The sequence below is a fragment of the Microcoleus sp. B9-D4 genome (assembly GCF_036705105.1).
In the GTDB taxonomy this organism is placed as follows: Bacteria; Cyanobacteriota; Cyanobacteriia; order Cyanobacteriales; family Microcoleaceae; genus Microcoleus.
Genome location: NZ_JAUBTS010000035.1, coordinates 1 through 57,671, shown reverse-complemented (window position 1 = coordinate 57,671; position 57,671 = coordinate 1). Strand labels below are relative to the sequence as shown.

55 protein-coding genes (1 of these 55 running past the window's edge) are annotated in these 57,671 nt (G+C 45.0%); 23 read left to right on the top strand and 32 right to left on the bottom strand.

Features of this window, described 5'->3' with window-relative positions:
- Window positions 1-322 carry the end of a dynamin family protein gene (locus QUB24_RS20275; RefSeq protein WP_333154993.1) on the top strand. 2,033 nt of this gene lie to the left of the window's left edge, so 322 of the gene's 2,355 nt are visible here — the last part of the coding sequence; the start codon falls outside the window, past its left edge; it ends in the stop codon at window positions 320-322.
- Window positions 323-421: 99 nt separating this feature from the next.
- Complete coding sequence (locus QUB24_RS20270; protein WP_333154992.1) at window positions 422-808, top strand: hypothetical protein; 387 nt, start codon at window positions 422-424, stop codon at window positions 806-808.
- On the opposite strand, the gene QUB24_RS20265 is transcribed toward QUB24_RS20270, so the two are convergent.
- The 9 genes from QUB24_RS20265 to QUB24_RS20230 all read right to left on the bottom strand — a co-directional run bounded on the left by QUB24_RS20265 (window position 792) and on the right by QUB24_RS20230 (window position 3,800).
- On the bottom strand, window positions 792-914 hold the full coding sequence (locus QUB24_RS20265; RefSeq protein WP_333154991.1) for a hypothetical protein: 123 nt from the start codon (window positions 912-914) through the stop codon (window positions 792-794). The two genes, QUB24_RS20270 and QUB24_RS20265, sit on opposite strands and share 17 nt — an antisense overlap.
- Complete coding sequence (locus tag QUB24_RS20260; RefSeq protein WP_333154990.1) at window positions 907-1,281, bottom strand: hypothetical protein; 375 nt, start codon at window positions 1,279-1,281, stop codon at window positions 907-909. The genes QUB24_RS20265 and QUB24_RS20260 overlap by 8 nt, the downstream gene beginning before the upstream one ends.
- An 18-nt stretch (window positions 1,282-1,299) precedes the next feature.
- Entirely contained in the window at window positions 1,300-1,665 is a 366-nt protein-coding gene (locus QUB24_RS20255; RefSeq protein ID WP_333154988.1) for a papain fold toxin domain-containing protein, read from the bottom strand.
- Window positions 1,666-1,708: 43 nt separating this feature from the next.
- A complete protein-coding gene (locus QUB24_RS20250; RefSeq protein WP_333154987.1) occupies window positions 1,709-1,984 on the bottom strand; it encodes a hypothetical protein in 276 nt (91 codons plus the stop codon).
- Between the two features lie 184 nt (window positions 1,985-2,168).
- Window positions 2,169-2,387: a PIN domain-containing protein gene (locus QUB24_RS33660; RefSeq protein WP_445300422.1), complete on the bottom strand. Its 219-nt coding sequence runs from the start codon at window positions 2,385-2,387 to the stop codon at window positions 2,169-2,171.
- The gene (locus QUB24_RS20245; protein WP_333154986.1) at window positions 2,359-2,568 is read right to left on the bottom strand and encodes a hypothetical protein; all 210 of its coding nucleotides are present in this window, start codon (window positions 2,566-2,568) and stop codon (window positions 2,359-2,361) included. Before QUB24_RS20245 ends, QUB24_RS33660 begins: the two co-directional genes overlap by 29 nt.
- Entirely contained in the window at window positions 2,565-2,765 is a 201-nt protein-coding gene (locus QUB24_RS20240; RefSeq protein ID WP_333154985.1) for a type II toxin-antitoxin system VapB family antitoxin, read from the bottom strand. Before QUB24_RS20240 ends, QUB24_RS20245 begins: the two co-directional genes overlap by 4 nt.
- Window positions 2,766-3,151: 386 nt before the next feature.
- Window positions 3,152-3,295, bottom strand: coding sequence for a hypothetical protein (locus QUB24_RS20235; protein WP_333154984.1), 144 nt, complete (start codon window positions 3,293-3,295; stop codon window positions 3,152-3,154).
- A gap of 184 nt (window positions 3,296-3,479) precedes the next feature.
- On the bottom strand, window positions 3,480-3,800 hold the full coding sequence (locus QUB24_RS20230; RefSeq protein ID WP_333154983.1) for a DUF433 domain-containing protein: 321 nt from the start codon (window positions 3,798-3,800) through the stop codon (window positions 3,480-3,482).
- A gap of 189 nt (window positions 3,801-3,989) precedes the next feature.
- Here QUB24_RS20230 and QUB24_RS20225 point away from each other — a divergent pair, with 189 nt between their 5' ends.
- From QUB24_RS20225 to QUB24_RS20210, 4 genes are all read left to right on the top strand, one after another.
- A complete protein-coding gene (locus QUB24_RS20225; RefSeq protein WP_333154982.1) occupies window positions 3,990-5,234 on the top strand; it encodes an SPFH domain-containing protein in 1,245 nt (414 codons plus the stop codon).
- A gap of 413 nt (window positions 5,235-5,647) precedes the next feature.
- Window positions 5,648-5,965: a YkvA family protein gene (locus QUB24_RS20220; protein ID WP_333154981.1), complete on the top strand. Its 318-nt coding sequence runs from the start codon at window positions 5,648-5,650 to the stop codon at window positions 5,963-5,965.
- Window positions 5,966-6,108: 143 nt separating this feature from the next.
- Window positions 6,109-7,149: a UDP-3-O-(3-hydroxymyristoyl)glucosamine N-acyltransferase gene (gene lpxD, locus QUB24_RS20215; protein WP_333154980.1), complete on the top strand. Its 1,041-nt coding sequence runs from the start codon at window positions 6,109-6,111 to the stop codon at window positions 7,147-7,149.
- Window positions 7,150-7,297: 148 nt separating this feature from the next.
- Window positions 7,298-8,161, top strand: coding sequence for a CPBP family glutamic-type intramembrane protease (locus tag QUB24_RS20210; protein WP_333154979.1), 864 nt, complete (start codon window positions 7,298-7,300; stop codon window positions 8,159-8,161).
- A 429-nt stretch (window positions 8,162-8,590) separates the two neighbouring features.
- Here QUB24_RS20210 and QUB24_RS20205 read toward each other — a convergent pair whose 3' ends face one another.
- From QUB24_RS20205 to QUB24_RS20185, 5 genes are all read right to left on the bottom strand, one after another.
- A complete protein-coding gene (locus tag QUB24_RS20205; protein WP_333154978.1) occupies window positions 8,591-9,049 on the bottom strand; it encodes a hypothetical protein in 459 nt (152 codons plus the stop codon).
- A 54-nt stretch (window positions 9,050-9,103) separates the two neighbouring features.
- Window positions 9,104-9,466, bottom strand: a complete 363-nt coding sequence (locus tag QUB24_RS20200; protein WP_333154977.1) for a hypothetical protein — start codon at window positions 9,464-9,466, stop codon at window positions 9,104-9,106.
- Window positions 9,467-9,708: 242 nt separating this feature from the next.
- The gene (locus QUB24_RS20195; protein ID WP_333154976.1) at window positions 9,709-10,047 is read right to left on the bottom strand and encodes a hypothetical protein; all 339 of its coding nucleotides are present in this window, start codon (window positions 10,045-10,047) and stop codon (window positions 9,709-9,711) included.
- Between the two features lie 185 nt (window positions 10,048-10,232).
- Entirely contained in the window at window positions 10,233-10,730 is a 498-nt protein-coding gene (locus tag QUB24_RS20190) for a hypothetical protein (RefSeq protein ID WP_333154975.1), read from the bottom strand.
- A gap of 559 nt (window positions 10,731-11,289) precedes the next feature.
- On the bottom strand, window positions 11,290-11,418 hold the full coding sequence (locus QUB24_RS20185) for a hypothetical protein (RefSeq protein ID WP_333154974.1): 129 nt from the start codon (window positions 11,416-11,418) through the stop codon (window positions 11,290-11,292).
- A 6-nt stretch (window positions 11,419-11,424) separates the two neighbouring features.
- On the opposite strand from QUB24_RS20185, the gene QUB24_RS20180 reads away from it, so the two are divergent.
- Window positions 11,425-13,407, top strand: coding sequence for an NB-ARC domain-containing protein (locus tag QUB24_RS20180; protein WP_333154973.1), 1,983 nt, complete (start codon window positions 11,425-11,427; stop codon window positions 13,405-13,407).
- Window positions 13,408-13,523: 116 nt separating this feature from the next.
- Here QUB24_RS20180 and QUB24_RS20175 read toward each other — a convergent pair whose 3' ends face one another.
- Window positions 13,524-13,721, bottom strand: a complete 198-nt coding sequence (locus QUB24_RS20175; protein ID WP_333154971.1) for a hypothetical protein — start codon at window positions 13,719-13,721, stop codon at window positions 13,524-13,526.
- A gap of 263 nt (window positions 13,722-13,984) precedes the next feature.
- On the opposite strand from QUB24_RS20175, the gene QUB24_RS20170 reads away from it, so the two are divergent.
- Window positions 13,985-15,763 carry an SWIM zinc finger domain-containing protein gene (locus QUB24_RS20170; RefSeq protein ID WP_333154970.1) on the top strand — a complete coding sequence of 593 codons (1,779 nt, stop codon included), beginning with the start codon at window positions 13,985-13,987 and terminating at the stop codon, window positions 15,761-15,763.
- Window positions 15,764-15,772: 9 nt separating this feature from the next.
- On the opposite strand, the gene QUB24_RS20165 is transcribed toward QUB24_RS20170, so the two are convergent.
- From QUB24_RS20165 to QUB24_RS20145, 5 genes are all read right to left on the bottom strand, one after another.
- Complete coding sequence (locus QUB24_RS20165; RefSeq protein ID WP_333154969.1) at window positions 15,773-20,530, bottom strand: CHAT domain-containing protein; 4,758 nt, start codon at window positions 20,528-20,530, stop codon at window positions 15,773-15,775.
- A 294-nt stretch (window positions 20,531-20,824) separates the two neighbouring features.
- Complete coding sequence (locus QUB24_RS20160; RefSeq protein WP_333154968.1) at window positions 20,825-21,667, bottom strand: DUF1822 family protein; 843 nt, start codon at window positions 21,665-21,667, stop codon at window positions 20,825-20,827.
- A 3-nt stretch (window positions 21,668-21,670) separates the two neighbouring features.
- Entirely contained in the window at window positions 21,671-22,369 is a 699-nt protein-coding gene (locus tag QUB24_RS20155) for a hypothetical protein (protein ID WP_333154967.1), read from the bottom strand.
- A 274-nt stretch (window positions 22,370-22,643) separates the two neighbouring features.
- Complete coding sequence (cbiE, locus tag QUB24_RS20150; protein WP_333154965.1) at window positions 22,644-23,948, bottom strand: precorrin-6y C5,15-methyltransferase (decarboxylating) subunit CbiE; 1,305 nt, start codon at window positions 23,946-23,948, stop codon at window positions 22,644-22,646.
- Between the two features lie 264 nt (window positions 23,949-24,212).
- A complete protein-coding gene (locus QUB24_RS20145) occupies window positions 24,213-24,953 on the bottom strand; it encodes a DUF1868 domain-containing protein (protein ID WP_333155013.1) in 741 nt (246 codons plus the stop codon).
- A gap of 173 nt (window positions 24,954-25,126) precedes the next feature.
- On the opposite strand from QUB24_RS20145, the gene holA reads away from it, so the two are divergent.
- Together holA and QUB24_RS20135 are read left to right on the top strand one after the other, a co-directional pair.
- Complete coding sequence (gene holA, locus QUB24_RS20140) at window positions 25,127-26,104, top strand: DNA polymerase III subunit delta (protein WP_333154964.1); 978 nt, start codon at window positions 25,127-25,129, stop codon at window positions 26,102-26,104.
- 229 nt (window positions 26,105-26,333) lie between these two features.
- Window positions 26,334-27,323, top strand: a complete 990-nt coding sequence (locus QUB24_RS20135) for a hypothetical protein (protein ID WP_333154962.1) — start codon at window positions 26,334-26,336, stop codon at window positions 27,321-27,323.
- Window positions 27,324-27,628: 305 nt separating this feature from the next.
- Here QUB24_RS20135 and QUB24_RS20130 read toward each other — a convergent pair whose 3' ends face one another.
- Both QUB24_RS20130 and QUB24_RS20125 read right to left on the bottom strand, forming a co-directional pair.
- A complete protein-coding gene (locus QUB24_RS20130) occupies window positions 27,629-28,663 on the bottom strand; it encodes a histidine kinase (RefSeq protein ID WP_333154961.1) in 1,035 nt (344 codons plus the stop codon).
- Window positions 28,664-29,304: 641 nt separating this feature from the next.
- Window positions 29,305-30,705: an S-layer homology domain-containing protein gene (locus QUB24_RS20125; protein WP_333154960.1), complete on the bottom strand. Its 1,401-nt coding sequence runs from the start codon at window positions 30,703-30,705 to the stop codon at window positions 29,305-29,307.
- A gap of 69 nt (window positions 30,706-30,774) precedes the next feature.
- Between QUB24_RS20125 and QUB24_RS20120 the strand changes: the two genes are divergently transcribed.
- The 5 genes from QUB24_RS20120 (at window position 30,775) to speD (ending at window position 37,192) form a co-directional block, all read left to right on the top strand.
- Entirely contained in the window at window positions 30,775-31,329 is a 555-nt protein-coding gene (locus QUB24_RS20120) for a hypothetical protein (RefSeq protein ID WP_333154959.1), read from the top strand.
- A gap of 473 nt (window positions 31,330-31,802) precedes the next feature.
- Window positions 31,803-32,285 carry a BON domain-containing protein gene (locus QUB24_RS20115; RefSeq protein ID WP_333154958.1) on the top strand — a complete coding sequence of 161 codons (483 nt, stop codon included), beginning with the start codon at window positions 31,803-31,805 and terminating at the stop codon, window positions 32,283-32,285.
- A 387-nt stretch (window positions 32,286-32,672) separates the two neighbouring features.
- The gene (locus QUB24_RS20110; protein WP_333154956.1) at window positions 32,673-33,890 is read left to right on the top strand and encodes a histidine kinase; all 1,218 of its coding nucleotides are present in this window, start codon (window positions 32,673-32,675) and stop codon (window positions 33,888-33,890) included.
- A gap of 1,486 nt (window positions 33,891-35,376) precedes the next feature.
- Entirely contained in the window at window positions 35,377-36,438 is a 1,062-nt protein-coding gene (locus tag QUB24_RS20105; RefSeq protein ID WP_333154955.1) for a pentapeptide repeat-containing protein, read from the top strand.
- Between the two features lie 331 nt (window positions 36,439-36,769).
- Window positions 36,770-37,192 (top strand): adenosylmethionine decarboxylase, encoded by a 423-nt coding sequence (gene speD / locus QUB24_RS20100; RefSeq protein WP_333154953.1) that lies wholly within the window; start codon window positions 36,770-36,772, stop codon window positions 37,190-37,192.
- 84 nt (window positions 37,193-37,276) lie between these two features.
- Here the strand turns inward: speD and QUB24_RS20095 are convergent, their stop codons facing one another.
- On the bottom strand, window positions 37,277-37,873 hold the full coding sequence (locus QUB24_RS20095; RefSeq protein WP_333154951.1) for a hypothetical protein: 597 nt from the start codon (window positions 37,871-37,873) through the stop codon (window positions 37,277-37,279).
- A gap of 145 nt (window positions 37,874-38,018) precedes the next feature.
- On the opposite strand from QUB24_RS20095, the gene queF reads away from it, so the two are divergent.
- Window positions 38,019-38,438 (top strand): preQ(1) synthase, encoded by a 420-nt coding sequence (gene queF, locus QUB24_RS20090; protein ID WP_333154950.1) that lies wholly within the window; start codon window positions 38,019-38,021, stop codon window positions 38,436-38,438.
- Between the two features lie 37 nt (window positions 38,439-38,475).
- Here queF and QUB24_RS20085 read toward each other — a convergent pair whose 3' ends face one another.
- Together QUB24_RS20085 and QUB24_RS20080 are read right to left on the bottom strand one after the other, a co-directional pair.
- Window positions 38,476-38,673, bottom strand: coding sequence for a DUF2283 domain-containing protein (locus QUB24_RS20085; RefSeq protein WP_333154949.1), 198 nt, complete (start codon window positions 38,671-38,673; stop codon window positions 38,476-38,478).
- 468 nt (window positions 38,674-39,141) lie between these two features.
- Window positions 39,142-40,554, bottom strand: coding sequence for a cytochrome c biogenesis protein (locus tag QUB24_RS20080; protein WP_333154947.1), 1,413 nt, complete (start codon window positions 40,552-40,554; stop codon window positions 39,142-39,144).
- Between the two features lie 8 nt (window positions 40,555-40,562).
- Between QUB24_RS20080 and QUB24_RS20075 the strand changes: the two genes are divergently transcribed.
- Complete coding sequence (locus QUB24_RS20075) at window positions 40,563-40,685, top strand: hypothetical protein (RefSeq protein WP_333154945.1); 123 nt, start codon at window positions 40,563-40,565, stop codon at window positions 40,683-40,685.
- A 138-nt stretch (window positions 40,686-40,823) separates the two neighbouring features.
- Here QUB24_RS20075 and QUB24_RS20070 read toward each other — a convergent pair whose 3' ends face one another.
- From QUB24_RS20070 to QUB24_RS20055, 4 genes are all read right to left on the bottom strand, one after another.
- Window positions 40,824-41,555 (bottom strand): cytochrome c biogenesis protein CcdA, encoded by a 732-nt coding sequence (locus QUB24_RS20070; protein WP_445243929.1) that lies wholly within the window; start codon window positions 41,553-41,555, stop codon window positions 40,824-40,826.
- A gap of 214 nt (window positions 41,556-41,769) precedes the next feature.
- A complete protein-coding gene (locus QUB24_RS20065; RefSeq protein ID WP_333154944.1) occupies window positions 41,770-42,012 on the bottom strand; it encodes a hypothetical protein in 243 nt (80 codons plus the stop codon).
- A gap of 100 nt (window positions 42,013-42,112) precedes the next feature.
- On the bottom strand, window positions 42,113-42,817 hold the full coding sequence (locus tag QUB24_RS20060; RefSeq protein ID WP_333154942.1) for a pentapeptide repeat-containing protein: 705 nt from the start codon (window positions 42,815-42,817) through the stop codon (window positions 42,113-42,115).
- Between the two features lie 217 nt (window positions 42,818-43,034).
- Window positions 43,035-43,181 carry a hypothetical protein gene (locus QUB24_RS20055; protein WP_333154941.1) on the bottom strand — a complete coding sequence of 49 codons (147 nt, stop codon included), beginning with the start codon at window positions 43,179-43,181 and terminating at the stop codon, window positions 43,035-43,037.
- A 132-nt stretch (window positions 43,182-43,313) separates the two neighbouring features.
- On the opposite strand from QUB24_RS20055, the gene QUB24_RS20050 reads away from it, so the two are divergent.
- Window positions 43,314-44,069 (top strand): tetratricopeptide repeat protein, encoded by a 756-nt coding sequence (locus tag QUB24_RS20050; RefSeq protein WP_333154940.1) that lies wholly within the window; start codon window positions 43,314-43,316, stop codon window positions 44,067-44,069.
- 129 nt (window positions 44,070-44,198) lie between these two features.
- Here the strand turns inward: QUB24_RS20050 and QUB24_RS20045 are convergent, their stop codons facing one another.
- Complete coding sequence (locus QUB24_RS20045) at window positions 44,199-45,536, bottom strand: peptidylprolyl isomerase (RefSeq protein WP_333154939.1); 1,338 nt, start codon at window positions 45,534-45,536, stop codon at window positions 44,199-44,201.
- Window positions 45,537-45,656: 120 nt separating this feature from the next.
- Between QUB24_RS20045 and QUB24_RS20040 the strand changes: the two genes are divergently transcribed.
- Complete coding sequence (locus tag QUB24_RS20040; RefSeq protein WP_333154938.1) at window positions 45,657-46,208, top strand: peroxiredoxin; 552 nt, start codon at window positions 45,657-45,659, stop codon at window positions 46,206-46,208.
- 506 nt (window positions 46,209-46,714) lie between these two features.
- On the opposite strand, the gene QUB24_RS20035 is transcribed toward QUB24_RS20040, so the two are convergent.
- The gene (locus QUB24_RS20035; RefSeq protein ID WP_333154937.1) at window positions 46,715-47,254 is read right to left on the bottom strand and encodes a phosphate-starvation-inducible PsiE family protein; all 540 of its coding nucleotides are present in this window, start codon (window positions 47,252-47,254) and stop codon (window positions 46,715-46,717) included.
- Between the two features lie 381 nt (window positions 47,255-47,635).
- Between QUB24_RS20035 and QUB24_RS20030 the strand changes: the two genes are divergently transcribed.
- Window positions 47,636-48,238, top strand: coding sequence for a superoxide dismutase (locus tag QUB24_RS20030; protein WP_333155012.1), 603 nt, complete (start codon window positions 47,636-47,638; stop codon window positions 48,236-48,238).
- Between the two features lie 102 nt (window positions 48,239-48,340).
- Here the strand turns inward: QUB24_RS20030 and QUB24_RS20025 are convergent, their stop codons facing one another.
- Window positions 48,341-51,061 carry a bifunctional acetate--CoA ligase family protein/GNAT family N-acetyltransferase gene (locus QUB24_RS20025; RefSeq protein WP_333154936.1) on the bottom strand — a complete coding sequence of 907 codons (2,721 nt, stop codon included), beginning with the start codon at window positions 51,059-51,061 and terminating at the stop codon, window positions 48,341-48,343.
- 429 nt (window positions 51,062-51,490) lie between these two features.
- Between QUB24_RS20025 and pflB the strand changes: the two genes are divergently transcribed.
- From pflB to adhE, 3 genes are all read left to right on the top strand, one after another.
- Window positions 51,491-53,719 carry a formate C-acetyltransferase gene (gene pflB, locus QUB24_RS20020; protein ID WP_333154935.1) on the top strand — a complete coding sequence of 743 codons (2,229 nt, stop codon included), beginning with the start codon at window positions 51,491-51,493 and terminating at the stop codon, window positions 53,717-53,719.
- A gap of 384 nt (window positions 53,720-54,103) precedes the next feature.
- Complete coding sequence (gene pflA, locus QUB24_RS20015; RefSeq protein ID WP_333154933.1) at window positions 54,104-54,844, top strand: pyruvate formate-lyase-activating protein; 741 nt, start codon at window positions 54,104-54,106, stop codon at window positions 54,842-54,844.
- A 124-nt stretch (window positions 54,845-54,968) separates the two neighbouring features.
- Window positions 54,969-57,599, top strand: coding sequence for a bifunctional acetaldehyde-CoA/alcohol dehydrogenase (gene adhE, locus QUB24_RS20010; protein ID WP_333154931.1), 2,631 nt, complete (start codon window positions 54,969-54,971; stop codon window positions 57,597-57,599).
- Window positions 57,600-57,671: the final 72 nt, after the last annotated feature.

Sequence of the window (57,671 nt, the reverse complement as noted above, 5' to 3'; positions counted from 1 at the left end):
TTTCGATGTTGATTTACGACAGACATTAGAGTCAGTAAATCGAAAAATAAATGAGCAAAGTTCTAGAAACAGAGATTTATTAGAACGAGTTATTAACAAACAGGTTTCGGCTGATTTCAGAAGTGCCGAAAAGCAAATCAATGATTACATTAAAAGGTTTCAAAATGACTTCGATCGCGTTTTGAAGGAACGGGAAACCAAAGAAGCAGAAGCGCCGGAAATTCTAGCTCGTCTTGAGTATCAAAAAGCCAAGCTTATTGAGTACCTCAGCCAATTAAGTTCGATTCGGGAATCTCTCAATAGTTGGAAGCCAGTTAAGTAAAGTTAGAGAAAGTACGATCGCCCTTTTTGTCCGAAGTGCGATCGGCCGTCTCCGATCCCCAATCCATGTTTCGCTGCTACTTTCAGTGAGGGAAAATACATGAAAATTCGAGAATCAGTTGGTCAAAGTGTATGGAATCATTCTGAGGGTTGGTGCTGCGAGCCTCTTGACCCCATACCGCCCGGTCATATTGCCCTAGCCGTTGAAGCGATAGATATTAATCTTGTAGACTGGGATATCGAAGAAATTGGCGAAAAAGCAGGTTTTGATATTCAGTACAAATACACGGGAGTGAATGACCCGAAAGATGAATCTTTAGCTTGCGTAAGTCAGTTTGTGGGTATCTATGAAGACTTCTCAAAGCTCGATCGCGATTTGGAAATTTTGATTGCAGCCGGCATCCCGCGTCATTTATTTAAAATACTGACTTCCAACGATGACATCGATTTGAAGCCTGTAACGCAATACCTCAAAGCAGTTTCCTAATGTTTTGGGTGTAGCGTAATTGTTGCTTTTTCAAAGTGCGATCGCCCTTATTGTCCGAAAGTGCGATCGCACTTTTAGTATCCCTATCAATATGAGACTCAACCATTTACACCTACAACACTCAACTCATCAGACATTTTGGAATTATTTGTTTCATCAATTTTTGGTAACTGTTCACTATTCAAGAATTCTTCAAATAAATCAAAAAAGCGCTTCAGTGCCTCAGATTCATCCTCAGAATAAAAAAGAATAATCCGACTCCAAGATTGAGTGTCTGCTTGGTTAAATCGATTTTCTATCCATTCTTGAAACTCCTCAAACTTTGTTTCTTGTTCTGTTAGAGGAATGCCAAGTTGACGGCGGGCAAAGGTATAGCCGTCTAAGAAAACATGAAGATGACTGAGCGATCGCTTCCCCAAGTATAAAGACGCTCTTTGCTTAATTTTTTCTAGCAAATCATACAAATCTAACATTGTTTCATCTCCTTTCAGCTAAAATTCAATTTCCGCAATCTCAAATTGACCGCCCAGCTCGATCGCCAAACAATAAAATTTTCCCAACCACTCTTGTTTAGAAATTCCTTCATTGTGGATATTATCAAAAATTAGTTCCTCCCCATTTATTTTAACTGCAATAGCTTCATGCCGTCCATTTGTAGCAATATTTTGTCCGAGGTCATCATGGTAAATATTACCATATTTTCCCTTGGCACTGCCAGTGTAAATTTTTAGTTTTTTCCCCGAAATACCCCTGATAATTAAAAACTCTTGGACCCTTAAAGCGCAAGCATTACATTCAAACAGCTTAAATTTACTAGCTATTTCTGAAATTTGTTGTCGTAATTCGTCATCAATCATGTTTAATTATTTGACCATCTCTTGGTGCCATCCTAACTCCGCTTTACCCTAAATAGTTATCCGCAGGGTCATAGCTACCTTGGTAAGTGCTGTAAATGCGGTAGCCAGGGAACACTAAAGCAATACCTATTGCACTGTGAATTGTCCCTGGATAGTTTTCTTCGGGTTCGCTACCCCCAATCCTAATTTTGAGCGCACCCAGCCAAATGTAGAGTCCGGGAATTAAAGTATCTAAACTGTAGGCGATGGATCGCATTTGAAGATCGGGGGGATTAATCGGTTTTAAATACTGTGGCTTTTCAGGTTTGGAAATGGACATGGCAGTGATTCCCGTGCGGTATGGTGCAAAAACGGTTTTGTAGATCACACTTTAACATAACCTAACTTTCACTTTTCTATTGTTAAGCTTATTTTAGTATTTTGTCGCGATCGTCCCTCGGACATCTCAAAACTAAAAGTGCGATCGGCATCTTTAAGTTAAGATATAAACTGAGAAACCACTCTCATAGTAATACGACAGGAATGTGCGATCGGAAATTCTCAAAATCTTTGTCAGTAGTGAAAATGCTGTAGCCCCGACGATGAGCAACTGCACATAACAGAAAATCAGTATTTGAACCCTGAACGCCATTACTGCGACAGGTATTGAAAAACTCTGCGGCTAACTCATAATCTTCAGTTGTTAGCTCTAAATCAGGAAAAGCACGAAGATACTCTTGCAACCCTTGCAAACTGTTCCTTGTAGCGTACCCCAGAAAGCACCTCCTGACGAATAGCCCCCAGTAAAACCCCTCGTCCATCTGCAATCAAATCACGCAGTAGATTAACAATAGCGATCGCATCATTTGTTGTGTGGCGCCGCAATGCCAACGACCAAACGGAACTATCAACAAGAACATTCATAAAGTTTGTCGCTGTTCCTTGTAGTTATAATCTTCATCGTAGTCAATAGTACCAAACAATTCCACTACTTTTAGTTGTTTGCGACGTTGAATGTACTCGCGTAAAGCTGCTTCGATTAATGTAGTAGGTGTTGGATGGTTACTCAAATCAAGGGCTTCTTGAAGGAGAGTTTTGTCAATTTCGAGCGTAGTTACCATATATTTTCCTCGTGCAAGTAGGGTATCGCGCAATTGCCACCGAACAATGCTGTAATTTTAGTGTAGCACTGAAACTCTATCACTGGGCGATCGCTTTCTGCATTTAGTTCGCGGGAGAATGAAAAGCCTGTTTAGCTTGCGTAAGTCAGGCAAGTCGGCATTTATGAGGACTGCTCAAAGCTCGATCGCGATCTGGAAGCTTTGATTGCGGCCGGCATCCCCTGTCATTTATTTAAAATACTGACTGACAACGATGAGATTGATTTGAAGCCTGTAACGCAATACCTCAATCCAGTCTGATAATCTCTTGGGTGTATCGCAATTGTTTCTTTTCCTAAAGTGCGATCGCCCTTATTTTCCGAAAGTGCGATCGCGTTACAATAATGTCAAATATATTCAATCCTCCCGATCATTTCTTCAGGTGTATAGACTTCATAAATTAAAATCAAACTACGGATAATCTCGCCAACAGAACGAGAATTAGGAGGACAATAGACAATTCCCGGATAATCGGTGGTATAACTTGCCATAATTATAAAATCATCATCGTGAGTTAATATCACGCGCTGCTATTCGCGAATAAAGGCTAGGTGTGACTCATCGCTTTTAGTACGCAACCCTGCATCAACTGTTGTCGTCACATCTATCCCGTAACGACGTAAACCGCGCGCAATATTAGAGTCAATATGTTCGTCTACATGAAAACGAATTTGCTCACTCACCTCTAATTGCCCTCAATTTGTCTTGTAACGGAGATGGTGGACTATTACGCTTTAATTCTTCCACAATAGCTCGACTTTCAGCAGTGTGACGATCGATTTCTTCTCGACGATCGTAATAATAGGTCATTGCAGCATGAACAGAGGCAAGTGGTAAGTCATACTTGCCGGCAATTTCTTCTATAGAAATTCCCATTTTCAGATCCATTTCGGCGATGTGTGCTACAGCAATTCGATGGCCAGCAATGCGTGGCTTACCACCAAGTACCCCAGGCGTAATTTCGATATGTTCTGTGATGACGGATTCCTTAGACATTATAGTTTAAGGCTATTAATTGGTAATTTTTAAGCTCTTTAATATTAGCACAAATAGTCACCGTTACAGGAAATTGTAGGGTGCGTTAGACATTAATTCTTTCGATTTCAACAGGTTGGAAGGATCAGACGCACCCTACGGACAGTATTTCGATCGCCCCCACCATCAACTAGATTCAAGCTAGATCCAGTGCGGCCTGAATCGGGGGGAGTCCAGAAGTATAGAATAGAGGTTGCGGAACCGGCACACCGCCCGATCGCTCGCCCCCAGCAATTTGTTACCCTAAAAATAGAATCTCCCCTCCCTCAACTCCCTCCCATGAACAACGCTTCTCCCCTGATTCAAACGATAACTCCAGAACGCTGGGCCGGGTTTAGTATGGACTTTATAGGGGCGGGTTACACGGGTTTGTTGGTCAAAAACGGCCGCGCCGTGCGTACCCTGAAATCCGGGCGGCATTTCAGCTTCGCCCTTCCCCTGCTAGAACAGTGTCAAATTGTCATCGTAGACACCAAACTCCGCAACTTGGATGTACAGTCGCACGGAGATTTTTTGTCTAAGGATCGGTTTTTAATTGATGCCACTCTGACTGTTATTTATCAAGTTATAGATCCGAAACGAGTAGCTTTGGAATTGTCCGATCCTCTAGCTGTTTTAGCAAGTGCAGTTAAGGATTGTATGGGATTAGCGATCGGGCAAATACCCCTACAACAGCTTATCAGTCAAGGACGGCTGTTGCTGCGCCAAAATTTGCTCGATCGCGTCCAAGATTTTTATACCCTAGGTTTTAACTTAGAAGACGTGCGAATTGGCGATGTCAGCTTTCCCGAAACCAACGGAGTTATTCGCCAAGTTGAGGGAATGAGTGCCCGACAGGAAGCAGAAAATGCCGCCGCCCTGCAAATGAGAATTGCCGAAGCAGGCCGTCCGATTGTTCCTCAATCTCCCGTACAGCAGTTAAACTTAATTTCAGGTAATTCTCCTGCGAGTCTTCCAGCTTCAGACACAGCAGCGGGTTTCGATCGCGATTTACAACAACTAACACAACAACTTGCTCAAAACAGCCTCCCTCCTGACAGAAATCCTCCCCAACTTGCACCAACCGTACTCGCAAGCAGCGATCGGCAAACAACCGCATATTTAATCTACAAACTTTCTGGAGAAGCGATCGCCCTAACAGCCAATCCCTTTACAATTGGACGCGAACCAACCAACACTTTAGTATTGCAAGATCCGCAAAGTTCGCGCTACCACGCTCAAATCCGCCGGGCCACTGACGAAATTGGCAAACAGCGGTATCAGCTTGTCGATAGCGGCAGTTCCAACGGCACTTTTGTGGGTGGGCAGAGGCTGGCTGCTAACGAGCCTTTTTGGCTACCAAATGGCTGCGAAATTGCGATCGGCGACCAAAAATGGATCTTTCAAAATTCGTGAGATAAAAATATGAAGTTATTTGAAACAGCAGATAAACACAGATAAATCCCATCAGCGTTCATCTGTGTTTATCTGCTGACATCTGCGGTGAAAAAATCCCAATTTAAGTAACTTGCTTTAATCACGATATACAAGTAATAGATGCCGAATCTACCGTCAACAATATGAATGTTTTTTGCAACCGCAAATCAACGCAGATAAACACAGATAAATTCCATCAGCTTTCATCTGTCAGGTTTCTGTAGGGGCGTTGTCAAGAGTCCCCGCCCTTCCGACACAGCTTGACAAATCCCTCCAGCCCAATTCCCTATACTCCCAGGTAGAAGTCTCTTGCCAACCCTAGGGGGGATATCTCCACAAGCATTTCGAGCGAGAATTTGTCAAGATTGAAAATATAAGTAGAGGACAACCGCATGAACTTTTCTATACAATCTGTTTACAACTGGTATCGCGACACCCTCCGCAACCCCAAATACCGCTGGTGGATTATTCTGGGAACCCTGGCATATCTGGTAAGCCCGATCGACATAGCCCCAGACTTTCTCCCCGTCATCGGACAAATTGACGATGTGGCAATTGCTGTGTTGCTGATTTCCGAAGTATCCCAAATGGCGATCGACTACTTTAAATCTCGTCAAACAGAGACAGCTTCAGCATCCGAAGCCACCGGTGCCCCTTATTCTGAAGCCAAAGGCAGCACCGTTGACGTAGATGCTGTTTCTGTAAAATAATTGCCAAAAATAATCGATCGCTACAACCCCGACTTCTTACAGAAATCGGGGTTTTTGTTTTTTCAATGGCAACTGCTCAGATCGTGCTCTAAAGCTGGTAATTTTAACTATGATCCATCTGTGTTAACAAAAAATTTTTATAGATGAAGTTTAGCGAAATAGTACAAAAACTTAACTTAGCCACCAGTCGCACCCTCACAGCGTCGGTTGCTACCGATCCAGAAATTACAGGCGCGGCCCCTGTTGATGAAGCTGCATCCGGCACAATCAGTTACATAGAAGGTGCTAAATTTGCCCCTCATACAGCCACTACAAATGCTTCGGCTTTAATTTTACCCTTAGATGAAAGCCTCCAAGCTCAATGTACCGATCGCAACATTGCTTGGATTGCCGCAGCAGATCCGCGATTGCTGTTTGCTGAAACGATCGCCATTTTCTATCAACCGTTTCGCCCAGCATCCGAAATTCATCCCTCAGCCGTCGTTCACCCCTCAGCAGAAATTGGTGAAAATGTCTATATCGGCCCCCACGTCGTTATCCAAGCAAAAGTCAAAATTGGCAGCAACGTTTGCATTCACCCAAATGTCGTAATTTACCCAGATGCGGAAATAGGCGAAGGCACTGTTTTACACGCTAATTGTGTCATCCACGAACGTACTCGCATCGGGGCAAATTGCGTGATTCACAGCGGTGCGGCAATCGGTTCCGAAGGTTTTGGGTTCGTGCCGACAGCCACAGGATGGGTGAAAATGGAGCAGTCTGGCTGCACTGTATTAGAAGAGGGCGTTGAGGTTGGCTGCAACAGCACGATCGACAGGCCCGCTGTCGGAGAAACCCGCATCGGCCAAAATACAAAAATCGACAATTTAGTACACGTAGGTCACGGCTGTCAAGTAGGAAAAAATTGCGCTTTTGCCGCTCACGTTGGCATGGCTGGCGGGGTGAAAATTGGCAACAATGTAATTTTGGCAGGTCAAGTAGGAATTGCTAATCAAGCCAAAATCGGAGATGGGGCGATCGCCACTGCTAAAGCCGGAATTCACAGCGACGTGCCCGCAGGTGCGATCGTGACGGGCGTTCCAGCAATTCCCCACAAACTCTTTCTTAAAGCCGCAGCCGTCTACAACCGCTTGCCCGAAATGTACCAGTCTCTGAGGCAAATTCAGCGCAAGCTCGATGGGTAGTCATTAGTCATTAGTCATTAGTCATTAGTCATTAGTCATTAGTCATTAGTCATTAGTCATTAGTCATTAGTTAACAGTTAACAGTCAACAGTTAACAGTCAACAGTTAACAGTCAACAGTTAAGTGTATTATAGTTGCAACCCATTAAATGTGGAATAGTATAACTAACCTGCGACTGCTGTCGCCGTCAATACCAGCAATTGTCAAAATAATCTTGTTTTTCTCAACTTGGATTGTTGTGTGGCTTCCCGCAGCGATCGTGCTGGCGATCGCCCTCAAATGGCATCCGCCCCAACCCCTGGGAAACAAAAAATTACCTTTACTAGCTTCCCTCTACGTGATTGTCCCCTTCATTTTATGGGCGACAATGTGGATTGAAAACACCTCTTTTACCAATTGGGGTTGGGATTGGCAACCCGCAGTTGTGATGTCATTAATGCGGGGATTAGGATTAGGAATAATCAGCTTAGTAATTTTATTCGGTCTGCAATTAACCGCAGGTTGGATCGAGCTAAAAACAAGCGCAAATTCCACAGAAACAGGCGAACAAAAAATTAATGTTGGGACTTTAATTTTTAACCATGCTAGTCTGCTGACTCTGTTATTAGGACTGTGGATTAGCGCCACAGAAGAGTTAATCTTTCGCGGCTGCTTGCAAACAATCCTCCAGCAAGATTACTCAGTGCTAATCGCAGCAGCGATCGCCAGTTTCATTTTCGCGATCGCCCACCTAATTTGGGCAGCCAAAGAAACTCTACCGCAACTGCCCGGATTGTGGCTGATGGGGATGGTTTTAACATTAGCCCGCATCGCTGACAATGGCAGTTTAGGATTGGCGATCGGCATTCATGCAGCTTGGATTTGGGGTATAACTACCGTAGATACAGAAGGCGCAATTAAACCTACTTCGAGGGTACCAGAATGGATAACAGGAATTGCCACTAAGCCCCTAGCAGGTGCAGCCGGAATTCTGTTATTGCTAGCAACAGCAGGCGTAGTTTTGTTAATTTAAATAAGACTTACTCTAAAAAATCCGGTTTTTTATAAAAGATTGGCTCTCCTATATTTGTGGTATAAATGATAGTATAGCAATCCTAAATCATGTGTGAATTTCTTACTCCCTCCCCTTACCAAGGGGAGGGTTGGGGTGGGGTTAAAAAATTTATGACTCCTGCAAGGATTGCTATATAAGCGTCTTCCTCATCCGGGATATGGGGCTCGCAACACAATAATTTTTATTTTGCTGAGAACCATAAACTCAGGAGATTTGGATTATGATATCAATTCCGGTTGCACTCCTCATAATGGTTGACTGTGGAATGTTAACTGTTAACTGTTAAATCGGGGTCGCAAAACTCAATGATGGTTGAGTGTTAAATATTGACTCGATTTTACGGCCGACGATCAAGCGCGGATTTGATATGATATCTACTCTCTTGAATCAAATATTCAAAGGACGTGATGGCGGTGGTGGCATGGGCGGTTTAGCGATCGCCAGAGACTTAGAATAGCGAGCCTCTAAAACACCAGTTCTAAACTGAGCCACTTTTTCTCCCTTCCTGTGAAATACTATCACATTAACCCGACTGCTGTAAATAGTCAGATACCGCTGTTTGACAATGAAGGCAAGAATAATAAAGACAACACCGATAAAAATACTGAGAGTCGGAATTCCTAACCAAAACAGCCACCAAGTACAACCCTCTCCTGTTTCAATCGCTCTAACATCCTCAATCGGAATAAACACCTCTTTTGTTTCTAATCCAAAAAAAGATTCCGAGCTGATTTGTAACATTTCGCCGGCCAATTTAACCGTAATTGTGCCATTAGTTTGAACTGGAACAAGACCCACAATTTGACCAGGTGTACCGCTGATTTGGATGAGTTGATTAGATTTCATATTTATTGTCTATTGGCGGTTCGGAAAAGCTATGAGAGCGCCTCCTTTTAGGATTTAGCACGTCCGAAGAATTGTATAACAACAACCTCGACCTATTTGTTGACTCAAACTTGCTCTACCTATCGCCACAAGTACCACTAAAACCTCCTGCGTATAATAGGAAAGCTGATGCCCATAGCTGTAAGGTAAATCTAACTTGCTGGCAACGGGTTTGAGGACATCTGCTGCTTCATCTTTATTAACTTGATGTCCCTTGAGTTGATTGTACAAATACTCCACTACTTCACAAGTAATGTTTTTTGTAAATACGATTGTAGGTCTTTGAGCCTTAATCACATCTACTCGATAGTTTGAGCCTTCACGGTAGACGAGGTGGCAGTTGCGTAATCTAACCTCTCCAATCAATTCGCTCTCCATCTGTTCCTCCTATTTGATTCTCTAATACCAATTTAATGTGAAGTTGCACATATCTCGATCCCCCTCGCATCCCTCTGGTTGTTGGGGAGTAGGGGTTGACTTTGATCGGAATCTTGTCCCCCCCTTATTAAGGGGGGCTAGGGGGGATCGGATTCTATGCAGCCTCATAAAAAATTGGTATAAGCAATTAGCAGCGATCTATCTAGGGCCATTTACCAATAAAATTGCTCATCTCATTTTTACTAAAACCCAAACTCTTCCCCAAGTCTCCGCCTCAAATCTCCTGATAGTGGTAATTGGCGGATTTCTTGGCAAATTGCAGCATGAGATTCTCCATTTTGAATGCGCTGCCTGTAAATTCCAATTAACAGCGCTTCAAGACCGTACTTAGATAACATTTCTGTCGCTAAACCGATGATGCCCAGCAAGGCAATGCCACCGAACATTCCTGCTGGCCCACCTAACATTGCCAAAGCAGTCGTAATTGCGGCAGCTCCTGCAAAACCTGTAGTTGCCATCACAATTAGAAGTAAAATTACAGGCAATCCTAGTCCTGCTGCTTTCCTAACAAACTCGTCCATAATGTCGCTCCTAGTCTGTATATAGAGGAATTAAAAATCCGAGAATTTGGTTTTTTTGCCTTGACTTCCCTTTAACAAAAGGCTTCAATGAAACCAACCCCCAAATTTATTTACTTATTTCATTAATTTTTCCTAATTTATTGAAGGATTTGGTATGGGTTTAAGTTTTATCTCTAGTATCTTACCTAGTCCCACTCCAAAAACTTGATAGACAAATCATTGTTACTACGATCGCCTAGTTGAAGAGCATTGTCCATAATTTTCCTGAATTCATAACCCTGATTGCGAGCTAATACACCGCCAAGCTGAACAGTCAAAAATTGGACTACAGCTCCGTCTCGTTTATCGAGAAATTGGACGCTGATAGACTGAACTTTAGCCGTCTTACTTTGCTTGTTGGTCAACCGCCCTACAAGAAATCTCTGAGTTCCTGTATTTTCCATCGCTAATCCAGTTAACTCCAGTCCATTCACGAGCTGAACCCTAAAAGGGTCTGGCTTCCGCGGGTTTTCAGGTGGTTTGGGAAATCGACAAAGCTCATCGAGAGATTCATACTGTTTTCTTTCAGAATTCAATTGAAAACACCCCGGATACTCTTGGGCGATCGCCCTCGGAAACAGATTGAAAACAGACAGAAGCGCGATCGTAGGTAAAGCGGTTATCAACTTGACGCACCTAAACATGGCCTTTTACTCTCCAATCAGCAACGATACTCGTAAGTTGTTTTAGTCCAGCAGTTTTCACAGGTAAATCTGGTTTCGACATCTACTGATTAACCAGGGTCAAACCCAAAAATTATGCAAAGCTGAGGGGGAAAGTGTATTCAGGTTCGCTGAACTCAGAAAGCTCTCCGGCTGCGCCGACTTTCTGAAACATCCACCGCGCCTAACTGAGATTAATGTATCAACAATAGTTCTAATTTGTCAAGCTAATGCTCAAAAAAAACTCATTAAGTGAGATGACGCTCTCAAAAGTCGATTGCAAAACGCTCTAGCCCCTTTAATGGCAGCTTAAACAAGCTCTAAACCTCTACCAATCAAGTATCCCGATCGAGCAACTGCTCCAAATTTCAGCCGATCACCCCTCAATTATGCTGTTTTGTATCTCGTTTACCTCGTGATAAGTGAGAAAAACGCCCATATAATCAAGTTACAGCCCCGAAGCCTCTGTTTGCCCCACCCCTCAGTTCTTCTGTTGTCTATCTCGTTTACCTCGTGATAAGTGAGAAAAAAGCCCATATAATCAAGTTACAGCCCAGAAACCTCTGTTTCCGATGCCCAAATTCCTGTGTTCGCTGCGATCGCGCGATCGCCCCGTCCTTTCCCAGCTATCTTTGAGTAGAACCGCCCGCTTTGTAATACCTGTATTCAACGTAGTATGAAACTTCCCGAAGATTTTTTAATAACTTTAGCCACTAAAGTTGGCATTTCCGAAAACGAATTTGAAGTCTTATCAAGAGCAATCAAAGGCGAATCCATGTCTGATATTTCAGACCAGCTTCGCGTTCGCAAAGATGCCTTACAAAAACGCCTGGGAGAAGTGTATAAAAAATTTGAAGTTCAAGGTGCTGGGCCTGGAAAATTAGCCAAACTCCAGCAAATTCTCGTAACTGAATACCAGAAACAAGTTTCCACTAACCGTCACGATGCCACAAGCGACCGCGAAGTTGCTCCAACCGTAGAGAATACCCGCTTCCAAGACGCAACTATCCCTCAATTCTCACCGCGTATTGATTGGGGAGAAGTCCCAGCTCAAGAACCTTTCTACGGACGTAATTCCGAAATAGAAACTCTCAAAAAATGGGTAGTAACAAACCGTTGTCGAGTAGTCACAATTTGTGGCATGGGAGGGATTGGCAAAACAGCATTAGCTACCCAAACTCTACAACAAATTAAAGGGGAATTTCAAACCATAATCTGGCGAAACCTCGCCACCTCTGGCCCCCTTGAAAAACTATTGCCAGACATCTTGCAATTCCTCTCTCATCATTCAGAAATCGACATTCCCAAACCCAGCAACTCACTCATCTCCCAGTTAATAGAATATTTGCGTTTAACCCGCTGTTTATTAGTCTTCGATGAAGTCGAAACTATCCTCGAAAGCGGACAGCTACCAGGACAATACCGCCCAGGCTACGAAAGTTACCGGGAACTCTTCCAACAAATAGCACAAACCCCTCACCAAAGTTGCCTGCTTATCATCAGTTGGACTCACCCTATAGAACTCGATATTTTAGCAGAAACAACCTTACCTTTGCGAGCTTTAGAAGTGAGTGAGTTACCAGAAAAGGATGCCAAACAAATCATTTTATCCGCCCCCCAAGTTTCTACTTCAGAGAGGAATTTACTATCAGAACTTATTTACCTATATGGCGGCAATCCCCTCCTATTAAAAATAGCGGTCACTCACGCTCAAGATATGTTAGCCGGCAATTTAGCACAACTCATTAAAAAAACTCCCTCGGTTATTGAGGGCATTGTCCGAGATTATTTTGAGGAAAATTTTCAGGATTTTCATGAATTAGAAGTAAAAGTATTGTCTTGTTTGGCGAGCAATAAACCCGCCACCCTTAGCGAGTTGCAATCCAGTCTCCTATTTGCTGAAGACTTATCAGAATTGAAACTGGCTGTAGAAATTCTCATCGAGCGATCGCTCCTGCAAGCCCTCACCGAATCCGAGGAAGAACGCCTGACAGTCAGCCCGCAGGCTAGGCGACTTGTCACCCATCAATTAATTGCTAAATACCTGAATCAAATTGGTTACAAGAAATACTTAGAGAGTGAGTTACAGACGGCAAAATGTTATTTAACACAAACCCTTCGCTACAATCCAGAACTGCCAGCAGCTAACTACAATTTAGGGTCAACCTACGAAAAACTAGAAGATTTGCCCAACGCTCGCCAGCACTACAAAAAAGCAGCAGAATATAAAAACAGTCGCGCTGCCGCTGCGGCTGTCAATAATTTAGCTCGACTGGAAATTCTCAGCGAAAATTTTGACGTAGCGGTAGAACTAATTCTCTCCATTTTGCCACAAGTTAATGACAAAATGGTGCAAGTCACGCTCCACAAAAATCTGGGATGGGCTTATCTAGGACTGCAACTTTACAGTGACGCAGAGACTCACTTGCAAAAAGCAATTGAATTAGATAAATTCTATCCTATTGCACACTGCTTGCTAGCACAAGTTCTCGAAGCAAAAGGGGATACAACAGCCGCTCTTTCTTGCTGGCAAAAATGCCTGAATTGCTCTGCCCAAGGCCAACAACAAGAAGGTGTGGCGTGGAAACTTCCCGAATTAAGTATTTGGAAGAGTTTTGCGCGCGAGAGGATCAGTGCTTCGGGCCGAGAACCTAATTAATTAAATTTTAATTAAATTACAGTAGGCTGCGTCAGTAGTTCTCAGTTTTTCGCTCCTACTTCACCATTTAACTAGCTGACGCACCCTACTGAACGATCGCTAACAATTAAAGTTATTTAGTTCGGAGGAACTATCGGATCGTCCTCTCCAGAACTGCATTTTGTTCTGCGCTCAGCTTGGGCAATTTCCATCAAGGGGTAACTACCAACGGCTGATACTAAACTTGCCTCTATATTGGCAATGATTTCTCCCGCAGCATTGGGAACCCCCATTACTAATAAAGTCAGGGGGGTAGATGAAACTATAGGTATCACAGCTCGTTTCTCCGTCAAAGAAAGGGATAAGGGAGAAGCGAGTTGGCCAACTGCGCTCTATTATTAACCAGGGGGTAGGGAAACAATTATGCAAAATTTTCAGAAAAAATTTCCCCTCATCAAGCTGCAAACGTTCTCAGTGCTTGCTTTACGGAGTATTGAATTTTCTGTAAATCTTACATTGAGACGCAATTAAATCCTAGGCAGAGTACATCTCTGAGGTAAAATTAAGTCTAATCCTTTAATTGCTCAGGCATAGTCTCATGCCGATTCCCAAGCTTAGTGAAGCGACGATCCAGCATAATACCTCTGCCGCCTCCCTCAAGCGCGGTGAAACTTACTATTTAGCGGGTAATGTTACTAGCGCTGTCCTGCGTGGCAATATCGTGCAAGCAATAGTGGAGGGTTCTGAAGTTCAACCTTACCGTATTACGATAAACTTTGATGACGCTAATGTGGCATCATCAAATTGTACTTGTGCTTACGATCGCGTTGGGTGGTGTAAACATATTGTGGCTACCCTGTTATTATGTCTGCGACAACCACAAATAATTGAGCAGCGCCCCACACTGGAACAGTTACTCGATCGCCTAAACGATGTACAAACCCAGCAATTAATACAAAATTTAGTAGAAAAGGAGCCCTCACTCATTGATCCGATCGAACGATACGTTAACTTAATTGCTATTCCTACGCCTCCACAGCAACCTACTAAAGCACCCCGTCGCACCTCCATTAATCCCGCTCCCTTTCGACAACAAGTACGACAAATTTTGCGAAATGCTGTGCGTTATTTCGAGGATGGATGGGAGGAAGAAGACCCCATTACAGAAGAACTTTTCGATGTGATTCAGCAAGCGCAGGAATTGATCGCAGAGGGAGATGGTAACAACGCCTTAGTAATTTTACAAGCCATCACTGCAGCCTGCGTTGAAGATTGGGATGACGTAGAAGAATATGGCGCTGAAAGTTCTGATATAGCGGACGCTTTGGATGAAGCTTGGACAGAAGCCATTTTAACGGCTGAACTAACTGCTGAAGAAGAGATCGATCTCCAGGTGATGTTAGAAGCTTGGCAAGATGAATGGGATTGCGATTTCAGCATGAGCTTAAAAGCATTACGCCAAGGTTGGGATGATCCCCTAATTCAACAGGTACTTCAAGGAAACACTACTGGGCAAGAAATAGGAGCTAATGACGCACCAAAATGTGCTAAGAATTTAGCATTAATTCGCTTGCAAATCCTCGATCGCCAGGAACGCTATCAAGAATACTTATACTTAGCGCAAGCAGAAAACTGCCCTCAACAATACTTGACGATGTTAAGTCGTTTGGGGAGAGTAGAAGAAGCAGTGGAAGCTGCTGCTACTCAGATGAAATCAGCGGAAGATGCTTTTGCTCTCGCTCAAAGTTTACAAGCACAGGAAGCCCAAGCTGAAGCTCTAAAAATTGCTCAAACTGGGTTGAAGTTGTCAGGCAATTGCCTTTATAAACTGGCAATTTGGACGAGTGAGTTGGCTGTTGAATTGGGAGAAAACGAAGTTGCATTAAATTCTAGAATGCGGGTTTTTGAAATCAAACCATCCTTTGCCGATTATCTTTTAGTGAAGGAGTTTGCAGGAAACAGTTGGTCAACTGTGAAAGCAAATTTGTTAGCAACTCTCAGAAGTGATAGAAGTTGGGGAGTTTCTGAAGCACAGGTTGATATTTTTCTCTATGAGGGACTTATTGAAGATGCGATCGCTGTTGCTGATGGCTTGAGTGGCTACGAATCGGCACTGATTCACCGGGTAATGGGGGCTGCGATCGCCCACCGCCCCGATTGGACGATCGCCAATGCTTGTCGGCTTGCTGAATCGATTATGGATCGGGGAAAATCAGAGGACTACGATCGTGCAATTAAGTGGTTGGAAAAAGCCCGCGCTGCCTATTTACAAATGGGGCAAAATCTTCAGTGGTGTGCTTATCGTTCTCAACTTATGCAAGTACACAATCGGAAGCGGAAGTTAATGGGAATGCTGAAGAGTCCCGATTTAGATTGAGGCTGAAGTTTACCGTAAACCGGAACAAGTGAAAGCGGCCCAATAAAAAGGGTCAGCAAAAGGGAAATCTAAGCAACTAATTATTTCCAGTCGTTCCAAAGTTTTGTAATTGCGTGTTGCTGTTTCGGCCCGCTTTTCTTCCTCTTGTAGCCATTGTAGGTAGTCGGGGGAACCTTCTGGATAGGAATTACGCTGGTTTTCTGCAAACTGGCGATCGCCCTCCGCCTCTTCAAATTTGCGTTCTAATAAATCAGCAAGTTGGCGAGAATAGCAAGCGACAAATTCTGATCCAGAGAGCGATCGCAAATTTATTTGTGCTTGCTGCAAGGCTTTTGGGCGGCTACTTCCTTGCTGCCGAAGTTTGTGATAAAAAATTGAAAATAAGGCTGTTGCTAAATCATCTACAGCCCACAGCGTGCTCACCACACTCCGAGCACCCGCACATAAAAATCCCGTCGATAATGTCAAAATATCATCAGTAATTTCCGTAGTTCCTAACCCAGTTTCACAACAGGATAAAAACACATCAACTAGATGAGGAAGCCGCCAGCCCGGTGTCATTAACTGCCCCAAAGTAATGCTACCATCTGCCAATTCCAGTCTGGATTCTAACGGATTATCAAGGCGAGATTGAGCATGATGGCTAGAGATAATTCCCTCGACTTGTTGAGACAGTTGCCGATAGTTGCTGACCGTTGCTTGGCTACGTCCTCGTAAGTGTTGTTCATTGTGAATATTATACAGTTTGGCAATTTGTTCACCCTCAAAACTTGCACAGGGTAAATCTTCCGTTGCATCTTCCACAATACCATACATTAGTCGATCGTTGACAGGTGGACGTTTGTGGCAAAATTCTAAAACTTGACAACTAGGACTGTAACGAATAAGAAATTTATCTCCTAAATATTGACCATTTTCTAAGGGTAAAGCAGCAAAAGGAATTTGGTGTAGGCAAAGGTGAGGAACAATAATCAGTTCCTCGATATTATTAAGGTACTGACTAATCAGGTTATCGATTTGCAAACGGCGGGAAAGTTTCGCTAAAAACTGCGGAATTCGATTTCTCCACTTAGCTTTACATTGTAATTGCTCTTGGGCTGATTTACTTGAATCCCCAGCCTCCAAGTAGGGTTTTAGCCAACCTTCATGAATCCATTGTTGTAAGTTTTTGCCTCGTTTTCTGGTTATTTTGTACAAATTTAGTTCGGCTTGTCGCAAAACAAATACATATGTATCTTCATCAGTAGTGTAAAAATTAAGTATAGCTGTAGTAGGGCGATCGATGAGTTCTTGGATCGCGGTTAAATTAGGGGGACTGACTTGAATTTCGCCCGCTAAAACCGGATCTAAACGTCTTAGTTGTTCCCAAATTTGTTGCTTTTCACTTTCTAAACCTTGGATATTTTCACTAATGGCTTCTAAAGCTGCTCGATTGCGTGTACAATCCATATCAATTAGATCGTTAGCTCTAACTGCAATTAACTTCTGCTTTTTACTTGATTTCTTTAAACCGTAACGTTCGCAATCTATCTGTCGTTGAATTCCTTCAAATTCTGCTAAATATTCTTCTATTTCTGAAGGTATATCTCCATGAGAGTAAAGGTCATTACTGGCAATTAAATCTACTAAGCGACGAGAACGGGAACGTTCTACATATTCAAAAGCTTGTGGAAAATTTTTCGTATTAACTAATGCTTGTACAATATGTTCATAAAGATATATATCTTCTCCTAAAATTTCTTGGCGGCGTCGATCGGTATTAGCCCAAACTCGCAATTGTTCTAATGCTTCAATAGCAAGACAATACCCTTCAATAGCTTCTATCCATAGTCCTAATTTGAAGGCAATTTGACCTAAAATTTGTCCCGAAATCAGACAATGCTGGGGGAAAGCTTGAGGAGTTCTGACTTTTAATGCTAATTTCAAGTATTGCATTGCTTCGGTAAACTGCTCTAAATTGTGGTAGAGATAACCTAAATTATTTTGTACAGTTGCCCAATTTTCAGGAAAATCTTTGAGAGTATAAACTTCTAAAGCAGCTTGGTAATAGTCCCGCGCCAGTTTTAGGTTTTCGTCAATACTTCCTTGAGTGCGATCGCTATAAGCATTACCTAAGTTTAATTGCACCATAGCCCAATCTTCAGGAAAATCTTTCCGAGTATAAACTTCCAAAGCTGACTTATAGTAAAAAATAGCCATTTCTAAATTTTCAACTTCCTTTTCAATAGTGCGCCTCCTATAGGCATTTCCTAAATTATTTTGGATCATTGCCCAATTTTCAGGGGAAATTTGACGGGTATTTACTGGCAAAGCCATTTGATAGTAATTAATAGCTATTTCTAAGTTAGTATCCTCATCTCCTAGCAGACGTTCGCTATAAGCACTACCAATATTATTTTGAAGCATTGCCCACTGTTCAGGGAAATCTGAACGAGTATATATTAGTAAAGCATTTTCATAACATTTGATAGCATTTTCTAAATTTTGTAAGGAATCGCCATAAATTCGTTCACTATGAGCAACTCCTAAATGCTGTTGTGTTTCCGCCCACTGTTCGGGATAAGTTTCATAATTACGAACTTGCAAGGCATTATTAAAAGCTTCGATTGCTAATTCTATATTTTCTAGACGGCTACCATATTTGCGATTGAGGTAAGCAATCCCTACATTATTTTGACTCATCGACCATTGTTTACGATTAAATGCTTTTTGATAAGATTCAACACAGGTCAGATAAAGTACAATAGCTTCTTCTACATTTTCAACTTGATTTCCTTGAGCATTTCTTAAATAAAAAGTTCCTAAGTTATTTTTGAGCAAACCCCAAATTTCAGGAAATTGAGTAGAACAGCAAGCATCTAAAGCAATTTTATAATAGCTGAGAGCTTTCTCAAGGTTATCAAGTTGCTCTCCTTTAACTCTATTTTGATAGCCATACCCTAAATTATTCTGAATTTTCAACCAATTTTCTAAAGAAGTCTCTGGATCGTAAATAGTTAAGGCATTTTGAGAAGCAGCAATTGAAGCTTCAATATTTTCGGAAAGGTCTCCTTTTAGTCTCTCTAAATAAGCAACTGCTAAGTTAAGTTGTATCAGTCCCCACACTTCTGTAAAAGTCTCAGAATTATACACTTGTAATCCTAATTCATAATATGCAATTGCCCGTTCCAAGTTATCGGAATACTTCCCGGTTGTAGAAAGATAATAGGAAAATCCTAAATTATTTTGAGTGTTCGCCCAATTGTCGGGATAGTCCTCACGATTATAAACTTGTAAAGTAGCCTCTATCAAACTCCTACCTAATTCTATATTCTGTTCTTGACTTCCCTTGAATCTGCTGAGATATGTCGCCCCTAAATCATTATGAATAAACGCCCATAATTCAGGAAACTCTTCTTTCTTACAAATTTGTAGAGCAGTTTGATAACACTCAATCGCTTTCTCAAGATTATCAGCACGATTTTCTATTTTTTGACGGTAAGCATCTCCCATACAAAATTGAATCGTACTCGATTGTTCGGGGAAATCTTCAGCACTATAAACAGTTAAAGCTGCTTGATAACACTCAATTTCTTTTTGGAAATTGTCGTCTCGATTCTCTTCAATTGTAATATAAGCATTACCTAAGCTCTCTTGAGTTTCTGCCCAATGTAGGGGAAAATCAGTATAAGTACGGACTTGTAAGGCATTTTTAAAAGCGGCGATCGCCCTTTCAATGTTATCTAATTTTTCCCCTTGAATACGATGATAATAAGCTAAACCCAAATTATTTTGAATTCTTGCCCAATCTGTAGGATTATCCTCTTTTGGATAAACAGCCAAAGCAGCATGATAATATTTAATTCCTAGTTCTATATTTTCAGATTCATCTCCCTTAACACGGTGGAGATAAGCCAAACCTAAATCATGCTGAATTTCCGCCCATTTTAAGGGAGACTCTTGACAATTGCACACTTTTAATGCTAATTTAAAAGCAGCGATAGCCCTCTCCAGATTTTCTTCTAAATCACCTTCAACTCTGTCAAAATAAACTAAACCTAAGCGATGTTGAATTAAACTCCATAATTCCGGTTCATCGGTATCATTACAACATTGTAAAGCTAATTCATAACACTCTATTGCCCTTTCTAAATTCCTGCTACGGTTCCCAGCAAGGCGAATTTGATAAGCAAACCCCAAATGGTTTTGAGCAATCAACCAATCATCCTGGTAATCTTCCCGATTGAGCGCCGTCGCTACTTGTTGATATCCCGCGATCGCAATTTCAATATTGTTTACACAATCGCCCAGAGTAAATTCTTGAATAAGACTACTAAAAGTGCCAATTACAGTGGCTATATCGTAAGCTTCTTCAGACTCTAATTTCATTAAAACATCAGTTGCCCAACTTCGCAAAAACCAATCAAAATTATCATCTAATTTATCTAAATTTTTCTCTAAAATAGGATACACAACTTCTGCATCTCCTTCACTTGCTTCGATTGCTGCCAAAACTTCTAGGAAAAAATTTAATAACTCTTCAGAATTAGCTAATTCCGACCTAATTTGAATTAAGTCTTTTATCTTCGCCACCGCACTCCGCAGCCACTCATATCCCTCTTCATTTTCCTCAACTAATAATTCCTCTGCTACCTCCTCCATCACCTCTAATAAACCTTCATTAATGAGGTGTGAATAGTCATCCAAAATATCTCGTTCTTCACCATCGGGACAGGTACGTAGCATTTCAATGAGGTGACGATAATCAGAGTTTAGCTGTTCTTTCATGTTACCTTTTTTGGGTTAATATCATTTTTGGTTTTATATCAATTTCGGTTGCACTCAGACATGATATAGAGGAGACGGCAGTGCCGTTTCCCTACCCGGATTAATTTTAGGGACACGGGGCACTGCGCCGTGTCGAAAGCTGTGGGTAAGATTAATTCCGAGGGTAGGGATTTGATACCACAGGAGTGCAAGTATCTGTATCGCTACAAATATATAGACAAGTGAGCATGATACTCGCATTCCTAAAAAACGCTTTTTACAAAATGGGGATGTTCTCAGTTTTTTGAAAAATATTTAAGATTTTGTTTCAACATCCCAAATTCCTGCTAATTTATTTAGCATTTTTTGGGCTAACTGTTGGAGGTGGAAATCTGCGGAAATAACTTTTTGTTCGCGACCAATTTCTCCACTCAAAGCCTGTTGTTCAGGAGAATACTCAAGTATTTGATGATGAGGATTAATAGGAATACTAGCGACTAATACATCTGCTCCTGCATACCGCCATTTAATGGGTTTAGTAGTTCGGTAAATGCGCTCTAATTGAGCTGTAATTTCGGAAAAATTTTGTGTTTCTAATAGTTGTCGCACTTCTATGGCTACTGGATCGTCACTTCTCAAAAACTGATTTCCTAATTCCAGACGATAGAGATGATCGATCAGAGCATCTAAGTTTTGGAGTTGGGCAATCTGGATCTGGCTTGGCAATGCAGAATTATCCAGTGATGGGGTAAATCCTAGCAGTTTTCCTGAGTCTAATTTTTCGCCAAATTCAACTATTACATAGCCGATTCTGTCTTCTCTGGCTGCTGGTGGAACTACGATCGCACTTTCTCCAAACCAAACCGGGCGGCATTCTAATTTACCAATCCCTGGTAACACCAAATCAGCAATATCCCACTGGGCACGGACGACTGGATGCCAACTATCGCCTTGAATTAAATCGGGTTCGTAAGCTTGCCATTTAAGGTAACTATAGACAACATAAACTGCTAAAGTATTCACATAAACTCGTTTGGCAGCCTCATGCTTTGTCAATTCAGGAGCGAGTTGCAGAGTCTCGGCAGCAAATTGTCGAGCGGTGCGGTGAGCATCAGTACCTAGTGGAACTGTCAATAGCGTTGGGTTTGTGCTTTGCATAATTTAATCCTCTCTTGTGTATCCTAGCTCTAATGCGATCGCTTGGAGCAAGGGGCGACAGTTCCTTTCCCAGTGTGATTTTAGAGTTTGATAGTTGATGTTAAATTCTTTGGCGATCGCAGTAAACTTGTCAGGGGTGGTTTTAAACAGCACCTTTAATGTGAGAACTTGACAGTTACACTCTGGATGATTTTTAGGATGACAGGAGCGAAATTTCCCATCGGGGTCTTCTTGGACGTATTGTTCTAGCTGTTGAATAATATTCTGATAATTTTCTTGCTCTAAAAGTGCTATGTAGCCATCCAAACCACTGCGGGTAGGAGTATAAAAACTTGTTTCTGAAAGCAAATCCAGCAACGCGGTTTCAGTATCTGAGCCTCCTATGAGGGCATCTAAACTGTAGGTGGGCGGTTGAGAAGGTAAATTCAAATCCTTAATGCGCCACTCTAGGTAACTATTTATCCATTGTCGCAGTCGTCTTGACATATTCGGATCGCTAAGCTTGAAGTTCGAGCAAATGCTTTTGTTCACCCATACCCAGGTTTTATTTAAGGCGTCTAAATAATCGGGATGTGCAGATCGCAGTAGTCCGGGAAGTTGCTGTAGTTCGGCGAGCAATCGGTTCATCGCTTTGCGCCTTTGGGAGCTGTTTTGGGGATACTCGCATACCTCCTCAATTAGTTGGCGCAGCAGTTGATCCATGGGTGTTAAATTAATTATTTGAGTTCTAAACTCATTGTTGCACCGCTTGGAGATTCTCCGCTAACCAGAGGATGCTCTGTGTTCTGCGTGCACCCGAAAGTTAGAGTTATATCAATTCCGGTTGCACTCCTCATGACTGTTGACTGTTGACTGTTAACTGTTGACTGTTAACTGTTAACTGTTAATCGAAAAACTGAATGATGGTTGAGTGTTGGATGTTGACTCGATTTTATGCCAGACGATGAAGCGCGGATTTGATATGACAGATTTCAGATTAATTCAATTGTCGATCGATCGTCACAATCGAAACCGGCCGCAACGCATCAAAACGAGTTGAATTACCCCCAGCCACAGAACGCGATAACTGCACTTGCACAATTCGGTAACTCCAGTGCGGTTCGCGGCGCACCCGATCGCCCATCCAGCTCAAAACAGTAGCAATATCCTCAAAAGCTTCCATTGCCAACACGATCGAGCCTCCAGGAAGCAGCCGCAGCGCGCAAACGCCCAAAATTTTAGTCAACCCTCCGCCACTACCGCCAATAAAAATCCGGTGCGGAGGACGCAAGCGGTGCAAGATTTCCGGGGCGGTTCCGTGAATCGAGAACACATTTTGCAGCCCAAAACGGCCGTAGTTGAACTCGATCGCAGAAGTACCAGCCACCGTTTGTTCGATCGCGTACACCTCAGACTGCGGGAATAAACGAGCAATCTCGATCGACACAGAACCGTTACCAGCACCCACATCCCAGACAACTTGTCCCGGTTGCAAAGCCAATTGTCCCAGCACCAACACCCGCACTTCTCGTTCAACCGTCAAACCCGGCTTATCGCCACAACCGATAAAAGCTGCATCCGGTATTCCCAACAAAGGCAACTTTTCCAAATCCAAAGGTTCTGCCCTCGGCGGGGACTCCCGCAGCATCACAACCACGCTCAGCGGTGCAAAAGACTCTCGCAGCAAAGCTGACAGAGAACGCAAGCCCACGCGCTCGTCAGCAGAACCCAAATTTTCGCAAACCCAAAACTCGTAGCGTGTCGGCAAATCTAGAGCTTTCACGAAATTTGCCAGGGCAGCCGGAGTATGAGTTTCATCCGCGAGCACCGCAATTTTCTCGACACCGAGTTTGAGTTTTGCCGTCAGTTCCTCAAAATAACGTCCTTGAGAGCCAACAAAATGAGCGTCTTGCCAAGGGATTTGCAAGCGATTAAAGGCCAACTGCACAGAACTGACGTGGGGGTGAAAAGTCAATTTTTCTGCCGGCAATTGGGAAATTAACAACTTTCCCCAGCCGTAGAACAGCGGGTCTCCCGCCACTAAAATTACGATCGGTCGATCGCGGGACTCCACCGTCCCTGCAGAGGGTTTTAATTCGGGTTCAGTCGCCCACCAGCGCCTAATTTCCAGAATTGCTTCGGTCAAATCTTCCAACGCCCAGCGCTCTCCCTCGTGCTGGGGAAAATAGCTCAAATGTCGATCGCTCCCTATTAACAGAGCGGCCATTTCTACAACCTGCCGCGCCGATTCACTCAGCCCAGCAGCTCCATCTAAACCTATACCAACAACGTGTACTGTCACTTTTTAAGCAAAAAGTAAAAAACCAGAATTACTGATTTTTCCTGGTTTTTCATAAATTTTTTCCTTGACTTTACTGTCAAACAAAAATAATTAAAGCATTTAATAGCCAATATCCTGACTCTTGTCACAGGGGAGAGGGGGAGAGGGGGCGAGAGAGTGGGAGAGTGGGAGATGGGGAGAGTGGGAGATGGAAAAAATCTTCACATCGATCCTCTTCCTTCTTTCCTCTTCCGTCTTCCCTCTTCCTTCTTCTCTCTTCCTTCGTTAAAACTCAAAAACAGGCCAGTCGGGTTGCCGGATGTAGGTAGCCATGTCCTCAAACTTCCGTAGTTCCACTCGGTTTACGGACAGTTCTTGCGGCGTGTCCAACCATTGCTCGTTTAACTCTGACAGCAAAGCGCACAAGCGCTCGCGGTCAAGGTTCGGCCCGGTGTCCCCAAAATAAGCCAGAGTAATGTGGGCCGTAAAATGATATTGCTGTTCGATTCCCAAAGCCATTAAATCGGGATTTTGATAGATCGATCGGCGAAACTCCAGAATTTGCTTGTAAGAGTTTTCGTCCGTCGGTGCTAAACAAACACCCACAGCTCTAGTCATCACCATCAACCCCAGCACTATCCAGCGAATGGGAGCGCCGCCCGCCAAGGGTTTGCAGGCGGCAAAACGATCGGCCATGCGCGAGCGCAGTTGCTCCTCAAATTCGGGATTTTTATCAGAGGCATCTCGAAAAGCGCTGCTCCAGATCAAATCGGCTACGGTTAAATGGAAGGTATCAGGAGGCAGTGCCACGAGCGAACCCTCCGCTATTTCCTGCAATAGCCGTTGTTGGCTCGAGTGCAAATTACTATAAAATGCAGCATTTTCTGCATCTTCCCCCGCAGGGGGCGTAATCACCGAATAACCTGGAAAAGGTACAGGATCTCTCCGGCCAGTTTCGTCGGGCTTAAATTTTGGAGATTCCTGAATGTGTTCCACCTGGGACTTGTAGGAGTCCAGCAGCGTCATTCGCGCCACCCGATTTACGTAAGCTTGATAAGTATCATCCAATCTTGATTTCCTCGCGGTGACAAACTCCCACACCAAATTTTATATTATGGCGCGGGCTTCCAACAGCTCAATTCAGGATATGTTGGACAAGCCTCGCCTGCAACTCTGATTTTTTGGGCTAGTGAGCGTTTATGCAAATTTACCTGTTTTGGGGGGAAGACGACTTTGCGATGTCGCAGGCTGTGACAAGTTTGCGCCAAACAGTCCTCGACCCCAACTGGGCTAGTTTTAACTATGACAAAATTATTGCCGATTCCGCCGGAGCTGTGGTCGAAGGGCTCGATCGAGCCTTAACGCCGCCCTTCGGTACCGGCAGCCGTTTTGTCTGGCTGGCAAATACGACTGTAACGCAGCAGTGCTCTCCAGAACTGTTGGCCCAATTTGAACGGACGCTGCCGGTGATTCCCCCTACCACCGTGCTGCTGCTGACATCCGTCAAAAAACCCGACAGCCGGCTCAAATCTACCAAGTTAATTTCCCAGTCCGCCCAAGTGCGGGAATTTTCACCGATTCCGCCTTGGAATGACAAAGAATTAGCCCAGCGGGTGCGCCAAGTCGCGGGCGAAATGAACGTAAAATTGACCGCCACAGCGATCGAACTTTTGGCCGAATCCATCGGCAGCGATACCCGCCAGCTATACAGCGAACTCGAAAAATTGCTGCTGTTTGCGGGCAACCGCAGCCAACCTCTGAACCCGGAAGAAGTTGCGGCACTGGTACACTGTCACGCCCAGAATACCTTCCAGCTAGCCGATGCGATTCGCGAGGGCAATACCTCCGCCGCTTTGGATTTATTGGCAGGCTTAACTGCCCGCAGCGAGCCTGGTTTGAGGATTGTGGCTGGCTTGACTGGTAAGTTTCGGATTTGGCTGTGGGTCAAGGCGATGATTCAAGCGGGCGATCGCGATGATAAAATTGCTCAAGCTCTCGATCTTGGCAATCCGAAACGAGTATACTATTTTCGTCAAGAAGTCAAGAACGCCAGCTTAGAAAAACTGCAAAAAAGTTTGCCTTTGCTGCTAGACTTAGAAGCTTCTTTAAAGCGGGGGCGGGAAGAAAACTCAACCCTGCAAACCAAAGTTATAGAACTTTCTAGCTTGTTTCGCTGATGCGCGACAGGGCACAGGAGTGGCCCCTTACTGTAAATTTTTACAACAAATTTCGATAGTGGCTATGTGCTTGATGCCCGATCGGGGGCCAAAAGGTCAATAGATACTAGAAATACTCTCAGAATGCCAAAGTAGAAGTTAATGTGGTAAATAAATATTGTCCGCCGAACGCCGATCGGTTAATATTATTTGCCGGCTCTCCACCCCCCCCAAAAAAAGAGCGCTACCCATGACACAACAGAACCCGCGGGAACTGCTCAAGCACGGCGATCCAAAAGCGATCGCATCTAGCATCAACCGTACACTCAAACCCAAAGGCATCAACGCCGATGTGACGCGGGACAACGGCTGCCTCCACATAATTCTGGAGGCAGACAAAGTACCGGATCAAATGGTATTGGTCGATTTCATCCGCACCGGCATGACGAAGCTGGGACTCGAATCAATTCACACTGTAAAGGTTTACGGGCGTCGAACAGGTGACGGTGAGCCTGCGTGGGAAGATGAAATTGATCTGATGCCTGCGGGTTCAATGCCTTACCCCTTGGATAGTGGAATGCCTGACGAGTCTGTAGGTTTAGATGATGTCGAGCCCGAAGCCGAAGACTATTATCAAGAAGGAGAATTCGATCGAGATGACGACGAGGAAGACGAAGACGAATACGAAGATCAAGCCCCGCCTCCGAAAAAACAATTTCCCAAATGGGTAATACCTGTGGGTATCTTAGTACCTCTGGTGGCGATCGCAGGGCTTTTCTTTACTAAAACTTTCCCCTTCGGCGACTCGAACCCAGAACCGATAGCGCCCGAAGCTGCTTCCCCCTCCCCCCAACCCTCATCTCCCCCTTCTAAAGCCGGTGCATCCTCGACCGCCGCATCTCCGGGCATCCCACAGGCAGCCTCCCCTGCACCAAAACCCGCTCCCACTGCTGCTGCGCCAGCAAGCCCAGCTCCAGCTTCTCCTGCACCAAAAGCCGCCGCGCCTAAGCCTGACTCTTGGAGGGCAGCCGTTAACACAGCTCAGAAAGCAGCAATTTCGGCCCAGACGGCTCAGTCTCAAAATGAGTGGATAGCAGTAGCAAGCGAGTGGCAGCAAGCGGTTAAGCTCATGAGAGCCGTACCGTCAACCAGCCCGAACTATCAAAAGGCTCAGCAAAAAGCGGCAGAGTATCAGGCTAATCTGATTGTTGCCAACCGCAGGGCGGCAGCAGCGCCTTAAGAGTTTTAAGTTTTGAGTTTTGAGTTGAATACTCGATGTGCTAAAAGTCAAAAGTCAAAAGCCAAAAGTAAAAAATCTTTTTTTACTCAAAGCTTTCTTACCTTTTGACTTTTTTCAATTTTATTAAAATTTCATTTAACTTTACCTATTGCTCTGACGGGGTGACAACCCCGTCAGCCTGGTTGCTAAGGATCGCGAATTAAATAACTTACAATTTTAATTGTTATTGTGGGATGGGCGTCCCGCCCATCCCACTTTCAAGAGTGGAAGTTATTTAATTCTCATTCCTAAACACAGAGCTTGGTTTAAATTTGTTCTTCCCCTTGATTAAAACGCTGAATTCCTTGATTTTTATCTACGCGCACAATAGCATCTTTGGGAATATTGAGGATGCCTGTAAATGAATTTTGGCTTACTTTGAAAGCTTCTTCCTTATTTTTGTACTCGGCAAGTTCGCGCTGTAAATTGTCAATTGTCTCTTGAAACCGAGCGGCTTGTCTGAGCATTTCTTGTTCTGAAAAGTCCAGCAATCGAATCAGATTAGCCACTTGATATTCAAGTAATTGGGTTTCGGCAAGATTGTTATTAGTAACAAAAATTTTAGAAGTTTCTGAATAGTCAAAAACACTTTTTTTTTCGGGCATGGATAATGCGGTTTTGACACTAAGTGCCAAATCTTTAAACATTTCAGCCGTGCTTTGGGGAATTTTAACTTTTAGGAACATCACTACCGCAAACACACTTCCTGACGGCAGAAGTCCCCCAAATCCCAAGACAGACTTGACGTGGTAGGGAATAATTAAAGAATTTTGCTCAGGAATAAAGGGGCTGCCTTTTGCCTCTGATACGTGAAAAATATTTAATACTGCGGGTTCTAATTGCAGGAACCTTTCTCGCTCAATTCCGAGGAATGTAGGAATGTCTAAACCAAACTGCCGGATTATTTCCGAAATCGCCGGCATTTTAGCCACTAATTTTGTGCTAACTAATGGAATAGCTGTATTTTCTGCTGCGGTGTGCCGAGAATTCCACTGCGGTTCTGTGCCTGCTGCTGCTAGCAGAGTCCAACATTTCATGTCGGCGGCGGGGGAATTGCCCTTCATCAAGCGGCGCGCAGATTGTTGCAATGAGTCTTCTAATTCCCCGTAGGGATGAGTTTTGAACAAACGCACTAAGGCACAGGTATTTTCTCCAGTTTGCGAATTGCAAAAATGTCGGTAAATATAGTTAACAATCTTCTGGCTGCTGGCTTCCATACTAGCAGTATTTCTACCGAACTGGCGCAGGACTAAGCTGCATTTCGCCATGTCTTGCGGGGTAAATAAGGTAATATCGTACATTAAAAAATGCTCTCCAAGAGCTCAAACACTGTTTTTCATTTATCGTTAAGGCCGCTAAGCCATCCGGAATCCTACTGAGAGTTTTGAAGAAAGTGTTATATCAAATCCGGTAGCATCGTCCTGTATTCATCTCTGTATTCTCTCCCTCTGCGTTCTCTGCGCCCTCTGCGGTTAAATCATTCCGATACAACCGGAAACGATATTAGTTAAAATATGTAGAAAATTTGCCCGCCAAATGCAGCGGTTGTATGCCAGGATACAGAAATTAAGATTAAAAAAAAATCTATCCCCTAGGGTAGGCCACAAGGACAGAAAAGCCGATGTATAATTTATGGAATAATTTTTTACGATGACTCGCCCATAGAAATTAAAGAAACAAGGTTTTTCAGCGGATATGCCTCGCGTTGTATTGGGCATTTTCGTAGATAAAATTCGGTTTCTGGGTCAGCCATATTCACAGAAATCCTAGAAACTCAAGCTGCAATTTTTGTGGGGGCCGATCGCACGCCGATGTGGAAACTTGGTAAAATTTCGTCAGTCTTGGACGCAGAAACCGGGTTTGGTTACAGAGAAAAAACCCGGTTTCTTGGGTATTGGTAAGTAGACGCTGTGTCCAAAACTTTTAACAACCCCAAACAACTCTACTCAGCAGGTGAAGACTTTGCTTCCAGGGCATCTTTAGCAGACAATCCCTGATCTTGAACGCCAAAATACCACAAACTAGCAGCAGCTTCGGCACGAGTGACTGATTTCTTCGGCTGAAACAGAGTAGTAAAACCAAAAACCCGGCGAATATTCGCCAAATCTCCATTGTTAAAATCAGCTAAAACTGCCCGCGACGCCTGGGAATCAATCTTAGAAGCATCTTGAAAACCCCACTTTTCTTTCACCCCGTCAATGTTAGCTGTCGGCAAAACTTGACGACTATCTAAAGGCACTTTCCAGAGAATCATTGTTTCGCGAGTTAAAGGTGCATCCGGGCGAAATTTCACATCTTTAGTTTCTCCAGAAAGCGAACTCGGAATTACACCGGCTTCTGCTAAACCTTGAATTGCTGAAAAATCCGGGTCTGTTTTGGGTACGTCAGAAAAGGCTGGTTCGCTAGAGTCTACTGCTAATCTAATTTGTTTGGCTTGACGGCTAGCATAAATCTGATTGTTAGCTGCTACTAACCAGCGGGCGTATTCGCGGCGAGTGACAATTTTGTTGGGTTTGGGTAAACTGCTGGCAGTTTCTAAATTAGCGCTTTCTGTAGTTCGCACTTTCAGCACTTCCAACTGACTTAAATCTGCCACAAACTGCCGCAACTGTTGAGGAATTTGGGTGTCTAGTTGGCTAACGTTTGCTGATTTGGGTGAGGCGGATGGTGTTGGAGTAGTTCCCTCTGAATTAGAGGGAGTTGGTGAAGCGGTTGGAGATGCGCTAGACTCGGAATTATTAGGTTGGGGACTGGCGGCAATTTCTGGGCTTTCTTTGCTGTAGTCGATCGCAAATTCTGTAGAACCCCCTACTTTCTGAGTTGGAGAAAGCGACACTGTTACCCGCAAATTATCTCGGGTTGCTACTAAAGAACCTTGTCCCTCGGCGGTTGGGCGGCTAACTATTTCCCAGTTGCCACGCCCAAACTCTGTAGAGTAAAAGTTCTGAACCGAATTAACCGGATCAGTGCTCTCCCAGCGCAGCCGCACATTTTTTGGCGACGGATCGGTTTGCTCACCAACTTCGATTAACTCAGCATTAGGATATAGTGGAATCTCTGTCGGGAAATCGGGAGGAAGTTTGGCGGTAGAGTTTGTCTCAATTGCTGTCGCTGGTGGCGGGGAAGAGAAAACCACTGGATTTTGTTTTAATTTCGGATCGGCGGCTAAAGATTCTTCGAGTGCCTTGCTGTTGGGGCTGTTTGCACAACCTGTGACAGCAGCCAGCAGACACACAGCCAGCCAAGTATTTACAGCAGCGAGTATATTGGTTTTATTGGTTTTAGTGATTTTAGAGCGTCCTTGAGAGTTGCCTCGCCGTTGAGTAAATATAATATTCAGCATAAATCCCCCCTTTGCGGATATATTTCTAGGCTAGCGCAGATCGATCGGGCAAATATATTTCTTAACCAAATGAATTTTCTGTATTTACTTCTAGTTACTGCTACATTACTTGTCTCGCCTCTCAAATTTGCCCGTCCCGCTGCATCTCAACCAGCCCCGCTGCGGACAGCCATTCAGACGCCAGAGTGGCAGCCATTTTGCTCAGCGATGGGTCAGTTTGCGATCGATATGCCGGCCAATCCCAAAATTAATTCCGAAATTTTTTCTAATCAAATTATTGCTCATACATACCGATCGAACTTAAAAAACAAAGAAACTTATTTGCTTCAATACTTTGACCTAGATTTTCGTCGGACGAACAATAATATCAATAATATCAGAATAACTTTAAATAATGCCGTTGATTTATTTGTAGTGGGAGCGAATGCTAAATTGTTGCAAGTGCGGGATATTTCCCTCGGAGGCTATCCGGGAAAAGAGTTTGAGTTTCAGCCGCTTTCCCCCACTGAACCGATAGGTGTGGGCCAAGTTTTTTTGGTGGAAACGCGCGTTTACGGGCTGGTTGCCACTACCCCAGAACCAGAAAATGCTCAAAAATTTCTCGACTCTTTTCGTTTGTTTTGAAGCAGGAGGTTCGGCAACAAGCAGTGTATGGGATTTAACGGATTTAATGGATGGATGTTGAGGCAAGAAGTCCCAAATTCGAGGTGCGAGGGAAAAATTTGTTGGGAGTGGCGCTCGAATTTATTAATAAAACTTACGCTTTTAAACTTGGTTCCTAGGAAAATATTGGCTTGAGCAACGAAAAATTTCGGCATCAACCGAGTTTCTGAGGAATAATGCGGTCAGAACTCATTAAGTTAAATGTGACTTAAGACCTTATTTTTTTTTTGTACTCTATCTAACGGCATAGATAAATTTTACACCCGTGGAGCGATGTAGATACTTGCTCAAGTTTATATATTTGATATAAGGATTTTTAAATCGCAGAAAGCACAAATAAAGATGCTGTCTTGATCCATCTGGCTCCCATCTGGCTCAACGAAGTCAGGGAAGTCAGGCTCATCGAAAGCTTACCCGGAGGGTATCAACATATTATGAACAAACTAACACCAATTCTCCTCAGCGGCATCCTATTATTTGGAGCTGCTGCTTGCAGCGAGGGGGCTAAAACTAGCCCTGATGCTCCTAATTCTACCACAGAAAATACCACTAGCCCGCCCCCAGCCGAGAATGTTCAAAAAACTCAGGGTGACGCAACTAGCGAGATTCGCAGAGCACAAGCAAATTCGGATATCAGGGCCAGAGAACAGCGCAACAATGTGACGGGCGGTGATGCCATAAGAGCCGATGGCGACATCCAAAGTGAAGTGCGCTCCAAGTTAGAAGTAAACATCACTCAAGGTGCGCTAACTGTTGACGCAAAAGATGGGCTTGTAACCGTAGGTGGCACAGTTCCCAATCAAACTGATTTAGCTAAAATTGAGCCCCTAGCGAAAGAGATCAAGGGTGTCAAAGATGTGAATGTTACGGCTGTTGTCGCCCCTGCTGCACCCGCATCGCCTAGCAGCAATCAATAAATTAGCCGGAATAAGTCTGAGGGAAAGATGTAGTTATCTAGGATAGAAGTCTGAGGGAAGAGGGTAAAGTTTGGCATTGTAAGATTGCTTGCGGAGCAGATTACAAGGCTTAGGTGACTCTCTAGAGAGATGGGGGTTTTAAGTGAAAGAGTTTAAATTTAATTGTAAATTCACCCATTCAAAACTCGCGCAATACCTGCAACTTCCCCTTCCCAATTTCCGATTTCCCATCCCGGAGAATTAGTTGGAAACCAACCTGAAGATAGAGCGGGAAGTTATTCCCAGCGACCGATGAAAATTGTTGGGAAAAAATGACTAAATGTGATTGATGGCAGAGCATAAATTCTGTGGTTGTGTAAAAGTAGTATATTTTTCAGGAGAAAAAAAATGGCTTTAGGTCAACACAAGCGAGCTGTAGGAGCATTTTCTAATTACCGAGATACGGAACTAGCCCTGATGGAGCTGCAAAGTACCGGGTTTCCGATGAATAAAGTTTCGGTAGTTGGCGAAAATCTCGATCGCAACGAAATTGCTGGCGCTAGCACTGGTACTGGTAAGGGTACCGACGACAAAGTGGGCGGCGGCGCCAAAGCAGGGGCGACAGCGGGAGTCGTGACGGGCGGTTTGATTGGTTTACTCGGAAGCATTGGAGCGCTGGCGATTCCGGGAGTTGGCCCGGTGATGGCGGGGGGCGCGATCGCAACTCTGCTGGCAGATACTGTAATTGGAGGCGCGATTGGCGCAGCAGCAGGCGGTTTGGTCGGCGGTTTGGTCGGCTTGGGAGTTCCCGAAGCCAAAGCTAAAGTTTATAACGATCGCGTCTCGCGCGGAGAATATTTGGTATTCGTAGAAGGAACAGATGCCGAACTTGCCACAGCCGAAGGAATTATGACTGTGCGGGGCATTCAGGATTGGGGCATTTACGATGTGCCTGCAGACACCGGCCGCAGAGCTTCGGGTCGCCACAAGCGCGCCGTGGGAGTATTTTCAAGCCGCCGCGAGACGGAACACGCACTGGGAGAACTGAGAACTGCCGGTTTCGACATGAATCGGGTTTCGGTCATCGCTAAGGATGCTGAGTCTAAAGGCGACATCGCAGGCATTGACGTGCACGACAGCGCGGACAACAAATCCGATGAAGGGGCCACAAAGGGCGCACTCACAGGTGGTACTTTGGGCGGTTTGACAGGCTTGTTGGTAGGTCTGGGTCTAGTGGCAATTCCGGGAATCGGGCCGATTATGCTGGCAGGAGCCTCAGCTACGGCGATCGCCACTACACTAGCCGGTACGGCTTTGGGTGCGGCAGCAGGCGGCTTGATCGGAGCTTTAGTGGGTATGGGAATTCCCGAAGAGGAAGCTAAAGCATACAACGATCGCGTGGCGAGAGGAGATTACTTGGTACTGGTTGACGGCAGCGAAGCAGAAGTCGCTAAAGCTGAAACCATTTTGAGCCGCGGAGGTATTCAACATTGGAACACCTACGACTATAATCCCAGCGTCGATACTGCTCGGGCTGATTACGGCGCTCCTGGCACTCCAGGGGTTGATACTACGCCTGGTATTTACGATCCCAATCAGGGCCTTACCGGCAACCGTCGGGTTTAATAATTAAGACTTTGTTTGGGTATTGTTTCTACTTCCTGCAGGGTAGTCGCCCTCGCGCACTCGGATTGTAGAAAGTGATCCAACCAACACCGGCGAGCTAGCGGTTTGACGCTTCGTCGGTAAAATTATCTCAAAAGTCGGCTTTTTCTCTGAAAGCCGGCTTTTGTTTTGTTCTGGAAACTTAAAAACGCCCCCTGTCAAAAGTTTAATTTTGATTAGGGGCTCAATCCGTGAGCTGGGCTTTGCGCCGGAGGATCGATCGGCTCCCTTAATTTTTATACCCTAAATCGGCAGTGTTTTTTTACTCTGTAACACTCACTACAGCTCGATTGCCAACCCCGCAGTATTATCAAATTTGATGACATAAATTACAGCAGATATTGCCCAGTTAGTCAAAGAGCGACTATCTTTAATTATGGGGTGGGTAATTTCACCAACTTATACAGGTGAAGTAGCCCGTCCCGCGCGCCCAGAAAGGCCTGCGGTGGTCGGCAAATATTAGAATAGTAATAATTGTCGGAGCCTTCGGGCAAGACTTAGGCTGGTCATTAGTTGGCTGTAGCAGCCGAATTGCCGTTGGCAAGACCTGCTACAGGAATACAGTTTTTCTGGGAATGCCTCAGCGAAACATTTGAGAAGCCCAGGAACAGCTTTTATGTCCGAGCGCGTCTGGTGTCGGGTGTTCTGTTAATTAGAACCGCAAGCGCTCATGGATCGAGTAAAGATTGACAGCAAGCACAGCAGCGCGGGAGCACAATGGCTCGCGGCGTCTTTTTTCGCGAAATCTCAGGCTCAGGGCAGCGTATTTTTTGCTTTGCCTGCGACTCGCTCAGCACTCCGAGGGAAACAGCCTTCCTGTTGGATTTCACTGGCGCGCAGCGCAGTGGGGGGAGGTGAAACTAGCTGAGCTGACCGGGCTCTGCTTTCATGGGCGATCGAAGATAGAAGGCACTTATGTAGAAGGCCTTTGGGGTTGAAGCTCCGATATCTTGTTTCTTGATTGCACTCATAAATTCGATCGCCAGTACCAGCAATTTTTCCGGTCAGAATGCGGCGCGGATGCCGCCAGCAATACCCCCAATATTGGATCGACCTTGAAAAGAGCGATCGACAACTTCTCGGTATTTGGGTAAATGGTTAGCAGTTAATAGTTAGTGATTAGCAGTTAGTATAAATACAACTAACAATTAACACCTAACATCAACCGCCAACTAATTACTAGCCAAATAAGACTTACAGGGCTTACACGCGGCGAGAAACTCGGTTTCTTCATCCCTTCCGCGCTGGCAAACCTCAGATTTTACCATAACCCGGTTTCTTTTCGTAAGTTATAACTAGGTTAGCAGGGTGATGGTAGAAATCAATCAGTTTTGAGAATTGTTAATGTGGCAGTATTGGTTGAAAAAACTTACTGGCCAACAGGATAGTACAAAGTTTCACACAACATAGAACATCGAGAAATTAAGGAAACTCACTCAATTTTTTTATGAATTTCACTGAACTTTTAAGTGCCGATGAACTTTTAATTAGACATAGAAACGGGGAACGAGATTTTCGAGGTACTAACCTCATTGCAGCTCATTTGAGTGAAGCTAATCTCAGTCGAACAAATTTGAGCAACGCTAATTTGAAAGGTGCCAACTTAATTAGAAGCAAACTGATTGGAGCTAATTTAAACGCCGCCGACTTGAGCGGGGCTAATTTGTCTAAGGCGAAATTAATTGAAGCTAACCTGGGGAGTTCTAGTTTAACTGGAACTGTGGCGATCGCCGCAGATTTTAGCGGAGCAAATCTCAGCGGAGCAATATTGTCTCAGGCTGACTTGAGCAAAGCTGTAATGACGGGAGCGAGTTTAGTAGGAGCTTGTTTGCTAAGCGGCTCAAAACTAACTGAGGCTAATTTGAGCGGGGCGACGCTGAGCCGAGCAATTATGAGCGGCGTTGATTTAAGCAGAGCAAATCTGACGAGAGCGATTCTCAGCGAGGTAGATTTGAACGGGGCGAACCTGAGCGGAGCAACTTTAACGCGGGCTTATCTCAATCGCGGAAATCTCAGCGGCGTCAATTTGGTTGGGGCTTGTTTGAGCGAAGCAAGTCTGCGGGAGGCTTCTATTTGCGCTGCTAATTTGAGCGGTGCTGACTTGAGCGGTGCTGACTTGCAATCGGCCAATCTAAATGGCTCTAATTTGAGCGGTGCCGACTTGCAGGGAGCTAATTTGAGTAAAGCTAATTTAAATGGTTTGATTCTGCACAATGCTGATTTGAGGGCTGCGAATTTGAACAAAGCTTCTTTGCGGGGAGCTAACTTGAGCGGTGCGAATTTGGCAGGTGCTAGCTTGCTGGAAGCGGATTTGCGGGGGGCGAATTTGAGTCACGCCAATTTGTCGGGAGCGGGTTTGCTGCTGAGTTCTCTGACAGGGGCGAATTTGACAGGAACTAATTTGTCGGAGGCTAATTTGATTGGGGCGAGCTTGAATGTTGATAATTTGAATGAAGCAGCTTTGGGCGGGGCGATTTTGCCGAATGGAGCTACTCACAGCCGGGATTGATAAGTTCATTAAGGGAAAATAATTTTGAGTTTTAAGTTAAATAATCTTTAATTTAAAACTCAAAACTTTTCGAGCTTCAGCCCCAACGCCAACTTCTTCAACCGGATTCGCGGTATCAACCCTACTCTCAACCGCAATTCTGTCCCCGTGCAGTTCCCCAAGTTGACGCGCGATCGCCAGCCCCAATCCCAAACCCCCCAAATTTACGACTTATGGCTCCATCCTCCTAATCTTCATCTTTCTTTGTGAAACATACTTGCAAAATTTTTGACACCGTGCTATGGTTAAAAGGTTTGAGACTTAAAAATCAATAGAGGTAAAACCCCGCAGAATGAAACAATTGGGAACCCATCTGGTCGCTGATGCTTGGCAGTCTCCGGGAGACCTGCTCAACGATCCTGAACGTATCCGCCGCGCTATTCTCGATGCGATCGAAGCCGGAGGAGCTACTCTCATCGATTTGTGCGTACACCAGTTTAGTCCTCACGGAGTGACAGCTACTGCTACTTTGGCAGAGTCTCATATAGCAATCCATACTTGGCCTGAACACGGTTATTTTGCTGCAGACTTATTTTTCTGCGGGGCCGGCGACCCTCACCGAGCCATGAAGGTGCTACAGACAGCTTTGGAAGCTAAACAGGTAAAACTCACTGAGTTCACGCGCGGTTTCGAGCCCGGGGTGGGCATCCTAGAATCTGCTTGTGAAGAGCAGTATGCGCCTCGTACAGTAGAAACGAGTGCCGCCAGAGTATAAGGGCCAATTAGCGTAACTTTCAACATTTTATGCTAGGTTCTGCTTAAAATCCCACGGATCGAACCGTGGGATTCTTGTTGGAATTTACTTTTTCATTAATAAAGGGCGGACAACTAAATAACCTGCACCGAAAGCTGCAATCACAATCAGAAAAATTGCGATCGCCAACCACAATCCGCTTAAATCTGAGGTTTTTTTGAGTTGCGATCGCACACGGTAAGGAGTTTCCGGCACCTCTGTAAATAATTTTTCGGGAAGTGGCTGCGGCATCGAGGTGGCTGTTGGTTCCGGTTCCGGTAGTGGGAAGGGGAAAGCCACTGTCTGAGGTGGTTGAGGTATGGCAGAGTTAGTCTGCGAGGTTACAGGTGGTGGGGGCGGAGGTTCAATGCTGAAATTGAATTTGACTGACGGCATTTGAGGCATCCCTGTCTGGGTGATGCTCTGAGCCGAGTTGACTACTTGCTGTAACTGTTGGGATACTTGAACTACTGTTTCTACTTCTCGCCGCAGTTGTTGATTTTGTTGGACTAATTGCTGGTTGTGGGTTTTGAGGGAGTCCACCATAGCTTGGGCTGCTTGCAGCTCTGCCGTGACTTCTCGATAGAGGGAAATTGGTACTGATGGAGAGTAACTATTTGAGTTTTCAGGGGAAGTATTGTCAGATAAGGTAGTATTTTGCATAATTGTAGATGGCGAGGGTGAACTTGTTTTAGTTTAGCCTGAGAGTATTTGCAATTAGATCGATCGCAACACAATTCGTCAAGATATTTGTTACAGATATTGAACGTAAAATTAATTTAATGTTACAAGTTTTTAGTCGATCGCTATGAACAACCACGCACCCGAACAAACTATGTCGCAAAAGTCAAGCACCGAAGAAATGAAATACGGCGAACGCCAGATTTTGGAAGGGGAGTTAATTACTTTTCCGAATCCGCGAGTCGGGCGGCGCTACTCGATTAACATTACGTTGCCAGAGTTTACTTGCAAGTGTCCGTTTTCTGGCTATCCCGATTTTGCGACAATTCACGTTACTTATGTGCCAGACGAGCGGGTGGTAGAGTTAAAGGCGCTGAAACTGTACGTCAACAGTTATCGCGATCGCTACATTTCTCACGAAGAATCGATCAATCAAATTTTAGACGATTTTGTCGCAGCTTGCGCGCCGCTGGAAGCTACGATTAAGGGCGATTTTTCCCCACGGGGGAACGTCCACACCGTGATTGAGGTGTCGCACCAGAAGTAGGTGCAGTCCCTGTGAGTGTCCGCCCGCTTGAACTGCTTTAGCGGGTAGGTATCTCATCGGAGAGAGATTCTAATGACATAAATTGTTTGACATTTAATATTTCAATCAACACCAGTTCTCCGCTGCTAGAATAGTGCAGAATCATGTTTCCTTCATCTTCGGCATAGGCGAGCGGGCAATCGGAAATTTCGATCAGCATCGCATCTACATCAGGGCTATATCTAATCTTTTTCATATCTTGACATCTTACCAGGATAAGCAGTAATTACTAAAATTTTATCATCATATTCTTGGTAAACTACTCTTAGGACAAGTCCATTCAATCTCTGTTGACAAATAAACTTTCCTTCACCACTTGCTTCTAACTTATACCAATTTAATGTGAACTTGCACATATCTCGATCCCCCTAAATCCCCCTGGTTGTTGGGGAGTAGGGGTTGACTTTGAGAAGAATCTTGTCCCCCCCTTATTAAGGGGGGCTAGGGGGGATCGGATTCTATGCAACCTCATAAAAAATTGGTATTACTAGGGGTTCTGATAGTTTCCGAAATCAAATCTGTTGATATTGTAACCCCGCGACTTTCTAGAATCTCTATTTTTAGTAAGGCGTGTTGACTGAACTAAATCCTTTCTATCACATTTATTTCCTGTTTAATTATCCGTTTTTCACCTGGTGTAAGGTGCGCCTAGCGCACCCTACGGTTAGTTTTGATTCGCTAGAGAAGTCGGCGCTATTTCGCTCTTTTCTTCCTCTTGTTTCGATTCTGCCAACTTGTCCAAAATCTCCACAACTTCTCTCTCAAAAGTCACCTGAGCGCGATTAGTGCGCCCGCCGACGTATAGTTTGCCGTTTTTTTCCAAAGCCCAAATCTGCGAGTGAGACAGATAGCTCATCAGCACGCTGAGCATCAGCAACCCGAAGCCAGTATAAACGATCGGAATGCCCGGATCGGCTTTAATTTGTAATCCCGTACTGCCTACAACTTCGTCAATTGTCAGCATGACTCCATTAACTTCTACCGCCGTGCCGGCGCGAACTGTAGTTAACAATTTGCCATCCGTACCGTACACTAACATCGTTCCTTGCAAGTCTTTTGCTAGCAGAGAAACTCCCGCACTCAAATCTGGTTTTGTGGGAATCCAAGCTCCCCAAATTCGGCCTTTACCTTGGGTGTCTAACTGAGCCATTGGCAATTGTAAAACCGGGCTTTTGTTGAGGCGAACTCGCACGGCGGCTATTGCCCAATCTGCTTGATAAAATGTGACTCCCCGATATCTGAGGGGCTCGTTAACGTGAATGGTTTTGCGATCGACCTCTTGGCCTGTTTTGTCCAAAACTGACAGATCAGAGTAAAATTGGTCGATGCCGCCTTCGGGAGTATAATCAATCCAGAACCGATTAACTCGCATCGACCAATCCTTCGGTATTTGCGGCCCGGCCCAAGGCCCCGCATCCAGAATATTCTGTACCTGAAATGTTTCGCCGCTGGGAACCATTTCTTGACCTAGAAATCCCGTCATTGCGCCCCATATCGACCCAGCTAAAATAATTAGCATACTGGCGTGAACAATAATCGGGCCGATTTTGCCAATTATTCCCTTGCGGGCATAAACTTTTTCGCCTTCTCGAAATATGCGGTAGTTTTTTTGCTGCAAAAGTGGTTCTAACGAAGTTAAAGAAACTGTTTCTAATTCTGCACTGAGAGCTAATTTTTCAAACTGCTTTGGTTCTTCATAAAATTTCCAGCGGCGGGCGGCTTTTAGTGCAGGAAATTGTCGGGTAAATGTACAAGCTGTTAAGCTGCTGCCAAACAAAATTAGGATTGACAAAAACCACCAAGTGCGGTATACGTGGTCAAGTCCTGCAATTAGCACAACTTTCCAAGTTAGGAAGCCGAACAAAGCAGGGTGTTCTGGATAGTTAGATTGGTAAAAGGGTACTGATTGGCCTTGTTCGATGACAGTGCCGGAAATGCTGAAAAATGCGATCGTCAGCAGCAAGATAATGGCCAGCCGCAAATCTGCTAGCACCGGCAAGATTTCTCGCTTGAAAAACCTTTGAGGGGCAGTCGCCCAGCTTGAGAGTTTTGATAGAAACACTTCTTTGGATGTCATTGGTAATTATGAAGGAAGAAGGAAGAAGGAAGAAGGAAGAAGGAAGAGGGAAGAAGGAAGAGGGAAGAAGGAAGAAAGAGGAGGGAACAACAAAAAATGAAGAAAATCTTATTATTTTCGAGCCTGTATAATCAATTTTGAAGTCTTTCTCTTTTCTGTCTTCCTTCGTGTTCTTCGCGCCTTCGCGGTTCGTTAAAAAAAAATTAATTCACGCATTCCTTAGTGATTGCTATATCTCTAAATAAGGGCTGAAGCCCTGACTACAAGCATTACGCGGGAAGGATTCGGGAAAGCAGAGAGAAAACGCCAAATCCTACTAGCAAAACGCCGCTAACAGGCGTAATCCAACTCGACCACCGACGTAATTCTAACAACTTTTTAATGCTGGCAGTAAAAGTACCTGCTATTATTAGCGGAGCGACGTAGCCAGCAGCGTAAAACAGCAGCAACACACCACCTAAAACTGTATCTCCCGTTTTGGAAACCCAAGCTAAGAGTGTAGCTAAAACCGGAGTGCTGCAGGGAGAGGCTACTAAACCAAAAGTTAAGCCCAATAAGTACGATCGCACACCCGCCGGCAAATCTTTCGGAACCCACCCCACAGCGTCGAAAGACGGCATTTGTAAGGGTAAAGCTTCGAGTAAATTCAGCCCCATTAGAATAGCAATAATGCTGACAAGAATTGGCAAACCCAGGCCAATTTTGCCGTAAACTTGTCCGGCAAATGATGCTACAATACCTAAACCCGCAAGGGTGGTGGCTAATCCCAGGGAAAACCACGCCGACTGGGCGGCGGCTTGCAGGCGACTTTTTGCTTCGTATCCACCGATGTAGCCGATCGTGATCGGCAACATTGAAAGCATACAGGGCGTTAAGCTTGTTAGCAACCCTGCCAGAAAGATGACTCCGACGCTGACTAAACTGAGGTTTGTCAGTTGAGTATTTACTAAATTATTAGCAAATTGTGCGATTTCGTAAAGTTGAGTTTGCAGGGTTTCCATCAGTCGATTTTAGATTTTAGATTTTAGATTTTAGATTGACTCACAGCCCATCGATTTTAGATTTTAGATTTTAGATTTTAGATTATTAGATTTTAGATTTACTCCACAGCCCATCGATTTTAGATTTTAGAGAGTCTCTACAGATGAATCTGGGAGTTTAAACTAAATATCTAATTTTTTTGCTCTTCACGACTCCTGTCGGGGGCTTGTACCCCTAGGCAGGTGACTTCAGGTTCGCGGGTGTTGTGGCTTTGTTGAAAATTGTAACAGATGCGTGCAGGTTCGGTTTGAGATTTAAGATTTTAGCGATATTTACTGGTTGGGAGTTAAAAGGTCGATCGCACCCTGGTTTAAATTGATATCTTGACAGCATCCTCAACAAGCTGTTGGCAATGGGCGCAGCTTGGGAGTTAAAAGGTCGATCGCACCCTGATTTAAATTGAGATCTTGACAGCATCCTCAACAAGTTTTTGGCAACGGGCGCCGCTACACCCGATAATGCGAAATCGGCCCGAAAGCCTGTTGTTGAAATTATTCAAGCAGACTTTAATTTTACTTTAATTTAAATTAAAGCCACTTTCTTCATTAATAGACCCGTCCGGCATTATTGCCCCAGCCAGCACCGCACCTCTGAAATTTGCTCCCGTTAAAGTAGCGCCTTCTAAATTAGCATTGCTCAAATTTGTGACTTGTTTGGAACCTCGGAAAAAGAAGCTGTGCAAGTCAGCACCTGTTAAATTAGTGTCTGCCAAATTAGCATATTGCAAGTCAGCACCGTGCAGCGTCGCATCCGTTAAGTTAGCTTGGGTAAGATTGCTTCCCCAAAGTCGAGAATCTAAGACATTAGCATCTTGTAAATTGGCGCGGCTCAGATTTGCCAAAGTCAGATTAGCATCCCACAACTTCGTACCGTTGAAATTAGCTTCTGTCAAATTGGCTCGACTGAGATCCGTGCCTAAAATATCAGCATTTGCTAAATTAGCGCCGGTGAGGTCTGCGTCAGAAAGATCCGCATTTTTTAAGTTAGCACCGGACAAATTAGCGCCGGACAAATTAGCGCCGCTCAAATTGGCTTCTTGGAGATTAGCGCCCCGCAAATCGACAGCGCTCAAATCGCATTGCTTCCACAGAAAGCTGACGCACCAATTATCTTTTAATAGGTGACTCAAATCCTCCCCATTCGCGGCCATCACAGGAGGAGTTAAGTAGAGAGTGAACAGGACGATCGCCAACAATGCAGCGAAGAAAGTTTTCAACCTCATAACTTTTTTCATTGACACTAATTTGTGCCATAAATTATTGATGTCTAATCAAAGCATAGCAAATAATCGGCAACTTTCCTCAGCAATATTACTCAAAAATATTAGTAATTTGTGGAACAGGCCGGAAAGCCTGTTAAGCGAGAATGGTGCTCTGGGCGTGAGTAAAAACCGGGTTTAAGATGGCCGTGTTCGATGGACAAATCCCGATCGAATATCGCTACAAAGTAATACTTGCTGCGGGCAGTTGCGATCGCTCCCCCAGGGGCATACCTGCAAACAATCCCCGTAGGAACTGCTCAATATGGGAAGAAAGAAACCGCCCAGCTAGCCTGAAAAGCTTATAGGTAAAGGGTTGTAGACGCATTTTTTCACAATTGCGATCGTCATCACTAACTAAGCCCAACTTTCATCACACAAGTCAAGCCCCAGCATCACCAAATCTCATCAAACTTATCACGTTCCTGAGACTACGGATATCACTGTCAGTAGCTGAAGTATGGAGGAAAATAAGAGCATACAGTTGAACACCACTCCTCCCATGCCTCCTATCCCCCTTCTCCCAAGCCAATTAGTTGTCACAACTATTTTCAATTCGATCGAATCTTTGGGATTCACTAATATTGCAGGCAAAGTATTTCCGGGGGAGCAAGCTGAATCCCGACAAGAGGCAAATTTAAAAGTTAGTACCCAAAAGTTTTACACTCAGGGTTTAAAAAATCTCGAAGAACAAGACTTGCACGGCGCTATTAAAAATTTTACTGCTACAATTAACATTAATCCGCTATTCGCGTCAGCTTACAACGATCGCGGTGTGGCCCGCTACAAATTAGGCTACAAGCAATCGGCTATCGAAGATTTAACTACAGCCATCGAACTCAATCCTTACCGAGCCAAGTATTACAGCAATCGGGGGTTTATGCTGACTCGTTTAAAAGATTATACTGCGGCGATCGCGGATTATAACTCGGCACTGCTGCTCAACCCTAATGTAGCTCACTATTACTTTGACCGAGGTGCTATCCGCCTGAAAATGGAGAATTCCCTGGCAGCACTAGCTGATTTTGAGTCAGCAATTCGCCTGGATAGCGATTTTGCTAAAGCTTACTTTAACCGAGGAGTGACTAGATATAAATTGAGAGAGGTTCATGGAGCATTTGAGGATTTTCAGAAGGCTGCAGGGCTTTTTAAGCTGCAGGGGAGAATGGATTCTTATCAAGATGCGGTTTCTAAAATTAGCCAGCTATGGTATTAGTTGAATTGGGAATTGGGAATTGGGAATTGGGAATTGGGAATTGGGAATTGGGAATTGGGAATTGATAATCAGGTAAGGTGCACCGAAGAGCACCCTACACCTATAATTATGGCGTGAGTCTTGTTAAAGTTAGCCAACTCTCAAGGCGGCGTCTCCGGGGGGCAAGTTATCGACAAGGAAAGGACCAGGAGAGTTAATTGCAAAAGCAGCATTTTGAACTGCTGCGGGGACGGCATTTTGAACGACAGCCAAAGTAACTCCTCCAAATTGAATGAGTGTGTTGCTGCCAGATTGGGTGAATGAGGTGTTGGATAAACCGCTGGTTAAGCCAATACGATCGCCATCTCCCGGCCTAAAATCAAGAATTATATCGCTCGTCCCATCCAACTCCAGATTTTCACCCGTAACCAGAACAAACGTATCAGTACCGCCACCACCAGTGAGAGTATCGCTGCCAGTATCGCCAATCAAAAAATCGTTACCATCGCCGCCGATTAAAACATCGTTTCCTCTGCCGCCTCGCAAAAAGTCGTTACCAGCATCGGCATTGATAATATCGTCGCCGAGATTTCCGTTGATAATATCGTCGCCCACACCTCCGCTAATGGAGTCGTTACCTTTGCCGCCTCTGAGAAAGTCGTCACCCGCTTCGCCCGTGAGGGTATCGTTGCCTTGGCTGCCATTAATTGCATCATCCGTCGGTGAACCGAGGATCGCATTGTTGCCGCTACCTCCCACTACACCGCTGGGATTTTGCTGAGAGTCTTGGGAAGTGACTTGATAGTTATTGGTAGTGTCTGACAGTCTGAGCGCTCGCAAAGATAGATTTACGAAATTGGTACTATTGATTAAAGCGTTGAGCGCATTAACATCGCTAACTATGCTAGAAACCCGACTGGGAACGATTCCTTGAACGACTTTTGCAGTCGAAATGCGATCGCCCTGCTGCACCGCATTCACCGTTTCAAAACCTTGAATAACGTTGCCAAAAACAGCATAATTACCATCCAAAAATGGCAAATCATCCAAAGCAAAATAAAACTGCGAAGAAGCCGAATTCAAAGCATTAGAACGAGCCATTGCCACAGCCCCGCGAGTATGCTGTAACTGCGGCGTCTGGGTTACAACTTGGTTGTAAACAGGTTGCGCGGCCCCTTGTGGCTTAATTTCCAAAGGAATAAAACGCGCCTGATTGGTATCCGGGTCAATAAAACTACCCGTTCCCAATTGACTGGCTGGAATTGTCGTATCTCTGCTGCGCGGATCGCCTCCTTGCACCACAAAAGGATCTGGCTGGCGCACAACTCGGTGAAACATCACCCCGTCGTAAATGCCACGTTCAACCAAATCGACAAAATTTCCCCCAGTAATCGGGGCATTAGTGCCGTCTACTTCGATCGTAACGGGTTGACCGTTAATTATCTGGACTACTATAGCTTTGCCTGTTAACGGGAGTGCAGCGCTCATGGGTAAATTGCTATTTGAGTGAGTGATCGTTGGGTTTTAGAAGCAATCCGCGAATTGCCCTTACCCATTTAATCAGAAAACTGTAAACTTGTCTTAAGTACAGTTCTACTTCTAAAATTTATGATGTCCCGTCGCAAGTTTTTTAGCACTTTATTGGCAATTTGTCTAGTTGTTCTAAGTTTCAATTTTGCCACACCTGCATTGGCTCTCGGTGGCAAGCTTCCGGCGGTGAATCAACCAGCGCCGGATTTTAGTTTGCCGACAAACAGCGGCGACGGACAAGTCTCCCTGTCCGATTATCGCGGTAAGTGGCTGGTAGTCTATTTTTATCCGAAAGACTTTACTTCGGGATGTACGATCGAAGCGCGTCGATTTCAGCAAGACTTGCCGAAATACTTGGCAAAGAATACTCAAATTATAGGTATTAGCGCTGATGATGTCGATTCCCACGCGGAATTTTGCGATTCGGAAGGTTTGAAGTTTCCGCTGTTAGCTGATACGGATGGTAAAGTGAGTAAAGCTTACGGTTCTTGGATGAGTTTTATCTCCGCGCGACACAGTTTTATTATTGACCCTGAAGGCATTTTGCGGGAAACTTTTGTGAAGATTAATCCGGCGATTCATTCTAAAGAAGTGTTTGCCCGGTTGCAGGAATTGCAGGCTAACGGGTAATACCATTTTAGATTTTAGATTTTAGATTGGAATAATTGGGAATGACTGAGGAAGCTTGTGTGTGTAGTGAGGACTAAAATCCTCTGAAAATGCAGATGATTTTAGTCCTCACTGCAAAGGTTATCAGGTTGATTTGATCTCACATCTTGCACCATTCTCAATCAATACGCTTGGGTTAAAACTATTTATTCCGGGCGAGATCCCCCTCGCATCCCCCTGATTGTTGGGGGACGCAAGAGTAATTTCTTGTCCCACCCCCTACTCCCCTTGGGAAGGGGGGCGCCAGGGTGATCGAGCTTAACTGAACCGTATTGCATTCTCAATAATCCTTTTTTGGGTGGGCTCTCCTGCCCACCCTAGGAGAAAATCTACTCTTTGTGGAACGGGCAGGAGAGCCTGTTCTTGACAAGGGTGCAACATCTCAGTTTTACGGGAAATGATGGCTGGTAACGTGACAAGCAATATCAGAGTAAATTTAAAATCTAAAATCGCCTGTCATGCCATATTCAATGAGAATTAAACTTGCTATTGACTGCAACAGGCTCGGCAAAAGATTCAGGCTCTGAAAATTTTCTATTTCTGCTAGCCAAGCGACGTTCCGGGTCAATTCCCTCGAAGGTTGGCGGCAACCAAACTCGGACTACCAACAACACTCCCAAAACCAGCAAAAATGCGCCTGTTGATAATATTTGAACCCAGGGAGTTTCCAGAACTCCCCGCACGATCACTTCTCGCAAAACAGATACTATACAAACTTCCACAGCCACACCTATCGAAACCCGCTGCTCTTGTAAATAAATAATTAGCAGGCGAAATAATTCCACCAAAACCAATAAGAATAGAATGTCAGCAGTGACTTCCTGGAAATTCAAAGGAGGTAGCAGCGAGAAGAACATTTCTCGCAGTTCTAGCACCATGAAACAAAACAAACCAATACATAGAGAAATTACAATTAAGTCTTGGACTGTTTCCAGAGCGGTGACAATTAATTGCAGATTCAACCATTGAGGGGGGTGACTGGACGAGTTGTTTAAACGCTTTTCCATTGACAGCTCCTGCAACTTGTTTGACTTTTTTACAGCTTAATTGAACTTAGGTTAATCTTTGACAATTTACAGGTTTAATCTATTTATCAGTCTCATAAAATTTCGATTGGTTGACAATTTCACACACACTTTTATTTGCCACCCAGGTGGCTTGACATTTAGTGATACTTTATGCTATGTGGAGCCTGCAATAAGTAGCTTTGATATCTAAAAAATACAAGTCTGAATGCTGAAATGCTGCAACTGCTATAAAATATGAAAATTGTAAAGAATTATTTACCACAGCTTGATAAACTCAAGCTAGCGACTCTCGGCTTTAATCATACAAAAGCCGGAAAGTTAGCCCAAAAACCAAAAGTAATCCAGAGAGGATTGAACACAATGACATTTGAACTTGCACCATTACCCTTCGCCGCTGACGCCCTAGAGTCAGGTCATATGTCGGCCAACACTTTTTCATTCCACCACGACAAGCACCACGCTGCTTACGTGACCAATCTGAATAAACTGATTGAAGGAACTGAAATGGCGAGCAAATCCCTTGAAGAAATTGTCAAGGAATCTGCTAAAGACCCATCCAAAGCCGGCATTTTCAACAATGCAGGTCAAGTTTGGAACCACAATTTTTTCTGGAATTCCCTCGCACCGGGCGGCGGTGGCACTCCGACAGGAGCTTTAGCTGAGAAAATCAACGCCGACTTCGGCAGCTTCGACAAATTCAAAGAAGAATTCAAGACTGCTGCGACAACTCAGTTCGGTAGTGGCTGGGCTTGGCTGGTTTTGGACAACGGCACTTTGAAAGTTACCAAAACTGCTAACGCTGACACCCCCGTAGCACACGGCCAAACTCCGTTGCTGACTTTGGATGTGTGGGAACACGCTTATTATTTGGATTTCCAAAACCGCCGTCCCGACTACATTACTAATTTCTTGGATAATTTGGCTAACTGGGAGTTTGCAGCAGCAAATTTGGCTGCGGCTTAGTAGCATCTTAGTTTGAGGACTAAAGTCCTCACTACGAACCGATAAAGTTTGTAGTGAGGACTTTGGTCATGATGAATGAGAATTATGTGAACAAACTTGCTATTAGCAGACAAAAACAGCTTTCAACATTCCTTCGTCTCGGTCTGGGTGGAGTTCAAATCCGAGTTTTTTACAGAGGCTGTGCATCTTGTAGTTGCTACTGAGAATGTAGCCGACGATCGCCTCTAATTTCTCTTCCTGACCAATTTGCAACATCCGCCTCAATAATTCTGTTCCCAAACCGCGCTGCTGATAGCTATCGCTAACGATCAGGGCAAATTCCGCTTGGTTTGTGCCGTGGAGTTTGCTCAGACGCGCTACTCCCAAAATCCGGTGTTCTGAGGTTTCCGGGTCTTGACGATCGGCTACTAACACCATTTCCCGATCGTAGTCAATAAAACAAATCCGGGTCAAACGTTCGTGAGCGATGCGGTGCTTTAACTTTACCATGTGAGCGTAGCGCAAATACACGCTCTCTTCCGAAAGTTCTTTGTGGAACAGCACCATCAGCGGCTCATCTTCTGGGCGAATCGGACGGATGGTGAGGGGACGATCGCCCTCCGTTGACCATTTTTGAACGTATTGCGTAGGATAGGGGCGAATCGCGGGTGAAATGCGGTTTTCCGTTGTCTGGAGAACAACGCGGGCATCAAGAGCGATCGCACCTTCAGGAGAAACCAACAGTGGATTAATATCAATCTCGGCAATTTGAGGTTGCTCTACAATCAGTTGACTAAAACGAACTAATAACTGTTCGAGTTGTACCAGGTCAATTGCCGATCGACCGCGCACTCCTTGCAAAGCTTTATAGATGCGAGTTTGCTCCATCATCCGGCGCGCTAGGGTAGTATTTAAAGGCGGAAGTGCGAGCGATCGATCTTGAAAGACTTCCACTAATTGTCCGCCGGAACCAAACAGCATCACCGGCCCGAATTGTGGGTCGATACTGCTACCCAAAATTAGTTCGTAGCCTTCCAAATTCACCATCGGCTGCACGGTTACGCCGAGAAACGCTGCAGGATCGATCGCCCGTACCCGCTGGGCGATCGCCTCAAAAGCACTAATTACAGCCTTAGCATCGCTTAAATTTAGTTGGACGCCCCCCACCTCAGTTTTGTGAGTAATCGTCTCAGAATGGAGTTTTAGCACCACAGGATAGCCGAGGCGATCGGCAATTTCCACAGCTTCGGCCGCACTCGCTGCAATTTCTGTCGCTACGGTGGGAATGCCGTAAGCTGCCAGCAACTGTTTTGATTCGTACTCGGTTAATAAAGTGCGATTATTTTGGCGGGCGGCAGTCAAAATCTTGGCAGCAGTCGCACACCCGGAAGTCTCGATTTCGCAATCAGCGGGGAGAGATGGCGTTTCGTAGATAGCGCGCAGGTTGTAGCTGTACCGCCACATATAGTTGAATAACCTGACGGCGGTATCGGGATAAGGGAAAGTCGGAATATTTGCCTGATTGAGAATTTGCGTTCCCGCTGACACTTCCACGCCACCCATCCAGCTTGCTAATAAGGGCTTTCCGAGTTTGCTGTAAGACTTGAGTTTTTCTGCGGTTTGGGTGGGATTTGTCATCGCTTGTGGCGTCAGGATGACCAGCAATCCGTCACTATTGGGATCGGGAGCGACCACTTCTAGAGTTTTGGCGTAAAGATCGCTACTAGCATCGCCCAAAATATCGATCGGGTTGTGATGACTCCACTGAGGTGGCAAAAACTCATCAAGCTGCTGCAGCGTCTCCGGTGCCAACTCTGCCAGCGCACCGCCGTCGCTAATTAAGGCATCAGTGGCGATCGCCCCTGGGCCTCCTGCATTGGTGACGATCGATAGGCGGTTGCCCTGCGGTCGCGGTTGCTTGGCCAGAATTTCTGCCATGTCGAACAAATCGGAAATAGTATGTACCCGCAACGCGCCACAGCGGCGGAAAGCAGCGTTAAGCACGTCATCGCTGCCGGTCAAAGCTCCCGTATGGGAAGCGGCGGCTTGGGCGGCGGCGGCGGTACGTCCTACCTTGAGAATGATGATCGGTTTGTCGATCGCCACTGGGCGGGCGGCGGACAGAAACGAACGAGCATCACCCATAGATTCCATGTACAAAACGATACTGTGAGTATGGGGATCGTCCCCGAAATACTCGATCAGATCGCCCCAACCGACATCGAGCATAGAGCCGATCGATACAAAGGCGCTAAAACCGACATTTTCCCCCAAACTCCAGTCTAGGATCGAAGTACAGAGGGCGCCGCTTTGACTGATGAAAGCGACATTACCCGGACGGGCGATCGTACCTGCAAAAGTAGCATTGAGCCCAACCACAGGATTCATCACACCGAGGCAATTTGGGCCGATAATCCGCATTCCACCCAGACGCGCTTGGGCGAGAACTTGCTGTTCTAAAGCCTCCCCAGCCGCACCAATCTCTTTAAAGCCAGCAGAAACAATAATTGCCCCTTTCACCCCAGCAGCGATACATTCGCGGATCACTTGCGGCACCCCAGCAGCCGGCGTAGCAATCACCGCCAGATCCACTACTTCCGGGACGCTAGCAATGTCAGGATAAGACTTGAGCCCCAAGACGCTGTGGCGCTGGGGATTCACCGGAAAAACTGTGCCGCCAAACGGATTCCGAATCAAGTTCCACAGGAGAGTTCGTCCGACGCTTCCTTCTCTCTCTGTTGCGCCGATTACAGCCACGGAGCGAGGCCGAAAAATCCGATCGAGCGGATGACGCTGTTCTTTCCAAATATCGTGAGCCCGATCGCTCGCAGTGCTTTGATTCATTGAATTTATCTGCATAGTACCCTACTTCAATTAATCAGCAATTAATATTGCTCTGCTTTCGATAACTATCACCGAATCAAATCCGAACTCTTTTTCTGCTTTTTTTCTGCTTTTTCTTCATCTTCTTCGGGTGTTCGCGGTTCCTGAAAAAAAAAATCTCATTGCCCGTTTCCGACACGCCCGCCCTTAAACAACATTTGGGTTGTAAAAGTGTTAGTTCGGGAACCCCTTTGGTCAGAGCTTCCTCAACAATTCACGAGGATGTTCTGCCTACTATCTATCTTAATTCTTCCCACCAAATTAGCAAGTCAACTTTTGTAACAAATAGCGAACCGGGTATTTAAAATATTGAAATTAAATATATACTAGATGTAGTGGTCGAAGCAGAAAAGATCGATCGCTAATAAAAAATTGAGGTGAAAGCAAGCTATGTTTGCAGAATGGCACGGCTTTACTGAAGGCAACTGGACAACGGAAGTCAACGTCAGAGACTTCATCCAAAAGAATTACACCCCCTACGAAGGGAATGCAGAATTTCTCACAGCACCAACCGAAAAAACCCAGCAGCTTTGGCAAAAAGTTCTGGAATTAATGAAGCAAGAGCGCGAAAAAAGTGTATTGGATGTTGATACAAAAGTTCCCACATCGATCACGGCTCATGCAGCAGGATACATCGATCGCGACTTAGAACAAATAGTAGGTTTGCAAACCGATCGACCTTTGAAACGCGCGATTATGCCCTTGGGCGGGATTCGCGTTGTCAAGGCAGGTTTAGAAGCTTACGGCTATCAGCTCGATCGGCAAACTGAAGAAATATTTACGAAATATCGCAAAACTCATAACGATGGCGTATTCGATGTTTACACGCGCTCGATGCGTCTGGCGAGACGTTCTGGTATCATCACAGGTTTGCCAGATGCCTATGGACGCGGGCGGATAATTGGTGACTATCGGCGCGTTGCTTTGTACGGTGTCGATCGCCTAATTGAGGATAAAAAAACACAGCAAGAATCACTCGAACTAGAGGTGATGGACGAGGCAACAATTCGTTTGCGCGAAGAGTTATCCGAGCAAATTCGGGCATTGTTTGAGTTAAAAGAAATGGCGGCTAGCTACGGCTTTGATATTAGCCGTCCGGCAGCAAATGCACGAGAAGCTGTCCAGTGGCTGTATTTTGGCTACTTGGGAGCAGTGAAAGAACAAAACGGGGCAGCGATGTCTCTCGGCCGCGTATCGACGTTTTTAGACATTTATTTCGAGCGCGATTTACAAAGTGGCGCGAGTTCCGAAGTGGAATTGCAAGAACTGATCGACCATTTTGTAATGAAACTCCGCATCGTGCGGTTTTTGCGAACTCCCGACTATAACGCTCTGTTTTCTGGCGATCCAACTTGGGTAACAGAGGCGATCGGCGGTATCAGCGATGACGGTAGAACATTGGTAACTCGTAACAGTTTCCGATTCTTGCACACCCTGTCAAACCTCGGTACTGCACCCGAACCAAATCTCACCGTATTGTGGTCGGAAAACTTGCCGGAAAACTTCAAACTCTTCTGTGCGAAGGTATCCAGCGAGACGAGTTCGATTCAGTACGAAAACGACGATTTGATGCGTCCTCAATACGGCGATGATTACGCGATCGCCTGTTGTGTTTCCGCCATGCGAATTGGCAAGCAAATGCAGTTTTTCGGCGCGCGAGTTAACTTGGCTAAGACTTTGCTCTATGCGATTAACGGCGGTAAAGATGAGAAGTCCGGCGACCAAATCGCGCCGCAGTTCCCACCGATTACTACCGAATATCTCGATTATGACGAGGTAAGAGCGCGGTTCCACGACATGATGGCGTGGTTGGCAAAAACGTATATCAATACGTTGAATGTCATTCACTATATGCACGACAAATACTGCTACGAACGGCTGGAAATGGCATTGCACGATCGCGATGTTTACCGGACAATGGCCTGCGGAATTGCCGGATTGTCCGTGGTGACGGACTCGCTATCGGCGATTAAAAACGCTAAAGTTAAGGTGATTCGCAACGAGCAAGGTTTGGCAGTGGATTACTCGATCGAAGGAGAATATCCCAAATATGGCAATAATGACGATCGCGTAGACAGTATAGCCATCGAACTTGTGCAAAGCTTCATGAACGAAATTCGCCAGCACAAAACCTACCGTGGCGCTGTAGCGACTCAATCGGTACTCACAATTACCTCTAACGTAGTTTACGGCAAAAAAACTGGTAGCACTCCCGACGGACGTAAAGCAGGCGAACCCTTTGCTCCCGGTGCTAACCCGATGCACGGCCGAGATTCCTGTGGGGCGATCGCATCCTTATCTTCTGTAGCAAAACTGCCTTACAGTGATTGTCAAGATGGCATATCGAATACTTTTTCGATTCTACCGCAAGCCTTGGGCAGAATGGAGAGCGATCGGACTAACAACCTAGTTAGTCTTATAGACGGTTACTTCCACGATGGCGGCCATCACATCAATGTTAACGCCCTCGATCGGCAAACATTACTAGATGCGATGGAACATCCAGAAAACTATCCCCAGCTAACAATTCGCGTCTCCGGTTATGCGGTTAATTTCATCAAACTTACCCGCGAACAGCAATTAGATGTGATTAAACGGACTTTCCACGAACGCGTGTAAATCCCAGCAGAAAAAACTCGGCGATTGAAACCGCTCCTTGTCAAACGAAGTCCGAGCTGAGGGGGACTCAAGAAGCGCCTACATAATTGGTTCTGCATAAGTCTTTTTTCGTCTAGTTTCGCTGTTGAACCATGAGGCCAGATCCCCCCTAACCCCCCTTAAGAAGGGGGGAACAAGAGTATTCTTAAATTTCCCAGACTATCTGGGGATTCAAGGGGAACCGTCCACTTCTCAAAGTCAACCCCTACTCCCCTTCTTAAGGGGGATTTAGGGGGATCGAGCCTCAGCAACCAAACGAAAAATCCGCAAGTTTCCAGGCTTAAGTTACCACCGAGATTCCCTCATCCCTATTCTCAAAATCCCTACCAACAAACAGCAAATTAAATGTCTGGAATTGGTCGCATTCATTCAATCGAAACCTTTGGTACCGTAGACGGCCCCGGAATCCGGTTTATCGTCTTCACCCAAGGCTGTCCGTTACGCTGTCTGTACTGTCACAATCCCGACTGTCGCAATTCCCACGATGGTAAAGAAGTAACCGTCGATTATTTAATCGAGCAAATTACAAAATGTAAATCCTACCTGCGGAAAGGAGGCGTTACAGTCAGCGGCGGCGAACCATTGATGCAGCCGGATTTTGTCAAAGAAATCTTTACCCGCTGTCATCAAATGGGTTTGCATACAGCGCTGGACACATCAGGCTTCTGTGTTTTAGACGTTGCTAAACCGGTTCTGGAAATGACCGATCTGGTTTTGTTGGACATCAAATCCTACATTCCCGAACTCTATTACAAAGTCACCAATGTTTCCATCGAGCCTACTTTAGCAATGGCCAAATATCTCAGCGAAATTGGCAAACCGACGTGGATTCGCTTCGTTCTAGTTCCTCACCTCACCGATCACATCGAAAACGTAGAAAAATTAGCGGAGTTTATTGCCAATCTGAACAATGTGGAAAAAGTCGAAGTATTACCATTTCATAAAATGGGAGAATACAAATGGGAGCAATTAAAATTGGATTACGAACTCAAGGATACACCTCCAGCTTCACCGGAACTCGTGCAACAAACAGTTGATATTTTTCGCAGTCGCGGGGTCAATGCGATCGGAGCTAGCGGTATATAATAATTAAAAGACCGCGTACACAAGTCACCAACAATCTTGAAATTATCGCCGTTGATCTGCGGGTTCCCTACCAATCACAGAGTGAGGCAATAATTTCCCCGAAATAAACATCAGGAAAAACCACATGAAAGTTACCAATTTAGAAGAATTAGAAGTCCTAATTCAAAAAGTGAAAGCAGCCCAAGCTGAATTTGCCACCTACACTCAAGAACAAGTCGATCGCATATTCAAGCAAGTAGCTTTAGCCGCTAATGCCGCCCGCATTCCCTTAGCCAAAGCAGCAGTCAAAGAATCGGGAATGGGAGTCATCGAAGATAAGGCAATCAAAAATCATTTTGCCTCGGAAATGATTTACAACAAATATAAAAACGACAAGACTTGTGGTATCATCGAGTCCGATCGGCATTTTGGCTACGAACGCATTGCCGAACCAGTGGGATTGCTAGCAGGAATCGTTCCTGTAACTAACCCGACTTCCACCACCATCTTTAAGTCTTTAATCGTGCTCAAGACGAGAAATGGCATTATATTTTCGCCCCATCCCCGCGCCAAATCCTGCACGGCTGCGGCGGCAAAAATCCTCCTCGATGCTGCTGTAGCAGCCGGCGCACCACCGGATATTATTGGGTGGATTGATGAGCCAACTGTGCCACTTTCCCAAGCTTTGATGCAGCACCCCGATATCAAATTAATTTTGGCAACTGGCGGGCCGGGAATGGTAAAAGCGGCCTACTCTTCAGGACATCCCTCCCTCGGTGTCGGCGCAGGAAATACTCCCGCCATCATCGATGAAACCGCCCACATCCAAATGGCTGTCAGCTCAATTTTGCTGAGCAAAACTTTCGACAACGGCACGATTTGTGCTTCGGAACAATCGGTGGTTGTTGTGGATGAGGTGTACGATGCCGTGCAACTGGAATTTATCAAGCGCGGTGCTTATTTCCTGAATGCTGAAGAACGGGACAAAGTGCGCCAGGTAATCTTAATTGATGGTCGATTGAATGCCGAAATAGTCGGACAATCGGTGCAAAAAGTGGCCCAGATTGCTGGTTTTACAGTGCCGTCAAACATCAGGGTTTTGATTGGAGAAGTGGAGGCGGTTGGTAAAGAAGAACCCTTTGCTTGTGAAAAACTTTCGCCGATTCTCGCAATGTACCGCGCCAAGGACTTTACTGAAGCAGTAGACAAAGCTGAAGCGCTGATAATTTTTGGCGGACACGGACATACTTCTGTACTCTACACCGCCCCCCACAATCAGAAGCACATTCGTTATTTTGAAAGCAAACTAGAGACTTCGCGGGTGCTGATTAATACGCCTTCTTCTCAAGGTGCGATCGGCGATTTGTACAATTTCCGCCTCGATCCCTCCCTTACCCTCGGTTGCGGTAGCTGGGGCGATAATTCGATTTCTGTCAACGTGACACCCCATCACCTGCTCAATATCAAAACCGTAGCAGAACGTCGCGAGAATATGCTCTGGTTCCGCATTCCTCCCAAGATTTATTTTAAGTCGGGTTGTCTTCCTGTAGCTTTGAGGGATCTTGCAGGTAAGAAACGTGCTTTGATCGTGACGGATAAACCTTTGTTTGAATTGGGATTGACTAAGGAAGTCACAGATAGTTTGGAAGAAATCGGCATCGATCACTACACATTTTACGATGTGGAACCCGATCCTTCGCTGGCTACTGTTCGCAAAGGTTTAGAAATCTGCAATAGTTTCCATCCAGATGTGATTATTGCCTTTGGTGGTGGCTCGCCGATGGATGCTGCTAAAGTAATGTGGCTGATGTATGAGCATCCAGAAATTGAGTTTGAAGGATTGGCGATGCGGTTTATGGATATTCGCAAGCGGGTATATGAACTGCCGCCTTTGGGTTCAAAAGCCATTATGGTGGCAATTCCCACTACTTCGGGAACGGGTTCGGAAGTCACGCCTTTTGCGGTTGTTACGGATGAACGATCGGGGATTAAGTATCCGCTTGCAGATTATGCTCTGACTCCGAGTATGGCGATCGTCGATCCAGAACTTACGCTGAATATGCCCCGGAAACTGACTGCTTACGGTGGCATTGATGCGCTAACCCACGCTTTAGAAGCTTATGTTTCTGTGTTGGCTTCTGAGTATACAAATGGTTTGGCTTTAGAATCGATTCGTTTGCTGTTTAAATACCTGCCCAGCGCTTACAAAAATGGTGCTAACGATCCGAAAGCGCGGGAGAAAGTACATTATGCTGCTACGATGGCCGGGATGGCATTTGCCAACTCTTTTCTGGGGGTTTGTCACTCCGTGGCTCACCAATTAGGTGCAACTTGCCACGTCCCTCACGGTTTAGCGAATGCGCTGATGATTTCCCATGTAATTCGCTACAATGCAACGGATGTTCCGTTCAAACAAGCGATTTTTTCTCAAAACAAGTATCCTAACAGCAAGTGGCGTTATGCTCGAATTGCGGACTATCTGAATTTGGGCGGCGATACAGAAGATGAAAAAGTTGAGAAGTTGATCGCAGCGGTAGAAGCTCTCAAGCGTGAGGTAGATCTTCCTAGCACGATTCAGGAGGCGATCGCCAGTCAGGGAATGAGTGATGATTTCTTTTTTGCTCGCGTTGAGGAAATGGCCGATCGCGCTTTTGACGATCAGTGTACCGGAGCGAACCCCCGTTATCCGCTGATTGAAGATTTAAAGCAACTTCTGCTGCAAGCGTACTCTCACAGCGACACTTCTGAGGTCGATCGAGTGTTAACTTTAGTTTAATCGGCGCGGTGCTATAGATTTCTCCAGAAAAGGGGAGCATCTCAGTTTTGCAAAAAGCATTTTTTTTATTAT

Excerpts from the sequence above, each read along its gene's own strand:
- QUB24_RS20270 (WP_333154992.1), top strand. The coding sequence starts at position 422 with ATGAAAATTCGAGAATCAGTTGGTCAAAGTGTATGGAATCATTCTGAG.
- QUB24_RS20265 (WP_333154991.1), bottom strand. The coding sequence starts at position 914 with ATGGTTGAGTCTCATATTGATAGGGATACTAAAAGTGCGATCGCACTT.
- QUB24_RS20260 (WP_333154990.1), bottom strand. The coding sequence starts at position 1,281 with ATGTTAGATTTGTATGATTTGCTAGAAAAAATTAAGCAAAGAGCGTCT.
- QUB24_RS20255 (WP_333154988.1), bottom strand. The coding sequence starts at position 1,665 with ATGATTGATGACGAATTACGACAACAAATTTCAGAAATAGCTAGTAAA.
- QUB24_RS20250 (WP_333154987.1), bottom strand. The coding sequence starts at position 1,984 with ATGTCCATTTCCAAACCTGAAAAGCCACAGTATTTAAAACCGATTAAT.
- QUB24_RS20245 (WP_333154986.1), bottom strand. The coding sequence starts at position 2,568 with ATGAATGTTCTTGTTGATAGTTCCGTTTGGTCGTTGGCATTGCGGCGC.
- QUB24_RS20240 (WP_333154985.1), bottom strand. The coding sequence starts at position 2,765 with ATGGTAACTACGCTCGAAATTGACAAAACTCTCCTTCAAGAAGCCCTT.
- QUB24_RS20235 (WP_333154984.1), bottom strand. The coding sequence starts at position 3,295 with ATGGCAAGTTATACCACCGATTATCCGGGAATTGTCTATTGTCCTCCT.
- QUB24_RS20230 (WP_333154983.1), bottom strand. The coding sequence starts at position 3,800 with ATGTCTAAGGAATCCGTCATCACAGAACATATCGAAATTACGCCTGGG.
- QUB24_RS20220 (WP_333154981.1), top strand. The coding sequence starts at position 5,648 with ATGAACTTTTCTATACAATCTGTTTACAACTGGTATCGCGACACCCTC.
- lpxD (WP_333154980.1), top strand. The coding sequence starts at position 6,109 with ATGAAGTTTAGCGAAATAGTACAAAAACTTAACTTAGCCACCAGTCGC.
- QUB24_RS20210 (WP_333154979.1), top strand. The coding sequence starts at position 7,298 with ATGTGGAATAGTATAACTAACCTGCGACTGCTGTCGCCGTCAATACCA.
- QUB24_RS20205 (WP_333154978.1), bottom strand. The coding sequence starts at position 9,049 with ATGAAATCTAATCAACTCATCCAAATCAGCGGTACACCTGGTCAAATT.
- QUB24_RS20200 (WP_333154977.1), bottom strand. The coding sequence starts at position 9,466 with ATGGAGAGCGAATTGATTGGAGAGGTTAGATTACGCAACTGCCACCTC.
- QUB24_RS20195 (WP_333154976.1), bottom strand. The coding sequence starts at position 10,047 with ATGGACGAGTTTGTTAGGAAAGCAGCAGGACTAGGATTGCCTGTAATT.
- QUB24_RS20190 (WP_333154975.1), bottom strand. The coding sequence starts at position 10,730 with ATGTTTAGGTGCGTCAAGTTGATAACCGCTTTACCTACGATCGCGCTT.
- QUB24_RS20180 (WP_333154973.1), top strand. The coding sequence starts at position 11,425 with ATGAAACTTCCCGAAGATTTTTTAATAACTTTAGCCACTAAAGTTGGC.
- QUB24_RS20170 (WP_333154970.1), top strand. The coding sequence starts at position 13,985 with ATGCCGATTCCCAAGCTTAGTGAAGCGACGATCCAGCATAATACCTCT.
- QUB24_RS20165 (WP_333154969.1), bottom strand. The coding sequence starts at position 20,530 with ATGAAAGAACAGCTAAACTCTGATTATCGTCACCTCATTGAAATGCTA.
- QUB24_RS20160 (WP_333154968.1), bottom strand. The coding sequence starts at position 21,667 with ATGCAAAGCACAAACCCAACGCTATTGACAGTTCCACTAGGTACTGAT.
- QUB24_RS20155 (WP_333154967.1), bottom strand. The coding sequence starts at position 22,369 with ATGGATCAACTGCTGCGCCAACTAATTGAGGAGGTATGCGAGTATCCC.
- QUB24_RS20145 (WP_333155013.1), bottom strand. The coding sequence starts at position 24,953 with ATGACGCTGCTGGACTCCTACAAGTCCCAGGTGGAACACATTCAGGAA.
- holA (WP_333154964.1), top strand. The coding sequence starts at position 25,127 with ATGCAAATTTACCTGTTTTGGGGGGAAGACGACTTTGCGATGTCGCAG.
- QUB24_RS20135 (WP_333154962.1), top strand. The coding sequence starts at position 26,334 with ATGACACAACAGAACCCGCGGGAACTGCTCAAGCACGGCGATCCAAAA.
- QUB24_RS20130 (WP_333154961.1), bottom strand. The coding sequence starts at position 28,663 with ATGTACGATATTACCTTATTTACCCCGCAAGACATGGCGAAATGCAGC.
- QUB24_RS20125 (WP_333154960.1), bottom strand. The coding sequence starts at position 30,705 with ATGCTGAATATTATATTTACTCAACGGCGAGGCAACTCTCAAGGACGC.
- QUB24_RS20120 (WP_333154959.1), top strand. The coding sequence starts at position 30,775 with ATGAATTTTCTGTATTTACTTCTAGTTACTGCTACATTACTTGTCTCG.
- QUB24_RS20115 (WP_333154958.1), top strand. The coding sequence starts at position 31,803 with ATGAACAAACTAACACCAATTCTCCTCAGCGGCATCCTATTATTTGGA.
- QUB24_RS20110 (WP_333154956.1), top strand. The coding sequence starts at position 32,673 with ATGGCTTTAGGTCAACACAAGCGAGCTGTAGGAGCATTTTCTAATTAC.
- QUB24_RS20105 (WP_333154955.1), top strand. The coding sequence starts at position 35,377 with ATGAATTTCACTGAACTTTTAAGTGCCGATGAACTTTTAATTAGACAT.
- speD (WP_333154953.1), top strand. The coding sequence starts at position 36,770 with ATGAAACAATTGGGAACCCATCTGGTCGCTGATGCTTGGCAGTCTCCG.
- QUB24_RS20095 (WP_333154951.1), bottom strand. The coding sequence starts at position 37,873 with ATGCAAAATACTACCTTATCTGACAATACTTCCCCTGAAAACTCAAAT.
- queF (WP_333154950.1), top strand. The coding sequence starts at position 38,019 with ATGAACAACCACGCACCCGAACAAACTATGTCGCAAAAGTCAAGCACC.
- QUB24_RS20085 (WP_333154949.1), bottom strand. The coding sequence starts at position 38,673 with ATGAAAAAGATTAGATATAGCCCTGATGTAGATGCGATGCTGATCGAA.
- QUB24_RS20080 (WP_333154947.1), bottom strand. The coding sequence starts at position 40,554 with ATGACATCCAAAGAAGTGTTTCTATCAAAACTCTCAAGCTGGGCGACT.
- QUB24_RS20075 (WP_333154945.1), top strand. The coding sequence starts at position 40,563 with ATGAAGGAAGAAGGAAGAAGGAAGAAGGAAGAAGGAAGAGGGAAGAAG.
- QUB24_RS20070 (WP_445243929.1), bottom strand. The coding sequence starts at position 41,555 with ATGGAAACCCTGCAAACTCAACTTTACGAAATCGCACAATTTGCTAAT.
- QUB24_RS20065 (WP_333154944.1), bottom strand. The coding sequence starts at position 42,012 with ATGCTGTCAAGATCTCAATTTAAATCAGGGTGCGATCGACCTTTTAAC.
- QUB24_RS20060 (WP_333154942.1), bottom strand. The coding sequence starts at position 42,817 with ATGAGGTTGAAAACTTTCTTCGCTGCATTGTTGGCGATCGTCCTGTTC.
- QUB24_RS20055 (WP_333154941.1), bottom strand. The coding sequence starts at position 43,181 with ATGCGTCTACAACCCTTTACCTATAAGCTTTTCAGGCTAGCTGGGCGG.
- QUB24_RS20050 (WP_333154940.1), top strand. The coding sequence starts at position 43,314 with ATGGAGGAAAATAAGAGCATACAGTTGAACACCACTCCTCCCATGCCT.
- QUB24_RS20045 (WP_333154939.1), bottom strand. The coding sequence starts at position 45,536 with ATGAGCGCTGCACTCCCGTTAACAGGCAAAGCTATAGTAGTCCAGATA.
- QUB24_RS20040 (WP_333154938.1), top strand. The coding sequence starts at position 45,657 with ATGATGTCCCGTCGCAAGTTTTTTAGCACTTTATTGGCAATTTGTCTA.
- QUB24_RS20035 (WP_333154937.1), bottom strand. The coding sequence starts at position 47,254 with ATGGAAAAGCGTTTAAACAACTCGTCCAGTCACCCCCCTCAATGGTTG.
- QUB24_RS20030 (WP_333155012.1), top strand. The coding sequence starts at position 47,636 with ATGACATTTGAACTTGCACCATTACCCTTCGCCGCTGACGCCCTAGAG.
- QUB24_RS20025 (WP_333154936.1), bottom strand. The coding sequence starts at position 51,061 with ATGAATCAAAGCACTGCGAGCGATCGGGCTCACGATATTTGGAAAGAA.
- pflB (WP_333154935.1), top strand. The coding sequence starts at position 51,491 with ATGTTTGCAGAATGGCACGGCTTTACTGAAGGCAACTGGACAACGGAA.
- pflA (WP_333154933.1), top strand. The coding sequence starts at position 54,104 with ATGTCTGGAATTGGTCGCATTCATTCAATCGAAACCTTTGGTACCGTA.
- adhE (WP_333154931.1), top strand. The coding sequence starts at position 54,969 with ATGAAAGTTACCAATTTAGAAGAATTAGAAGTCCTAATTCAAAAAGTG.